The sequence below is a fragment of the Sporosarcina sp. Y838 genome (assembly GCF_056786515.1).
Map to the genome: position 1 here is coordinate 1 of NZ_JBXCJD010000002.1, position 57,671 is coordinate 57,671.

The 57,671-nt window shown below is 38.5% G+C and carries 48 protein-coding genes and 1 pseudogene (1 of these 49 running past the window's edge); 11 read left to right on the top strand and 38 right to left on the bottom strand.

What is annotated here, in order from left to right:
- Positions 1 to 156: 156 nt before the first annotated feature.
- From AC1TO4_RS02780 to AC1TO4_RS02810, 7 genes are all read right to left on the bottom strand, one after another.
- Positions 157 to 726: a transposase gene (locus AC1TO4_RS02780; protein WP_482104047.1), complete on the bottom strand. Its 570-nt coding sequence runs from the start codon at positions 724 to 726 to the stop codon at positions 157 to 159.
- Positions 727 to 808: 82 nt separating this feature from the next.
- Positions 809 to 3,841 carry an efflux RND transporter permease subunit gene (locus tag AC1TO4_RS02785; protein WP_482104048.1) on the bottom strand — a complete coding sequence of 1,011 codons (3,033 nt, stop codon included), beginning with the start codon at positions 3,839 to 3,841 and terminating at the stop codon, positions 809 to 811.
- 845 nt (positions 3,842 to 4,686) lie between these two features.
- Positions 4,687 to 9,210, bottom strand: coding sequence for an endonuclease (locus tag AC1TO4_RS02790; protein WP_482104049.1), 4,524 nt, complete (start codon positions 9,208 to 9,210; stop codon positions 4,687 to 4,689).
- Between the two features lie 562 nt (positions 9,211 to 9,772).
- Positions 9,773 to 10,423 (bottom strand): hypothetical protein, encoded by a 651-nt coding sequence (locus tag AC1TO4_RS02795; protein ID WP_482104050.1) that lies wholly within the window; start codon positions 10,421 to 10,423, stop codon positions 9,773 to 9,775.
- Between the two features lie 179 nt (positions 10,424 to 10,602).
- Positions 10,603 to 11,286 carry a GDSL-type esterase/lipase family protein gene (locus AC1TO4_RS02800; protein ID WP_482104051.1) on the bottom strand — a complete coding sequence of 228 codons (684 nt, stop codon included), beginning with the start codon at positions 11,284 to 11,286 and terminating at the stop codon, positions 10,603 to 10,605.
- Between the two features lie 482 nt (positions 11,287 to 11,768).
- Positions 11,769 to 12,377 carry a competence protein ComK gene (locus tag AC1TO4_RS02805; protein ID WP_482104052.1) on the bottom strand — a complete coding sequence of 203 codons (609 nt, stop codon included), beginning with the start codon at positions 12,375 to 12,377 and terminating at the stop codon, positions 11,769 to 11,771.
- Positions 12,378 to 12,926: 549 nt separating this feature from the next.
- A complete protein-coding gene (locus AC1TO4_RS02810) occupies positions 12,927 to 13,796 on the bottom strand; it encodes an alpha/beta hydrolase family protein (RefSeq protein ID WP_482104053.1) in 870 nt (289 codons plus the stop codon).
- Positions 13,797 to 14,074: 278 nt separating this feature from the next.
- Here AC1TO4_RS02810 and AC1TO4_RS02815 point away from each other — a divergent pair, with 278 nt between their 5' ends.
- Positions 14,075 to 14,485 (top strand): GlcG/HbpS family heme-binding protein, encoded by a 411-nt coding sequence (locus AC1TO4_RS02815; RefSeq protein ID WP_482104367.1) that lies wholly within the window; start codon positions 14,075 to 14,077, stop codon positions 14,483 to 14,485.
- Between the two features lie 106 nt (positions 14,486 to 14,591).
- Here the strand turns inward: AC1TO4_RS02815 and AC1TO4_RS02820 are convergent, their stop codons facing one another.
- From AC1TO4_RS02820 to AC1TO4_RS02835, 4 genes are all read right to left on the bottom strand, one after another.
- Positions 14,592 to 15,674, bottom strand: a complete 1,083-nt coding sequence (locus tag AC1TO4_RS02820) for an NAD/NADP octopine/nopaline dehydrogenase family protein (protein WP_482104054.1) — start codon at positions 15,672 to 15,674, stop codon at positions 14,592 to 14,594.
- A gap of 668 nt (positions 15,675 to 16,342) precedes the next feature.
- Positions 16,343 to 16,789, bottom strand: coding sequence for a GatB/YqeY domain-containing protein (locus AC1TO4_RS02825; RefSeq protein ID WP_482104055.1), 447 nt, complete (start codon positions 16,787 to 16,789; stop codon positions 16,343 to 16,345).
- Positions 16,790 to 16,854: 65 nt separating this feature from the next.
- Positions 16,855 to 17,091, bottom strand: coding sequence for a diguanylate cyclase domain-containing protein (locus AC1TO4_RS02830; protein ID WP_482104056.1), 237 nt, complete (start codon positions 17,089 to 17,091; stop codon positions 16,855 to 16,857).
- A complete protein-coding gene (locus AC1TO4_RS02835) occupies positions 17,091 to 17,498 on the bottom strand; it encodes a hypothetical protein (protein ID WP_482104057.1) in 408 nt (135 codons plus the stop codon). Before AC1TO4_RS02835 ends, AC1TO4_RS02830 begins: the two co-directional genes overlap by 1 nt.
- A gap of 269 nt (positions 17,499 to 17,767) precedes the next feature.
- Between AC1TO4_RS02835 and AC1TO4_RS02840 the strand changes: the two genes are divergently transcribed.
- Positions 17,768 to 17,989 (top strand): hypothetical protein, encoded by a 222-nt coding sequence (locus AC1TO4_RS02840; RefSeq protein ID WP_482104058.1) that lies wholly within the window; start codon positions 17,768 to 17,770, stop codon positions 17,987 to 17,989.
- A 68-nt stretch (positions 17,990 to 18,057) separates the two neighbouring features.
- Here AC1TO4_RS02840 and AC1TO4_RS02845 read toward each other — a convergent pair whose 3' ends face one another.
- Entirely contained in the window at positions 18,058 to 19,221 is a 1,164-nt protein-coding gene (locus tag AC1TO4_RS02845; protein WP_482104059.1) for an acyl-CoA dehydrogenase family protein, read from the bottom strand.
- Between the two features lie 201 nt (positions 19,222 to 19,422).
- Here AC1TO4_RS02845 and AC1TO4_RS02850 point away from each other — a divergent pair, with 201 nt between their 5' ends.
- The 5 genes from AC1TO4_RS02850 to AC1TO4_RS02870 all read left to right on the top strand — a co-directional run bounded on the left by AC1TO4_RS02850 (position 19,423) and on the right by AC1TO4_RS02870 (position 24,329).
- On the top strand, positions 19,423 to 20,175 hold the full coding sequence (locus AC1TO4_RS02850; RefSeq protein ID WP_482104060.1) for an amino acid ABC transporter ATP-binding protein: 753 nt from the start codon (positions 19,423 to 19,425) through the stop codon (positions 20,173 to 20,175).
- 16 nt (positions 20,176 to 20,191) lie between these two features.
- On the top strand, positions 20,192 to 21,037 hold the full coding sequence (locus tag AC1TO4_RS02855; protein WP_482104061.1) for a transporter substrate-binding domain-containing protein: 846 nt from the start codon (positions 20,192 to 20,194) through the stop codon (positions 21,035 to 21,037).
- Between the two features lie 120 nt (positions 21,038 to 21,157).
- Positions 21,158 to 21,856 (top strand): amino acid ABC transporter permease, encoded by a 699-nt coding sequence (locus AC1TO4_RS02860; RefSeq protein ID WP_482104062.1) that lies wholly within the window; start codon positions 21,158 to 21,160, stop codon positions 21,854 to 21,856.
- A gap of 26 nt (positions 21,857 to 21,882) precedes the next feature.
- Positions 21,883 to 22,608: an amino acid ABC transporter permease gene (locus AC1TO4_RS02865; RefSeq protein WP_482104063.1), complete on the top strand. Its 726-nt coding sequence runs from the start codon at positions 21,883 to 21,885 to the stop codon at positions 22,606 to 22,608.
- A gap of 353 nt (positions 22,609 to 22,961) precedes the next feature.
- A complete protein-coding gene (locus AC1TO4_RS02870) occupies positions 22,962 to 24,329 on the top strand; it encodes an amino acid permease (protein WP_482104064.1) in 1,368 nt (455 codons plus the stop codon).
- 148 nt (positions 24,330 to 24,477) lie between these two features.
- Here AC1TO4_RS02870 and AC1TO4_RS02875 read toward each other — a convergent pair whose 3' ends face one another.
- The 10 genes from AC1TO4_RS02875 to AC1TO4_RS02920 all read right to left on the bottom strand — a co-directional run bounded on the left by AC1TO4_RS02875 (position 24,478) and on the right by AC1TO4_RS02920 (position 35,017).
- Entirely contained in the window at positions 24,478 to 24,816 is a 339-nt protein-coding gene (locus tag AC1TO4_RS02875) for a hypothetical protein (RefSeq protein ID WP_482104065.1), read from the bottom strand.
- A 228-nt stretch (positions 24,817 to 25,044) separates the two neighbouring features.
- Positions 25,045 to 26,148, bottom strand: coding sequence for an FMNH2-dependent alkanesulfonate monooxygenase (gene ssuD, locus AC1TO4_RS02880; RefSeq protein WP_482104066.1), 1,104 nt, complete (start codon positions 26,146 to 26,148; stop codon positions 25,045 to 25,047).
- A gap of 15 nt (positions 26,149 to 26,163) precedes the next feature.
- Positions 26,164 to 26,982, bottom strand: coding sequence for an ABC transporter permease (locus AC1TO4_RS02885; RefSeq protein ID WP_482104067.1), 819 nt, complete (start codon positions 26,980 to 26,982; stop codon positions 26,164 to 26,166).
- Positions 26,983 to 27,948, bottom strand: coding sequence for an aliphatic sulfonate ABC transporter substrate-binding protein (locus AC1TO4_RS02890; RefSeq protein ID WP_482104068.1), 966 nt, complete (start codon positions 27,946 to 27,948; stop codon positions 26,983 to 26,985).
- 14 nt (positions 27,949 to 27,962) lie between these two features.
- Entirely contained in the window at positions 27,963 to 28,730 is a 768-nt protein-coding gene (locus AC1TO4_RS02895) for an ABC transporter ATP-binding protein (protein ID WP_482104069.1), read from the bottom strand.
- A 116-nt stretch (positions 28,731 to 28,846) separates the two neighbouring features.
- On the bottom strand, positions 28,847 to 29,395 hold the full coding sequence (gene ssuE / locus AC1TO4_RS02900; RefSeq protein WP_482104070.1) for an NADPH-dependent FMN reductase: 549 nt from the start codon (positions 29,393 to 29,395) through the stop codon (positions 28,847 to 28,849).
- 1,134 nt (positions 29,396 to 30,529) lie between these two features.
- On the bottom strand, positions 30,530 to 30,847 hold the full coding sequence (locus tag AC1TO4_RS02905) for a histidine kinase dimerization/phospho-acceptor domain-containing protein (protein ID WP_482104071.1): 318 nt from the start codon (positions 30,845 to 30,847) through the stop codon (positions 30,530 to 30,532).
- 6 nt (positions 30,848 to 30,853) lie between these two features.
- Positions 30,854 to 32,104: a hypothetical protein gene (locus tag AC1TO4_RS02910; protein ID WP_482104072.1), complete on the bottom strand. Its 1,251-nt coding sequence runs from the start codon at positions 32,102 to 32,104 to the stop codon at positions 30,854 to 30,856.
- 328 nt (positions 32,105 to 32,432) lie between these two features.
- Positions 32,433 to 33,614: an amidohydrolase gene (locus AC1TO4_RS02915; RefSeq protein WP_482104073.1), complete on the bottom strand. Its 1,182-nt coding sequence runs from the start codon at positions 33,612 to 33,614 to the stop codon at positions 32,433 to 32,435.
- 14 nt (positions 33,615 to 33,628) lie between these two features.
- Positions 33,629 to 35,017 (bottom strand): MFS transporter, encoded by a 1,389-nt coding sequence (locus AC1TO4_RS02920; protein ID WP_482104368.1) that lies wholly within the window; start codon positions 35,015 to 35,017, stop codon positions 33,629 to 33,631.
- Positions 35,018 to 35,336: 319 nt separating this feature from the next.
- Here AC1TO4_RS02920 and AC1TO4_RS02925 point away from each other — a divergent pair, with 319 nt between their 5' ends.
- Entirely contained in the window at positions 35,337 to 35,648 is a 312-nt protein-coding gene (locus AC1TO4_RS02925) for a DUF3817 domain-containing protein (RefSeq protein WP_482104074.1), read from the top strand.
- A gap of 655 nt (positions 35,649 to 36,303) precedes the next feature.
- Positions 36,304 to 36,351: pseudogene (locus AC1TO4_RS02930) on the top strand (hypothetical protein); the annotation flags it as partial.
- 585 nt (positions 36,352 to 36,936) lie between these two features.
- Here the strand turns inward: AC1TO4_RS02930 and AC1TO4_RS02935 are convergent.
- The 3 genes from AC1TO4_RS02935 to AC1TO4_RS02945 form a co-directional block, all read right to left on the bottom strand.
- Positions 36,937 to 37,116 carry a 4-oxalocrotonate tautomerase gene (locus tag AC1TO4_RS02935; RefSeq protein ID WP_482104075.1) on the bottom strand — a complete coding sequence of 60 codons (180 nt, stop codon included), beginning with the start codon at positions 37,114 to 37,116 and terminating at the stop codon, positions 36,937 to 36,939.
- A 27-nt stretch (positions 37,117 to 37,143) separates the two neighbouring features.
- A complete protein-coding gene (locus tag AC1TO4_RS02940) occupies positions 37,144 to 37,932 on the bottom strand; it encodes a 2-keto-4-pentenoate hydratase (RefSeq protein WP_482104076.1) in 789 nt (262 codons plus the stop codon).
- 72 nt (positions 37,933 to 38,004) lie between these two features.
- The gene (locus AC1TO4_RS02945; protein WP_482104077.1) at positions 38,005 to 38,646 is read right to left on the bottom strand and encodes an alpha/beta hydrolase; all 642 of its coding nucleotides are present in this window, start codon (positions 38,644 to 38,646) and stop codon (positions 38,005 to 38,007) included.
- A 204-nt stretch (positions 38,647 to 38,850) separates the two neighbouring features.
- On the opposite strand from AC1TO4_RS02945, the gene AC1TO4_RS02950 reads away from it, so the two are divergent.
- The gene (locus AC1TO4_RS02950) at positions 38,851 to 39,117 is read left to right on the top strand and encodes a hypothetical protein (RefSeq protein ID WP_482104078.1); all 267 of its coding nucleotides are present in this window, start codon (positions 38,851 to 38,853) and stop codon (positions 39,115 to 39,117) included.
- Positions 39,118 to 39,329: 212 nt separating this feature from the next.
- Here AC1TO4_RS02950 and AC1TO4_RS02955 read toward each other — a convergent pair whose 3' ends face one another.
- Positions 39,330 to 41,867, bottom strand: a complete 2,538-nt coding sequence (locus tag AC1TO4_RS02955; protein ID WP_482104079.1) for an EAL domain-containing protein — start codon at positions 41,865 to 41,867, stop codon at positions 39,330 to 39,332.
- Between the two features lie 458 nt (positions 41,868 to 42,325).
- Here AC1TO4_RS02955 and AC1TO4_RS02960 point away from each other — a divergent pair, with 458 nt between their 5' ends.
- On the top strand, positions 42,326 to 43,690 hold the full coding sequence (locus tag AC1TO4_RS02960) for a trypsin-like peptidase domain-containing protein (RefSeq protein WP_482104080.1): 1,365 nt from the start codon (positions 42,326 to 42,328) through the stop codon (positions 43,688 to 43,690).
- Between the two features lie 213 nt (positions 43,691 to 43,903).
- Here the strand turns inward: AC1TO4_RS02960 and AC1TO4_RS02965 are convergent, their stop codons facing one another.
- The 12 genes from AC1TO4_RS02965 to AC1TO4_RS03020 all read right to left on the bottom strand — a co-directional run.
- Positions 43,904 to 45,319 (bottom strand): short-chain fatty acid transporter, encoded by a 1,416-nt coding sequence (locus tag AC1TO4_RS02965; RefSeq protein ID WP_482104081.1) that lies wholly within the window; start codon positions 45,317 to 45,319, stop codon positions 43,904 to 43,906.
- A 437-nt stretch (positions 45,320 to 45,756) separates the two neighbouring features.
- A complete protein-coding gene (locus AC1TO4_RS02970) occupies positions 45,757 to 46,779 on the bottom strand; it encodes a histidinol phosphate phosphatase domain-containing protein (protein ID WP_482104082.1) in 1,023 nt (340 codons plus the stop codon).
- Complete coding sequence (locus AC1TO4_RS02975) at positions 46,751 to 47,572, bottom strand: DeoR/GlpR family DNA-binding transcription regulator (RefSeq protein ID WP_482104083.1); 822 nt, start codon at positions 47,570 to 47,572, stop codon at positions 46,751 to 46,753. The genes AC1TO4_RS02970 and AC1TO4_RS02975 overlap by 29 nt, the downstream gene beginning before the upstream one ends.
- Before the next feature lie 43 nt (positions 47,573 to 47,615).
- Positions 47,616 to 48,956, bottom strand: coding sequence for an MATE family efflux transporter (locus tag AC1TO4_RS02980; protein ID WP_482104084.1), 1,341 nt, complete (start codon positions 48,954 to 48,956; stop codon positions 47,616 to 47,618).
- On the bottom strand, positions 48,957 to 49,847 hold the full coding sequence (locus AC1TO4_RS02985) for a metallophosphoesterase family protein (RefSeq protein ID WP_482104085.1): 891 nt from the start codon (positions 49,845 to 49,847) through the stop codon (positions 48,957 to 48,959). It abuts the gene before it with no gap.
- Positions 49,848 to 49,858: 11 nt separating this feature from the next.
- Positions 49,859 to 50,755 carry a carbohydrate ABC transporter permease gene (locus AC1TO4_RS02990; RefSeq protein ID WP_482104086.1) on the bottom strand — a complete coding sequence of 299 codons (897 nt, stop codon included), beginning with the start codon at positions 50,753 to 50,755 and terminating at the stop codon, positions 49,859 to 49,861.
- A gap of 216 nt (positions 50,756 to 50,971) precedes the next feature.
- On the bottom strand, positions 50,972 to 52,663 hold the full coding sequence (locus tag AC1TO4_RS02995; RefSeq protein ID WP_482104087.1) for an extracellular solute-binding protein: 1,692 nt from the start codon (positions 52,661 to 52,663) through the stop codon (positions 50,972 to 50,974).
- 26 nt (positions 52,664 to 52,689) lie between these two features.
- Positions 52,690 to 53,598, bottom strand: a complete 909-nt coding sequence (locus AC1TO4_RS03000; RefSeq protein WP_482104369.1) for an ABC transporter permease — start codon at positions 53,596 to 53,598, stop codon at positions 52,690 to 52,692.
- A gap of 89 nt (positions 53,599 to 53,687) precedes the next feature.
- The gene (locus AC1TO4_RS03005) at positions 53,688 to 55,181 is read right to left on the bottom strand and encodes a CehA/McbA family metallohydrolase (protein ID WP_482104088.1); all 1,494 of its coding nucleotides are present in this window, start codon (positions 55,179 to 55,181) and stop codon (positions 53,688 to 53,690) included.
- On the bottom strand, positions 55,159 to 56,301 hold the full coding sequence (locus AC1TO4_RS03010) for an ABC transporter ATP-binding protein (protein ID WP_482104089.1): 1,143 nt from the start codon (positions 56,299 to 56,301) through the stop codon (positions 55,159 to 55,161). Before AC1TO4_RS03010 ends, AC1TO4_RS03005 begins: the two co-directional genes overlap by 23 nt.
- Before the next feature lie 619 nt (positions 56,302 to 56,920).
- On the bottom strand, positions 56,921 to 57,475 hold the full coding sequence (locus tag AC1TO4_RS03015) for a DUF6241 domain-containing protein (RefSeq protein ID WP_482104090.1): 555 nt from the start codon (positions 57,473 to 57,475) through the stop codon (positions 56,921 to 56,923).
- Between the two features lie 193 nt (positions 57,476 to 57,668).
- Positions 57,669 to 57,671 carry the end of a catalase gene (locus tag AC1TO4_RS03020; protein WP_482104091.1) on the bottom strand. The gene runs 1,359 nt beyond the window's last position, so only the last 3 of its 1,362 coding nucleotides appear in the window; its start codon lies off the right edge, out of view; the stop codon is at positions 57,669 to 57,671.

Consider the following 57,671-nt stretch of genomic DNA (forward strand, 5'->3'; position numbering starts at 1 on the left):
CCAGCTGAATTCGACGGTAACCATAGTTTTCATCATTCTCTTCAAAAATAGTTTGAATTTCTTCTTCCAACTCCTGGTTAGGGTTCTCCGTCATCATTCCTTTTAGATGATAATGATAAGAAGATTCGGGGATGCCTACGACTTGAAGGATGTCCTTTAGTGGGAAGTTTTCTTTGAGTTCGAATGATAACGCTGTTTGTGCTTTTCGAGATAACCCTCCGGATCCATCTGAAAAGCTTTTAACTTTTTTAAATAAGCTACCTCCAAACGGAGTAGTTCATTTTCACGTTCTAGTTTCTGTTCACGCGTCATCTCATCCTGTTGTGTGGGCTGCTTACTTCTCTTGACGCTCTTCGCTTTGTCCGACATGGCTGGCCGTCCTTTCGGGTTGTCCAGGGCTTCAACACCACCTTCAAGGAATTTTTTCTTCCAAGAAGAGATCATGGGTGGGTTCGTTAACCCAAAATGAAGAGCTGTTTCAGCTCGAGAAGCGCCTGTCCTTTTCATAAAGCTTAGTACATCCAGCTTGAATTGAACAGAATAAATTTCATGTTTCTTCTTTCTAGATAGCCCTATTGCGCCGTATTTCTGGTAAACGTTCACCCAATTACTAAGCTGTGTATGTGATTTTATATCGTATTTACGCACTAGCAACTTTAAACCAAGTGAACCATCTAGATACTCTTTCACAACCATCAACTTAAACTCATCGCTATATTTAGCCATAATAAAACACCCCAAAGGTTAGATTTTGACTCTAACTTTTGGGGTGCACAACAATAGCGTTTAAGCTAAGGTCTGTTTTTTATTATATGGAAGTATCTTGTTCAGCAGCCTGACCAATTCGCTGTTTCTTAGACTTTCTAAAATAAAGCAATTCATATATACAAGGGATAACAATCAGAGTTAGCAGGGTCGCCATGGCTAACCCACCGATAACAACAATCGCGAGACTTTGTGATACTAAACTTCCTGTTTCTGCTTGTTTCACTAGAAGTGGAAGCATCGCACAGATAGTTGCAATCGCAGTCATGAAAATCGGTCTCATCCTTGTTGCGGTTGCTTCAACAAGCGCATCACGAATAATCATTTTTTGTTCATTTTGTTTTACTCGGTCTAAAAGTACAATCGCATTTGTTACGACGATACCAATTAGCATTAATGCTCCTAGAAGTGCCGTGATATCAACTGGTATTCCACTGATAAGAATTCCTAAAATGGCGCCTATTGCAGCTAGTGGTAGAGAGCAAAGAATAGCGATTGGCGCTTTGATTGACTTAAATGTGATAACCATTATTAAAAATACAATCCCGATGGAAACAAGCATAATGAGAAATAAATCTGTAAAATCATCTGCTTGTTGGCTACTTGATCCACCTACTAGAACCTCGACATTCTCTGGAAGCTCCATGCCTTCCTTGTCTTTTTTATCACCGAAAATTTCTGCATTTATTCCGCTCGAGACTTCAGATAGTTTTGCAGGATCAACGGAAGCTGTTACTCGGAGGTAAGCATCCCCATCTTTATGGAACTGGTTAGTTGAACGCTCTTCACTTTGCAACTTAGCAATAGATGATACTGGTACTAGACCTGTATCAGTCATGACTGGTATATTTTCTATGTCTTCAGGTGTTTTCGTATCCAGGAGAGGTTCTAGAAATACAACTTTTTGTTTATCATCTAAACTAATCGTTCCTATTGGTGTCTTATTTAACATCACACCTAACTGTTGTGCGATTTGTTCTGTGTTTCCTTTTGTTGGATCAACAATGAGGGAGTGCACGGTTTTCTTTTCATCTTGATTGGTCGTAACTTCCTCTACGCCTTCCAGGTTCTGTACTTTTTCTTTTATAGTTGTTGCCACTTTTTCAAGATTCGCTAAATTTCCGCCTACTACATCAATGGTAATATTCGTACTTGCTCCTCCCATCATAAAGGAAGCAGTAGTTACTTCTAAGAGGGCATCAGGATATTGATCTTTTTTCTTTTCCATTTCAATTACGATGTGTTCTGTATCTTTTTTATCTTCTAATAAAATACTGAAAGTTGCTTCAGTCGGTGATCCAACCCAGCCATATTGTGCCGCTTCAGCTGGAGAACCTACCTGTGAAAACACATGTTTTACTACATCCATTTTTTGAATAGATGACTCCAGTTCCATTGTTTTTTCCTTAACTTTTTCAAGTGGTGTATCATTCGGGTAACTTAGCGTGGTCAAAACATAGTCTGCAGAGGAGCTATCAACTGCACCTTTTGGGATAGCAAAGTAAGTACCAATGGATCCGATGAAAAGGAAGATGGAAATGGAGAAGACAATCCATTTATGATTCAGGGACCATGTAACTATCTTCGGAAAACGAACAGCTCGTTTAGGTTCAGGCAACTTTGTATTCTTCAATAATCCCGCACTCATTAACGGAACAACCGTCAAAGCGACGAGCAGAGATGCAAGCAAAGAATAGGTAACCGTTAAAGCGAATGGTAAAAGGAATTCTTGAAGGCCACCATTTAACAAGCTCATCGGTAAGAAAACGGCTACTGTTGTTAAGGTAGAAGCAGTAATAGCGACTCCAACTTGCTTAGTTGCATCAATAATCAATTGGACTGAGAATTGTTCTGTTTGCATTTTACGGAAAATATTTTCGATTACGACAATACTGTCATCTACTAAACGCCCAACTGCGACAGCTACACCGCCAAGCGTTAATATATTCAATGTTACACCAGACCATGACAGTAGAAATAGGGTGAAGCAAAGTGATAATGGAATTGATACAATTGTAATAAAAGTAGAACGGATATTTCGTAAGAAAATCATAATAACAATCGTTGCAAATAGTGCACCAAGGAGAACTTCTTTTATCATCGTATGAACGGAGTTTTGAACTAAATCAGCAGAGGAAATGTAAATAACTGATTCCTGCTGATTATAATTTTCATTGATTTCCTTTGTCACTTTTTCAATTTCTTTGCTAATAGTCACCGCATTGGATTGACTATCCTTCGTGATGCTAATATCTAAGCTATCCTTTCCATTAAAACGGCTAATGAAATTCAAGTCTTTTGTTTCTTTAATCGTGGCGATATCCCCGAGTGTTAAATTAGTTGCTACAGTTAAATTTTTCAATTTATCAATGCTTGTTAAATCGCCGATTACTTTAATATTGCTTGTTTTTCCATCAATAATCTTTTCACCGACAGCTACAGCGGTATTTTGACCATTAAGAATACTCATAATCGCTTGAAGAGAAATCTGATTTTCAGCTAATTTACCATCATCAATTTTGACGGAAATGATGGAATCTGTAATCCCATATACATCTACTTTGGAGACCCCTTTGATTTCTTGATAGAGAGATGTAAGTTTTTCGCGTGCAAACTCCATATTTTCAGGAGTCAAACCTTCATTAAAGCTGACGGCAATGTTAGCAATTGGAATCATAGAAGTATTTAGCTGTGAGATTGTTGGCTTGGATAAATAGATAGGCAAAGCTACATTGCTTATCGCTTCTTGTACATCCTGTTTGGCTTGTTTCATATCAGTTCCTGCCTCGAAGAACAGATCCACTTTTGAAAATCCATCTCCAGTTGTAGAATAGACGGATGTTTTTCCATTTAACCCTGTAATTGCTCTTTCAATCGGAATGGTTACTTCGGATTCCATTGTTTTGGAGTCAGTTCCCTGACCCATGGAAATAATAGTGACTTGCGGATTATCAGCAGATGGTAAAAACTCCATAGGTAGTCTGAAATAACTGACAACCCCTATCACTAATATTAAAATGGTAAATACAGCGACAGCGGCCTTGTTACCAAAAGCCCATTTGGTAAATGTCGACATAGAAATTCTCCTCCTAAAAACTATAATAATTTTAAAAATTCCGACTCATTAACATATGCTACCTTCCATAGTTTTAGTTGCATCTTTATTGTATAAAATAGAAATATATTCCACATTGTTCCTTAGTATTATCTTATCCTAAGACCTAAGGCTTAGCGTTAATGGGTAGTAGGTTCTCATTGAATTTCGAATTGTTTCAGAACCAGATACCTCGTGTATTAGTAATAAGAGCTCTTTACGATAGAATCTCCAGTTGATCCGGACTGCTGGGGAACCTGTTGGATTCCAATAGGAAATGGTCGCCTTTTGGCTTCCCCACCTTGATTTTTTTATCTGTTTCATCCTGTTTACCGGGGAAGTCGAAGATGTTTCTCTTAACTACTTATGATTACTTGCTTGCAGGTACTCACCTGTCTTTTTATCATGCTTACAAATAAAGTATGGATATTATTTGTAATTCTGCAAAATAAAATTAACACTGTACGCTCAGTATATTAAATTTATGTACTTTCTTATTCTTTGAGAAAAGGGCAACTTCCACCAAATTGACGGAAGTTGCCCTTTTAATGCACTATTTATAGCTTTTGCCCACTTCTTATCTGCTCTGACTTAGTCGATACAGGCAGTAGTCCAGTTCTTCCTTCATTCAGTGTATATGGTACTTTTGATTTAATAGACATTATTCAGGATATATCCCGACTATTACCAAAGAACAACCAGCGCAGGCGCCTTTCTGTGGCAGCCGAGGCATGTGTCCTGGATTATTTATATCCCAGTCTTTACAAGTGGACTTTTTCAGTGAGCTATCATCTGGCTACTCTTTATCTTCAATCAGGCACTTTAAATCACGATGCAATTCGTACATCTTCTGCACCAACCTGTGGCCAAATGAGCTCTACCCATTCCGGATGGTCAATGAACGGATTACGGTTCCCCTGCCATTGCTCAATAACTTCGTTGCGGTTTCGCTCAAATTCATCGATTGGATCCGATTCATGCCATTCCAGCAGAACCGAAAGTTTCCCGTGATATGGATTGCTTCCATTGTTAAGCTTTTCATTTAACTCAAGATCGACACGGTCTCCTTGCTCATAGCGAGTAGCCATGTAAAACAGGATTCGAGCGACATCACCTTTTACTGCATCGGGCGGCTCCCAAGAATTCGCTGTTTTGTAACATCCGCTACATCCTTTCACACTACTTCCGCCGTTATCAAAATCCAAGTTTCCGCGTAAACTGTTCACTTGGACATCTGTGGGACGCAAATGATGGATATCGGTACCCGGTCCTCTGCTTGTACCAAAATTGCCGTGGGATTTTGCCCACACATGCTCGCGGTTCCAATCTCCAACGTTTCCGCCATTGCGATCTTTAGGGCGTGAGTCTCCAGAGTAAAACAAAATCACGTTGTTCGGATTGTTCGGATCTTTGTCCGTCTCCCGCAGTGCCGCCCACACTTCAGAGTAGTCTAGCTGCTTTTGCACCGAAATAATTTCATGAAGTGCATTTTTCAATGCCCGCCCTTCTTTTCCAACAGCGTCCTTATAGTAACCATTAGCAGGAACCGCTACAGCTGTTACTGTCACAGTGAAACTTGTCGTAACCGTTTTATCGCCATCACTCGCTGTGACACCCACAATATGGCTACCTTTTTCAAGTGAAAGTGATAATATTCCTCCATTTACTTCGCCTTTTGTGGATGAAAACGTTAGTTCATCCACATCAGGATCCGAGAAGTGCTCAGTAAGTACAACTGAGACACTCTCTCCTTCTGACACTGTTTTATTAGAAATTGCTTTGGTGACGATAGGTGCTTTATTCTCCACTTTCGTTGGTTCACCGATTCTTTTTCCATTTGAATTGTAAAACTCGATTGCATCCAGATTTGCACCCTTGATGAATTCGATGTTCTTCACATTTTCAGCGCCTCTAATTTGAAGTTGATGTGGACCATCGATAACGATATCCCCCATGACAGTGCCTTTCAAATCGACAATTGCGCCTTTTTTCTTCGGCTGAAGGATTAATTTATTTGTCCTAAAGCCTTCTCCGCTAACTTCCAAGTAATCCCCTTTGAATAGGATTCCTTCGTCAAGATAAGATTTCGCATCCATTTTCACCGCAACACTAGGTTCTGCAATGTTCAACTTTTTCTTTTTAAAGTTCACTAAGTCATACACTTTTTTCACTTTAATCGGTTCCCAGACAACCGGCTCTTCGAATCCGATTTGGACGAGGACTGGGTCATGGTCGCTTGCACGGCCTGCCATATCTGTAAAGTCTGCATTGATATGAAGAATATCAATTTCGGTTTGATCGACTAAGTGATTTGAAACTAAAATATGATCGAGCACTTGCGAATTACCTTGGTAGAGGTATGTGTAGCGATCAGCCGTTTCCACTTTGTTAATCATATTTGTCATAAGATTTCCTTCATGAATCTTTAAGCTATCCGAGAATTGGAAGTCGTTAAAATCGCCTAGAGAAACGACGTTCGCATTCGGATTATCCGTTTTTACGTCTTCAATGAAATCATAGACAATCGTTGCAATTTGTTTGCGTTGTACTTCACTGCCATAGACTGAAGGCTGTGTTGAACCAAATAGTGGCGTATCACCTGATTTTGAATTCCAATGATTCGCGATAACAATCACTTGTTCACCTTGGAAGTCAAATTGTGCAGCAAGTGGCTTACGGCTGCTAGCGAATGCCGCGTTCTGTGGGTCAATGCGTCCTGGATTGAGTGTTAACTTTCCACTCTCGTAAGCTACCGAAGTGGTTGCGTCACCTATAGGACTGCCTTCCGTCAACGATACACGTTCCGGATTGTAGAGGAATCCAACACGAATATTCGCATTCGGTGCTCCACCGTCTTGATTCGAAACCGGATCGATGTTGACGTATTTATAGTTCACGCCGCCCGCTTTCACGATTTCAGCAATCAATCTTTCATAACTTTCATTTGCTTTTGAATCCCCGGCATCTTCTCCGTTATTATCCTGGACTTCCGTCACACCAATAATATCGGGACTCTGCATATCTTCCGCAAACGCTCTTGCTAATTTTCGCGCTTTGTCTGCAGATGACGATTTTGTGTTGTTCGAGAAGTTTTCCAAGTTATACGATGCAATCGCTAACTTATCGTCTGCTTTGATAAGCGTCGTTTTTTCAGGTGTTGCATTGCCTTTTGTATGTGCCGCCTGCATTTCATCCAAAGCCACATAGATTTTATAATTTTGGAATGAATAGCCAACTACACCTGTAATCGGACCTTTAAATGTATCGCCAGTAGCCACTTCAAAATCACGGGCCGCACCATTCGGCTCTAATCGGAACTGGACACGGTTTGCGTTTTGATTGTCTTTTTCTAACAGTAGACCACCGTGCAGTGTATTCGTCGGTGCCTGTTCAAGTACCGTGATTAAATCACCATGTTCTTGCGGAGATACAGCTTTGACATTGCCGACTTGGACGCGCATTCCTTCCAAGCTCTCCCAATAGTCAATTGCGTCAACGTCAGGATTGAATACGGACAAACCGTCGCTATCAATCTGTTCACTTGGAATACTTTCTTCATCTATAAGGATAGGTGCTGGTAATTGCACACCTCTTTTTAAGACTGTTACTTTTCCGCCTTGATCATCACGGACATTGATTTGCGTTGCTTTCATGTCAGTCACTTGTCGATCCGCAAATCCGTCAATTGCATATTCACTAACTTTACCGGAGACAGCTACTAAATCCCCAACCTGAATCGGCCAAGCATTCCGTCCACTGTAAAGAATGATTCCTTCCGATGTCTTTGCATTGTCATCTGCTGCCGCATCGGGCGTTTGGATATGGTAGTATGTCGAACCACTTAGTGTAAATGAATAAGTGACAATACCTTCAATTCCTTCAACTGTCTGATTGTCAAATGGAGAAGTGTGGTTTTCCCCTTGGATATCATGAATTTGAAGACTGTCGGTAATTGTATAGGCGAACGTATTCGTTTCACTAACTTGACCATCTTCCGTTTTTACTATTGCTTTAATGGTTGTATTTTCTGTAATGTTGATAGGTGCTTCATACTTCACACCAAATTCAAGTGGATTTGTTCCGTCTACCGTATAATAAATGACTGCTTGTTTTGTGTTCGTTGACAGTGTAACCGTAGTCCCCCCTACGAATGTTCCGCTTGCAGGATTCGCAGTAACAGGTTGGACAATTGAGCTATCTACGATGATGTCTTCTTTAGAGCGTGGAATGAGTTGGTAATCAGCATCGAATTGCTGCACGATGCCTGAAATAGATTCATACTGCGTTCCAACTGCTAAGCCCAATTCATTGTTTTCATCGCGAATGATAAATTCCGTTGTACCATCTGTCGCAACGTAATTGGCCCAACCTGCGCCAGTTTGCACATCAATGATTTCAATATTTTCTGTCAGTACGAGTTGCGATTCGTTTTCTTCCGCAACATTGGCACCTGTAATTGTTTTAGCAACCGGTGCGCCTACATTTGCGGTTTTCACTGCGATTGTCGCGCTGTCTAATTGAAGCAAACCGCGGTAATCGGCAAGTGTCCCAGTTAAGGTAACTTCATCACCAACCACGGCATTTAAACTAGTTGGACGCACGGCAATACCACCCGTAGCATCTTGGACGGAAATCGTATTTTTCAAATTTGCCGCTACGATTCCTTTAATAGTTACTGTCTCTCCCTTATTCATTGATCGCGCTTCTGCGATTGAAATGAGGGTTATAGGGTCTTCAGGATCCTCAGGATCTACCGGTGTTCCGCCTTCGAAGTCATGGAATCCTAAATTATCGAATGTGTCTTTAGGATAAACAATCCACTCAGTGCTACGATCGAAAGCATCATTCGGACTGGAATCACCTGTTGTTATTCCGGCACTCCGGACCAATGTCACATCGGTTCCCCAGTTACTTCTAGTTCCAACTTGTCCAAATGAGTCAATCACTTCGCCAGATTTCTTCAAAACAAGTGCGTCGTCGCCATTGAAATTAATGACAGTTGTATTTGCCAATTGGCCCTTACTCTTAATAGCATCGCTGGCATCTTTATGATACAAAACATAAGTTTCTTCATTGCTCAAGGTCCCCGATAAAGCCATTTTGGAAGTAGCTTCCGTCGCCCCATTTGCATAGAGTTCCAACGTATAATTGCTTAAATCAAGTGCAGTCCCCGTCCCGTTGTAAAGTTCCACTGCCTTATTATGGCTGCTTCCCTCCACGTATTCAGATATTAGTATATCTGAGGCAACAGCTGCTTTTACCGTCGCCGGGTATGCAGGTACTAGCAAACTCGCTACTAAACCAATCGATAAAAAGGTGTTCAAAGGCTTTTTCCAATTTCCTTTATGCATGTAATAATTCCCCTTTCTGATTGAAAACTAGCATTTATTCGAAATCCTTGCAAAAAGCGCAAAATCGCTCCCTTTCAAGTCAATTATCTGAATAATTTATCTCCATATTCAGCATATCACCGCATGTGGAGGATCACCTAGTGACCTTTTGTAATGTTTTGTAAATTCTATGTAAATCTTTTGATGTGTATAAAAATTATTTATTTTGACTAATCTATATATCAACTAATAACCATGCACATTTTACTAGTTATGTAAGATGAAAAAATCCAGTTATTAGTGTCTGATTCCATAATAGACGTTTCGGCGCTTTGAAAATTGATAGAGAAGATTCTATTCTTTTATTATAAAAGGTAAGCGCATTTTTACTTTGGTCATTATAAGGGAGCGACGAAGTCACTAATCTAAGCGCTTGTTTTGATGTACTTTAACTTTATCCAAAGCGAACCGATAATGGCCGATAAGAAACCGCGCCACTTTTACCCTACTCGCTTCAGCTCGGATTGGTATTTTACAAAAAAAAAAATCAGACAGCATATAACTGTCTGATTTCACATTGCACTCACGTAACGATTTCAGGAAACGTAATAATCATTTCTCCGTCAATATTTACAACCTCGATGAGCTCTTCATTGAAAAGATACGGGGTATCGTTTTTGTCTTGGGGTGTTACGGCTTCGTAACTATTCTTTGCGGACAAAACCTGAAAAGTCACAGGTACATAGCTGCCCTTGCTCAACATTTTTGTATTTCCCATCAAAAATATATCCTTACTGGATACGGCAAAACTAAGATGCCCTATCTGTTTATTCAATGAACCTGAAACTAATTTAATATCCTGTAATAATGATATCGTGCATAGAATGAAATCATTAATGAGTTCATTTGATAATTTGTCATAGCCATTTTGTTGAAACAACGTATTAAAGCCGTTTCTAATTTCCTTAAATGAAAAGACATCTTCAATCTTCTTAGTTTTGATGCCATTGCCCACGTTATTAATAATATGCTTACACTCTTCGAGATACTCACTTACATACCCCATACTCTTTTCTCGTTCTGCCATAAAATCACTTAGTTTTTTAATGCTATCTATACCTTGTGCTTCATCATTTACGAGCATCATAAAAGCATAAAAGTCCTTCTCATCAAAACGTCTTTCAGCAAACTTTGAATAATAATGCGCAAATAACTGTTGTTCTTTCTTATCCACAGCGTTTCCTCCCTTAAATCTATACTTACATCATAACACGCACTGATTAACGGGAGGTCTGTCAATACACAAAAAACCAGCCTTTGATGAATCTTTGGCTGGTTTTCATTGGATCCCCTAGAGAATTCTTAGTACTGTCTTTAAATGGTGGACTTTTAGGCTGTCCAAAGAACGTAGAGTCATTCGATATAAGCTCTGATTTCATCTGCCCATACCATGTAGGCTTTACCATTTAAATGGAGTCCATCTTCAGTGTATGTAGGATCCAGCACGCCGCTTTCATTTTCAAGTTTATGGTGGATGTCTATGTAAGCAACTTGATGAGTAGCTGCCAACGCTTGAATTTGTTCATTTAATGCATTAATCATTTTGTTTTCCAAATCACGTGTACCTTCTTTAACGGGTAAAATACTTTGTATGAATAGCTTAGCGTCGGGAGCTTGTTCCTGTAATTTCAAAATAATTTGTTCGTAATTCTCAATCGTGTCTTTTGTTTTCTTATCATAAATCAGGTCATTTACACCAATCAGTAAGAAAATTTGTTTTGGCTTCAAATCAATGATACCGTCTAGCCTCTTGAGTAAACCCTTCGTCGTATCTCTTTCAATTCCCCGATTAACAATCAATTTCCCGGGAAAGAGTTCGTTCCATAGGCTTCTTTCAGTTATGCTGTCCCCTACAAAAACAGCATCTACATTTTGGGTTTCTACTTGTTCGAATAAGGAAACCCGTTCATTGTATTTCGTCTTAGCCGTGGTATGTCCATTGCCGGTCGATTGTGGGTCTTTGTTAACAACTAGCAATAAAGCAAGGATTCCTATATTTAACGCTATGGATAATAGTAACCATATATTCTTTTTCAAATCGTGTACCCCTTTTTCCCTAGTAAATATGTTGAAATAAAGAATCCCATTGAGCCCGCTCCGGCTACCACGAAGTCGCGCCTTCGCTGGATAGTTTATATTAGAAAGCTCATTTCGTTATTCGGGATTAGGCTTGCAATATTTAGTGCGTCGTTCTTCAATGAAATTAGAATCAAATAGTAATCACATTATAATCTCAGTGCATACATCTCAGAATTACTATCACTAATGGTACACTCCAGCGCAGGCGCGGCAAAGGGGTAGCCGAAGCCATGAGACTGGATGCGAAGCGCCAATCCAGGCTCAGGGCGAGAGGCATCCCCAATGCGCCAAGCGTTCTACAAATCCACACTCTGAATAATAATTCTCTTGAAAATGGTCGAGCTTGCGCCAAGCAATCTAAAATTTACGCCCCGAACTAAAACGGCTATCGTATTAATATATATAATTGCGAGAAGCATGTCGAACAATAGAACAACAAACTAGTCATCTTTTCCATAATCGTATTGCGCTTGTATTGAAATTATTTCAAAGTTTTTTCCTTTCTCTACCTTTGAAATGATGTAAATCCCTTTGGTTTCGTTGGCGTTCGTCGGTGCACTCTTCTCTGTCGTCTTTAATGTGGTCTTCGTTCTGGCTTCAATCAATCCCTTTAGATTGTAAGCTTTCTGTATTTTTTTATCAAACGATGCTTTACTCATCTCGACAATGATAATAGTACCATTACCCATGATTACCTTTGTGCGTACATTTGACAGCTTAATGGTTTTCTTAATATGATGCAGCGCAAACCAGATGCAGTCTTCTTTTGCTGGTGATTTGCTTGGAAACCAATAGAGGTCGAGTTTTTCGTTTATAATAACGGGATACATTCTGCCATCCCCTAAAATCATATTCGCGCCTTCTCGTGCACCTTTTAGACTAGACCCGTAGTACCTTAAGTTAAAATCGATAAGTTCAGTCGGCCCAGCCTCTATGTCAAATGATGACGTATCATTTAAAACGAATGTATATAGTTCGCCAAACTCATTTGTCTTTGGTAAAAATAAAATCGTATTATAATCCATCACATAGTCAGTAAGTTTCCCCATTTCTCTTCCCCCGTATCAAATATAGTATATTTTTATTTAAAAAGAGTATACTAGTTACAGAATGGAATAATTCCCCTTTATACTCCTTATGCTTTTCTTCCTAACTTTTCTCACCCCCTCTACGAATTAGCTACGCAATCCATAATTCTCATTTAACTCTACTTTTTCAACAAATAAAATAGCACGAGATGTAATCGCTTCCATTTAACCGTGTGTAATTTCGACTAGTACTATTTATTACCTATAGTACTTTTTCTAACTTAAATGGATCAATTACCAATAAAACTAGTTATATCATATCATGAACATTCAGACCATACAGTGCAGTTTCGACAAATAAATCAATATACCTTCTTTTATTTTGAAAAGTTTAAATAAACACATAACTTGTCGCATCCAGTAACACACATTTGTAAATGACTTTATCTTAAAAGGGTAAAAAATTGGAGAGACGCCAGGATAGGCTCCTGTGTCTCTCCAATTTTTCGATTTATTGTAAGTTAAATTTGACTAGCATTGATTAGGTATTACACAATTGTGTTGATCAACCTACTGTTGTTTTGCCAATACAGGTGCTAGTGCTTCCTTATCGTGAGAAGCATGTAATTTCACCATCGTGTTTATTCTCCGAGGATGCTCCTTGAGCTCTTCAAGCCAGTCAAAAGAAGTCTGAAATAATTCATTTTCGTAAGTGTAGCTTGAAAAGGTATGATCCGCACCTTCGATATAATGTGTGTTTATTGGTTTTTGGATAGGTCGTTGTTGCAATGAAGCAAAATAACGGGCAGTATGTTCTTTCGGAATGTCCTCGTCACTTTTTGCATGAATGACCAATGCCGCCTCTTTAAAAGAACGAACTGATTCAAGAGGATGATGATTTTTCAAATCAGTTAAAAATGCCTGACTCACGTAAAAACCATGATAGTCAACTCCCCCATTTGTGTCTGCAGTTTTAATTGCACGTTCACCCAAAATTTGCGAAATATCTTCATACGGTCTACCCACTGGCGACCATAAAATAAGCCTGCGTATGCGACGGTCTAGTGAAGCGATTATCGAAGCGACAGCACCCCCAAGACTGTGGCCAATCATAATAATATTGTTTGCATCTACTTCTTTAATAGTCGACACATAACGGAGTACAGCTTGAACCTCGCTCAACTGCTTCGTGACCGTGACATCTCCATAATCGCCGTCACTTTCCCCACAACCGCTAAAGTCAAAACGAAATACACCATACCCCCTAGCCGTGAAATACCTGGCCGCTTTTACAAATAAACGATGTTCGCCCACTTTGCTCCCAACAAATCCGTGCAGTAAAACAATAAGTGGAACTTTTCTATGATGAACATTCTCTGGGAGATGAAGCACTCCGGAAAGTTGTAATTTATTCGCATAAATTGAAACTGTTTTATTCATAGAATCAACCTACTTCCTCTATTTTATAAACCGCATTAAGTATACCTGTTTACTTGGTATTATACATATGGAACATTCAGAAGTCAATGTAGATCGTAAAGGAGAAGGCTACAAGCAAATTAGACAATTTAAGAATTTTATATTTGAGGAATATTTCTGAAAGGTACAGCGCTCAGATATCTGAAAATTCCGCTTGACTATTTTAGACTGAGTGGGTCATCTAGGTGACAGCAAATGGGTCCATTAACTACAAATCGATTGAAAGAGCTGCAGTTTACATGGGAAAATTAACATTGGAAACAGCGAAAAAAATTATTGAAGCGGCAGAGCAAGAAGCAACCAATTTAGGAGTGGCTATGGTCATTTCTGTAGTGGATGAGGGCGGTAACTTGATAGCTGTTCATCGCATGGACGACGCTTGGATTGCCAGCATCGACATCTCACAAAACAAAGCATGGACATCCGTCGCATTAAAAATGCCAACGAGCAATTTGGAACAGGCAACAGTCCCTGCAGCTGAACTCTACGGTTTGAACACTACAAATAACGGCCGTTTGGTCATTTTTGGCGGCGGTTTCCCATTGATGAAAGACGGAAAAGTTGTAGGCGCAGTAGGTGCAAGCGGCAGTGCTGTGGCGAATGATGTCAAAGTTGCTGAAGCAGCAGTTCAGGCATTCGAGAAATTGTAAAACGGTTTTGTATATAGATAGACAAAAGCCTTCCACAGAATCCATTGATTCTGTGGAAGGCTTTTGTATTGAACATGCAAATCAATTTAAATACATAGGTTCTTTTTCAACCTACTGAAACAGCAAGCGTGCCGATTATCTTCTCTAAGTTTTCTTTACCTAGTAATTCGACAGTCCTCGCATTTTCCCTAAAATCCGTCGCAAGAGCAGCAGACGCGATGTTGATCAAACCCGTGCACGTAGGCGTTTTGACGTCTAACATCTGCCCCAAAGATTCCAACAATACGAGACCTTCAGGAACGTCTTCCGTAATAAATCTTGAATCCGCTACAAATGGGCCTTCTGGTGAACTGTTTTTAGCATATGATAAAAATGCTTCTTTCGCATCGATTGTTCGATTTTCAAAATTACGGAATTTGCAGGCTTCCACGTAAGGCAATCGTTCCGCCCCTACCTTCTCCAGCACATCCATTTTTTCATTATCAAGGCTATCTACCATATTCCAGACGTGGGGTGTGAACACTTCTTTGTACATCCAATAGTCGCCTTCCGTATATTCAATTCGAGGAATACTCATAATTCCTCCGATCGTATGGACAATTAAATTGGGGTTGTGGAGAGCAGCTTCGATGACTGAATCGAGGTAAATAAAATGATAGTGTAGCGTATCTAACTTTTCTTGAATAACTATTTTGTCTTTTTCCGTATAAATTGCAATTGGATTTCTAACATTTTTAAACAAAATCTTTACTTTACCAGGTTCAATAATTCTACAGTCAATTGGTGAACTTTGTGCTTCAACAATTGTAAATCGCTTTTTCTTTTCATGTTTCAAGAAATATGCTGTTGATAAATAACCCGGCTCCAGCAACACGATTTGGTCTTCATTCATGAAAGGTATTATACGCTTAATAACTTGTTCATGGTAATTTGTTTGGACATAAATAATAATCATTTCAGCATTTTTAATTGCCACCTCAACATCCGTCGTCACTACATCTAGATGGACTGTATTTTCTTCCTTACCATCCACAATAGTGATTTGACCTTTATGATTCGTTAGGTAATCAAAATTGTCGTTATGCAAACTCTTTGAAGTCTTTAACAAAGTGACTAGATGACCCTTACGTTTCAAATCAGCAGCGATTGTTGTTCCACCATGTCCTGCTCCTACAACTGTGATTTTCATAAAAATCCCCCCAGTAATTTGATAAATTCTATGCAACTCTATGAACGTTACTTTTTCCAGAAGTTCCCTCTCTAGTTATCTACTATACCACTGTTTTCACTATTTTTCATTAATTCTGAAAACAAGAACACCCTTAACGTCTTGGGTTGACGTGAAGGGTGTTCATATACTGACATGTGTAAGTTACTCGATTATACAAACATCGCAACGTGATCACCGGAAACTCCTGGAGGTTTTGTTGGAAACTCCACCAACGATGTATGTAAGATACACCAAATCCCCCCCAGAATAAAAAAAACGGAAAGTTACGGAATATTTATCCGTAACTTTCCGTTTTTTTGTGATCTAGCTACAGGCGCCAACTCCTCGGGTCATAAGTCAGCCCAACTATGCGGAAGTTCGCCGCGTCGTTGGTCCGTCTTATGCCTGTCGGAGCTGTGCGGCGCCTTCCGCTTTTCTTATGATCCAGCTGCAGGCGCCAACTCCTCGGGTCATAAGTCAGCCCAACTATGCGGAAGTTCGCCGCGTCGTTGGGCCGTCTTATGCCTGTCGGAGGCCTACAGGATGTAGGTCATGCAGTAGGGAAGGATTGAACTGCATCCTTCCTTATTGCCGCAGGACGCGGCGTACTTTGACTGCCTTCCTTTTTCCAGGCGCCTTTCGCTTTTCTATAGCAACTCTTTAACTACTTTACTAATTAAAGCGCCTTCTGTTTTGCCTTTTAGTTCTGACATGGCGAGGCCCATTACTTTGCCCATGTCTTGCTTGCCGGAGAAACCATTTGTTTCGATGATGTTTTTTACGATTGATTTGACTTCATCTTCGCTGAGTTGCTCGGGTAGATATGATGTAAGCATTTGTATGCGGTTTTCAAGATTGGTGATCATTTCGCTTTTGTCGGATTGCTTCGCGTACATTAGGGACTCTTGGGTTTGCTTGATTTCTGTTTGGATGATTTGCATCACTTCTTCGTCAGCAAGCTCATTGCCGTCGTTTTTATCGATTTCCTTTTTTTGAATCGTGCTTAATACCAAACGAATGCTTGTTAGTTCTTCTTTGTTCTTGGCTTTCATAGCTTCCTTCATCGAATCCTTCAGTTTTTGCTTAAGTGTCATTTAAATAACTCCCTTTCCTTATTAATAGTATAGCCTAGGTTGGTTCCTTTTAAGAAACGAACGATTCATTTTATCTGTGTGGTGCATTGCCATAATGCTTTTTTACTACCGGTACTTTTTGCTTCATACAAGCATTTATCCGCAATTTGGATTAAATCTTTAATGTGATTTCCGCATTCCAGGAAACTTGCAATGCCTGCTGAAATCTTGACTATTTCCCCACTTGGACTCGCCGTTGTTTCTAACTTTTTCCGCAGTCTTTCGGCGACTTCAAAAGTATCCATCATAGTCGTATCAGGCATCAGTAAAATGAATTCTTCACCACCATACTCCCTTTTAACCGTATGCTATGGGGTGACTTTGCAATAACCTCACCCGATGCAGACGCGATAACGACCGAATTAAACGTTTTATTTCGCTCAAATAAACGCTTTGCTTCATTAAATAAGAGTAACTCAGAATCGCTTTGCTCAAAGTAACCAGAGACATCTTTTGCACTATAGGCCAATTCTTGAAGCGTCGTTTTAAAAAAGTTATCAGTGGTGCTCGCAAGTTTCTGGGTGTACACCCGGTTTGTTTCCAATGTATTTTCAACCAGTGTCTGCTGATTGACTAGATACCCTGATGTAATACTACTAAAAAGTGTAAGTCCAACTGACAGTAAGGCCACGAGGAGGATTAAGGATTTCAGTGAAACTTTCATCGCCATATGTAGTTCTCCTTTTGGCATAAATAGGTTGATTGGATGACGTTGTGGTTCACAAGTAAACAGATAAAGGTATATTTAATTACTATTATACCATTTAATTCATTTACTATATATCCTTAATAACAGAAAAAGCATGATGTAAATGAGGATGTAGAACTAGAAATGCGCACAAGACAAAAAACAACAAACGAGCTGTTTACACAGACATACTCGCCCTAACACTCCTGCGAAGCGTTGCACATATAGTAGCTTCAAGGGGGTGTTTAACTATGCCAAGTTTTAAAAGTGATGTATCACTATTTCTTTATTGTATTTTAGCAGCTTATGCAATTCTCGGACTGATACTCCTCGTTCCGACATTACTCACTGTCCCATTTACTTTATCGCTCATTGGAATCGGGGTTATTGTCGTTATCGTTGTGGTTGTTTTGTTTGCGCTTGCAATTATTTTAAAAGGCCTTGCACACCTTTTAAAAAGTTTAAAATCCTAAAATTTCGATGCAAAAAGACAGCAGCCTGTATGAAATAAGCTGCTGTCTTTTTATAGGTACTCGAAATCTTATTTCGACTCTGCTTCTTTGATTGCCGTTTGAGCTAATTTAGATATTGTCATATCGTCCATTGGCGGATTATGTAGACCGGCTCGTACATCCCGATAATACCTTTGCAATGGGTTGGACATTTGAAGACTTTTCGCTCCGACTAAACGCATCGCTTTATCAACGATTGTAATTGCTGAATTTGTCACGATATGTTTGGCAGCGGCCAGTTCATTCGTTAGTTGTTCGCGACGCGCGTCATTATCTACAGCATCCGCCACACTGTAAAGGAAGTGTCTCGCTTTCATCAGTTCTAAGTCCATTTGGCCAATTAAACTTTGGACATTCGGCAATTGACTAATTGACCCTTGTAAACTATTCGGGGAGTATTCGACTGCAAATTTCACCGCATAATCACGAGCTGCTTGTGCAATGCCGAGGTAACAAGCGGGAATGTGCAGAATCCATGGATTCAACGTATTGCCCCTAGGACCTTGATTGAATTCAACAAATTTCTCTTCCGAAACTTCAACGTTGTCTAGCACTAAGTCATGGCTTTCTGTTCCCCTCATCGCCACAACGTCCCATGTTTCTTTGATGGACAAGCCTTTTGAATCTCGTTCAACTAAGAAGAAACCGATGCCCTCTTTCTCTTCAATCCATGCAGACACTAGAAAATGTGTTAACACGGGTGACATCGTCGTAAAGTTTTTTTGACCCGTAATCACCCATTTGCCATCTCTTTTCACGGCATTTGTCCCAGGACGACCACCACGAGTTGGACTACCCGTTTGCGCTTCACTCACTGCTCGATTCACTAATGCCCCGTCCAAAACCTCTTGTGCAAATGAAGTTAATAGATCTTCACTCCATAATTTCTTCTCAAATAATTCTCCGACAACACCTTGGTGCCAGCCAATTGCTAACCCTGTAGCGCCGTCAAAACTAGCAATCGTTTCTTGGAATAAAACCATGTCACGCACACTGATACCCTCGCCACCATATTCTTTCGGTAACGTTAGTTTCGTATAACCGAGGTCAACAAGTGCTTTTATATTTTCTTTCGGAAATCGAGTCTGTTCATCGTTTTCTTTCGAATGACTTTTAAAAGCTTCCTCATGGTTCATGAGTTTTTCTAGCCATTCCTTTTGAAATGCATTTCCAACAAATACCTTCTTCGACATATAGGACACTTCCTTATTGGTTTGATAATTCTATAACTTGAATAGTACGTCAGCGCCTTACAAGGGGCAGCGAATTCTATGGGTTTCTTTATTTCAACATAACTAGTATATCTACCTAATGTCTACTTTACAACTAGGAATACTTATGCTATTGTATGTACTGTTATGATGCATTCAGTAAATCGTAGGTGGGGTGGGAAATTGATAACATTAAAAAATATTAAAAAGAGTTTCAATAAGAATCCGGTGCTTCATGGCATTGATGTAACTGTGAACAAAGGAGATGTCTTGGTGATTGTCGGGCCAAGTGGATCTGGTAAAACAACCCTCCTTCGTTGCATAAATTACTTAGAAAAACCTGATGAAGGTAGCATTTCAATCGATGATTTTTCCATAGATGAAAAAAGTGCAACGAAAAAAAACATCCTAACGTTAAGAAGAAAAACGGCTATGGTTTTTCAGCATTATAATTTATTTAAAAATAAAACTGTGATTGAAAACATTATGGAAGGCCTTCTCGTTGCGAAGAAAATCAACATAGATGAGGCACGTCAGATTAGCATGGAACTTCTTCAAAAAGTCGGTCTTGAAGATAAAGCAAATGACTACCCAACGCAACTTTCAGGCGGACAGCAACAGCGCGTAGGAATTGCTCGCGCACTGGCATTGAAGCCTTCTGTATTATTATTCGACGAACCAACATCTGCACTCGATCCCGAAATGGTTGGAGAAGTTCTTTCTATTATAAAGAAAATTGCGGATGAAGGAATTACGATGATAATTGTAACACATGAAATTGACTTTGCCCGAGATGTGGCTACAGAAGTTATTTTCATGGCGGACGGGCTTGTTGTTGAACAAGGTACACCGAAAGATGTATTGGTCCATCCAAAACACGATCGCACGAAACAATTTTTGAAAAGACTTACACCAGAACCAGAATATGAAATTTAAGAAAGAAGGCATAAACATGAAACGTAAATGGCTAGTACTATTAGGAGCAACGGTATTCCTTGCTATTCTCGCAGGTTGTTCAAATGAAAGAAGTACAACAACGGATGACGGAAAAAAGGTCATTAAAGTCGCATTAAGCGATGATGTCAATCCTCCCTTCCTATACACAGACGATGAAAACAACCCGATCGGCTACGACATGGACTATTTAGCAGAAGTTGAAAAAAGATTACCAGACTACAAATTCGAATACGTGTTCGGTGAAGAAGAATCGAATTTAGTGGGTCTTGATACAGGTAAAGTTGACATGGCGATTAACTGGTTTTTCAAAAACCCAGATAGAGAAGAGAAGTTTCATTATCCAAAAACGGAATACGGCTACTCTCTTACGTCACTTATTACGAAAACAGACACAGATGATATAAAAACATTAGATGATATGGTTGGTAAAAAGTTCACGCCTATGTCAGCTGGCGGCGGGCTTCGTTCTATATTAAATGGGTACAACACAAGTAATCCTGACAATCCTTTAACGATTGAAAGCATGGAACACCCATCAAACGCAGATAACTTAAAGCGCGTTGACGAAGGAAAAGCAGATGCGATTTTCCTCAACAAATCGACATTTGATGCTGTTCAAGAAACGCTTAACTTGGATTTAAAAGTAGCTGGAATCGTTTCAAAAGAACCTGTCTTTGTTGTATTTAATAAAGACAACACCGAATTAGCCGATCAAATCGACGCAATTACGATCGAATTGACCGAAGATGGAACACTAGCGAAACTATCCGAAAAGTGGTTTGCAACTGACTTCTTCCAAGACCTCGACTACATCAATGAAAAAGGGTTCAGCTACAACTAATACTGAGCACCGCATTGAATTGAAATGCGTTCATGCGGTGTAATTTAGCACATATTTTTCTTTATTCAGCAATAGACTCCCACCTCTATAGGTGGCGTAATTGATTAGGTGGTGTGAAAGATGAGCTCGAGTTTGCAAGACTGGATTGACATATTCTTTAGAGTACTGGATAAACTCCCGCTAACACTACTGATGACAGTAATATCCTTATTCTTCGCGTTACTCATAGGTTTAGGTATTGCGATTATACGAATTCAGAAGTATCGGTTTCTCTATGGAATTGCAACATTATATTTATCATTCACAAGAAGTACACCTTTGTTGGTACAACTGTTTCTAGTCTATTTTGGACTCCCCCAATTACTACTTGTTATTAATGTAGATATTAATCATTGGGATCGGCTGTTCTTTGCCATTATGGCCTTCTCATTTCATACAGGTGCATTTATGTCAGAGGTTATCCGTTCAGCCTATTTAGCCGTTGGAAAGGACCAATTCGAAGCAGCCTATAGTGTCGGAATGAGCTATTCACAAGCGTTACGAAGAATTATACTGCCGCAAGCCTTTCTGATTTCATTGCCTAACTTAGGTAACAACATTATCGAATTATTGAAAGACACATCTCTCGCCTTTACGATTGGCATCATTGATATTATGGGGCAAGTTCGAATCATTTTAGGCAATAATCACGGCATCGGTATGTTTCAGATTTACGTTGTGATTTCGCTTGTTTACTGGGCAACTTGCATAATTATTGAAAGTCTTGTCGGCTATGCTGAAAAAGTCTTCAAGAAAGGGCATGTTGGTCTATCTAAGTAATAACTTGTTGAGGATAGTGATAAATTATGGCTATTGTAGATTTTAAATTTGCGTTAGAGCAAGTACCCGCAGTGTTAAAAGGAGTACCTTGGACAATAACGATAGCCATTGTCGCGATGCTTTTCGGGCTCATTTTTGGTTTACTCATTGCTCTTTGCAGAATATATAGAATACCTGTATTAAATCAGTTATCCATTTTGTATATCTCGTTCATTCGAGGAACGCCCTTGATTGTTCAGCTATATGTCTTTTTCTACGGTGTGCCCGTACTCATCGATTACTTGAACCCGCGTCTGGGTTTACAAATAGATGCTGATGAAATTCCGCCACTACTGTACGCGCTTGTTGCTTATACAATAAACACAGCCGCTTATCAGGCAGAAATCTTCCGTTCGTCCATTAATGCCACAAATGCAGGACAAATGGAAGCCGCCTATTCAGTTGGGATGACAACGAGACAAGGTTTAACACGAATCATTTTGCCACAAGCGTTATTAATCGCATTGCCTAATCTAGGAAACGTATTTATCGGGCTCATTAAAGCAACCTCTTTAGCATTCGCCGTAAAGGTTGTAGAAGTGTTAGCCATTTCCAAAATTATTGCGAACGATGGATACCGTTTCATCGAAATGTATTTAGTCGCATCCATCATCTATTGGATCCTTTGCCTCATCTGTGAATTTATCTTGTTTAAACTAGAGAAGAGAATGAGCCGTTCTGAAGCAAGAATGGGTCTGAATGCAACGGTTTGATAATGAAGTTTATGATGCCCCGTCTCTCATGCTTTGAGAGACGGGGCTTTTTTTGTTGGAGACTTGCTGGGGTTTGTTGGACACTTTGATAGTTTGGTTGGAGACTTCCCTGTTTTTTGAATGCTTTTCCGAGTTGGTTGGACACTCGTCGGGGTTCGTTGGATAGTTCGGATAAAAAATTATTGCCCGCTACATATTGATTATTCTTTTTTCTGAAAATTGTAAGCGTTTTCCTATTGTCGAATTGAGTATTATTATGTTAAACTTTCATTAGGATATTATTTTGCAATTGTTTGATACTTAAAACTTTCACAATTCAAACATCCTAGAAAAAGCAGAGAGTGGGAAATGTCATGCAAGAACAAGAATTGTCGAGGGGTCTAAAAAACAGGCACGTACAACTAATTGCCATCGGGGGGGCAATCGGTACCGGATTATTCCTTGGGGCAGGAAAATCCATTCATTTAGCAGGGCCGTCAATTTTATTTGCATATTTGATTACAGGAATAATTTGCTTTTTAATCATGCGCGCACTTGGAGAACTACTTCTAACCAATTTGAACTATAATTCATTTGTTGACTTTGTACAAGACTATATGGGGAATATGGCGGCGTTTGTTACCGGATGGACCTATTGGTTCTGCTGGATTTCAATTGCAATGGCCGATTTAACCGCAGTTGGTCTTTATACGCAGTTTTGGTTTCCGAACGTACCGCAGTGGATGCCAGGTTTAATTGCGCTTGTCATTTTGCTATTTATGAACCTTGCAACTGTAAAACTTTTTGGCGAAATGGAATTCTGGTTTGCATTAATTAAAATCATCGCGATTCTAGCACTTATTGTTATTGGCGTTTTCATGATCTTCAAGGGCTTTTCTACCGATGCTGGCCCAGCTAGTTTTACTAATCTATGGAGCCATGGTGGTATGTTCCCTAATGGTATTAATGGCTTTATTCTTTCATTCCAGATGGTTGTATTTGCGTTTGTAGGCATTGAACTAGTCGGCCTAACAGCAGGTGAAACAGAAAACCCGGAAAAAGTGATCCCGCGAGCCATTAATAATATCCCTATTCGGATTTTGATATTTTATATTGGCGCTCTTATTGTTATTATGAGTATTTATCCGTGGAACGCTATTAACCCACTGGAAAGCCCGTTTGTCCAGGTCTTCGTTGCAGTAGGTATTGTTGCAGCTGCTGGTATCGTCAATTTTGTTGTCTTAACATCCGCCGCTTCGGCATGTAATAGCGCCGTGTTTAGTACAAGCCGGATGATTTACTCACTTGCCAAAGATAATAATGCACCTGTACCATTTACAAAACTGACTACCAATAAAGTCCCTTCCAATGCATTGTTCTTTTCAACTATTGTCATTCTAATCGCCGTTGTTTTGAACTATGTAATGCCAGAAGGTGTATTTACACTAATTACAAGTATTTCTACAGTATGCTTTATCTATATTTGGGGCGTTACAGTCATCTGCCATTTGATATATCGCAAAACGAAACCAGAACTTGCGAAAGCGAATAAATTTAAAATGCCGCTTCACCCGTTTTCAAATTACTTAATCCTTGTGTTCCTAGCGTTCGTACTTGTCGTGCTAGGACTAGCGGAAGATACTCGTGTCGCCTTGTTCGTAACACCTGTTTGGTTTATTTTACTAATTGCAGTTTATCTGATACGGAAAAACAAAAACCAACGAAAAATAGAAGTCGTTTGATATTTTAAACAAGTTTTTCAGGTACCTGGTACTTACACAATTCAAAGTTGTGTGAGTACCAGGTACCTTTTTTGTTGTTGGGTTTTGTTGGACACATCGATAATTTCATTGGTTGCTGGTTAACGTTTTCGTATAAGTAAACATTTTATTATGTTGGCTTTCTTATTCCCGTAAACTCATTCAGTTTTGTTGACAGTCCACCATGTCCAAATTTAATAAATTTTGATTCACCTTGCCTTAATCCATCCTCTACAGAGAACTTCAGGAAATCCAACAAGAGAATTCGGCGGTAATACACATTGACAATCCCATTCTCATAAAACCAGTTATCAATTGTATTAAAAACACCCCTATTCACACCGAATTGTTGATCGCACCATTTAAAAAATTGTAAATCGGGAAGGTTTAGTGATTCACTCCTTGCTTGGGGACTTTTTTCAATTAGTTTCAAATAAGTCTCTTTAGGCATTATGTCTTGCGTTTGCATACTAAATTACCTCCTTTCAATATCCCTATTACCAAGATAGTTCTGTATAAACAGAAAAGGCCCCCACCTTAGTTGTTAAATTATGATGAGAGCCTTTAGTTTTCTAATCAGCCGATTTCTATTTTATTGTTAATCACTTCTTCTTAACACCCTCTAAGACAATATCTTCTGCATTTACGCTATCACCGAAATTTGTTTTTAGAGAAATGTCCATCTAGCTAAGACAAACTAAAATAGATTCTTCTCACCCACACTGCCGGCTGCTCTAGCGTTATCTTCATTTTTAAATGATAATAGTGGAAATACGAGCTCTGCAAAACGGTACGACTCTTCTAAATGAGGATAGCCTGAAAAAATAAATGTTTCAATACCGGCTTCTTGATACTCTTTTATTCGATCCGCTACCGTTTCCGGGTCACCTACAAGTGCGGTTCCAGCTCCTCCACGAACGAGACCAACACCTGCCCATAAGTTCGGGCTGATTTCTAAATCAGCTCGGTCTCCTTTATGAAGATCAGCCATACGCTTTTGTCCATGCGACTCATATCTACTTAATATTTTTTGTGCTTTTTCAATTGTTTCCTCATCTAAATGAGATATTAGCTTGTTTGCTGCTTCCCATGCCTCTTCACTGGTTTCTCTAACAATAACGTGTAATCGAATTCCGAAACGAATTGTTCTTCCTTCTTTTTCAGCTAGAGTACGAACACTTGCAATTTTTTCCTTCACTTCTTTTATAGGCTCACCCCATGTCAGGTAAATGTCTGAATGATGTGCCGCTACTTTTTGTCCAGCAGGTGATGATCCGCCAAAATATATTGGTGGGTGGGGTTTCTGAACTGGAGGAAATATCAATTCTCCGCCTTGTGATTGTAAATGCTTCCCTTGAAAGTCTACTTTTTCCCCGGATAGTAATCTTCGCCAAATCGTGAGAAATTCATCTGTCGCTTCGTACCGCTCCTCGTGTGATAAAAACACACCATCTCCAGCAAGTTCTACCGGGTCACCACCCGCTACTACATTAATTAACAGACGACCATTAGATATACGATCAAGTGTGGATGTCATTCGAGCTGCTAAAGAAGGTTGTATTAAACCAGGTCTAACTGCCACTAAAAACTTCAAGTGTGTTGTTTCAGCCGCTAATGCAGAAGCCGTTATCCAAGGATCTTCACATGACTGTCCAGTAGGTAATAGAACACCTTGATAACCAAGCCTCTCCACCGCCTGTGCTATTTGTTTAAAATACGTATGTTCTGCTTCTCTGCCACCGATTGTTGTACCTAAATAACGACCATCCCCATGTGTTGGGATAAACCAAAAAATATCCATTCTTCATCTCTCCTTTTAGTTATTACCTTGAAATGTGCTTCGCCATTTTAATAATTTCCTTTCCAGCAACCTTACAAATGAATCGGTTAATTTACCAACTACTGCAAAAATAATGATACCGACAAATACTTTATCTGTTTGGGAGAATTGTCTAGCATCCATAATCATATAACCCACACCTGAGCTAGACCCCATTAATTCCGCCACAACTAAACTTAACCATGCTATTCCAAGTGATAAACGAATACCCAGCAGTATATTTCCGAGAGCCGCTGGTAAAATCAAGTGCGTGATTTGTTTTTTCCAATTGAATTCTAATACCCTAGCAACGTCAAACAATTTAGAGTCAACGCCTCGGATTCCTAAAAATGTATTAATATATATCGGGAAGAAAGCACCAAGTGAGATTAATAATATTTTAGAAACTTCATCAAAACCAAACCATAAAATAAATAGTGGTGTTACGGCCAGATTTGGAATTGTCCTAAGCATTTGTAGTGATGGATCAACGTAGGACTCTGTATTTTTCGAGAATCCTACAAGTATTCCAAACAATAAGCCGAGTCCCCCACCGAGTAAAAATCCGCCAACCGCCCTTGCAATACTAATTTGTAAGTTTGCAAACAGCTCTCCAGATAATATCAAAGAATAAAATGTCGCCAATATTGTTAAAGGCGTCGGTAAAAGTGTCGCAGATATGAAACCTGCACCTCCAACATATTGCCAAATCGCAACAATGAAAAGTGGTAATACAAAACCCTTTGTCCACGAAGGTATCCTAAACCTTTTTTTTTCTAGTAAGTATTTAGATGGCGCATAAACCTCAACTTTCATCTACTTTTCCTCCTTATAGATATTTTCGATAAACTGGTTATCAACAACCTCCGATACATCGATTTTCTTATCAATGGCTTTTAATTCATATTGCATATCCGCTGATTCCTGTTGAGCTTCAATGATTATTTCTGTTATCGGTTCATTCAATGCATTTGTATTATCCAGTACGCTTTTAATAACTTGATTGTCTAAATCCTTCATTTTAGCGTATATAGCAATCGCTTCTTCCTCATTTTCATTTTGCCATTTCACTGTACGATCATAGACTTCTAAAAAAAGCTGAACATATTCTGGATGATCATCTAAAAATCCAGAACGAACGATTGTAAAACCAGGAGAAAGTGCATTAATTGTTTCACCATTTACTAGCAGCTGTGCGTCTTTTTCTAATGTTTGTAGTGATAGAAACGGCTCCCAAATAGACCAAGCATCAACAGAACCATTTTCAAATGCAGGCATCGCTTCATCTGGTTGAAGTTGAATAATCTCTACTTCATCTGGAGAAATACCTGCATATTCAAGTGATTTATATAAAAATCCGAAACCACTACTTCCCTTAGCAACGGCAATCTTTTTTCCTTTAAGATTTTCAAGCTTTTCAATTCCACTATCCTTTTGAACAAGCAACCCATTTCCTTTTAAACCATCTGATGAAAGTGCAATCTCTTTAAACTGAACGCCCCCCGCTTGACCGGCAATTACTGGTGTATTACCAACTTGAGAGAAGTCTAATTTATTTGCAGCAAGCCCTTCGATTTGTGGTGGACCACTTTGAAATTCTGTCCAATTCACTTTGATTCCTTCTTTTTCAAAAGCCTCCTCAAACCAGCCTTTCTCTTTCGCAACCCAAAGCGGACTTAAGCTTTGCTGAATACCAATATTAATCTCTTTAATCGTATCTTTATCAGCGCAACCAGCTAGTAACCCAACAAATATCACAATCAATAATAGTAGTTTCTTCAATTATCATATCCCCCTTATATTCCAGCACCATCTGTGTTTACGGATTGTTCCGTTTTCTCAAATTCGGCCAATACTTTTTGTCGTAAATACTGAAAGGATGGATCTGTACGTTTTCTAGGAAATCCAAGCTCTACTTGCATCAATTTCTGTAACTGACCAGGATTTGCTCGTAATATCGCTAGCTCAGTCCCCAAATAAATAGATTCATCGATATCATGCGTAACCAATATCATTGTTATTTTTTTCTTTTGCCAAATATCGATTAATACATCCTGAAGATGCTTCCGTGTAAAGGCGTCTAATGCCCCAAATGGTTCATCTAGCAACAAAACTTGCGGATCACGAATAAGTGCTCTTGCAATTGCTACCCTTTGTGACATTCCTCCCGACAACTCACTAGGATACGATTTTTCATATCCTGTCAGTCTAACGATTTCAATAAGCTCTTCTACTTTTTGTTTCACAATTCTATTTTTCAAATTTAAATCTGCAGCAATATTTTGTTCCACTGTCATCCAGGGAAAAAGTCGATGCTCTTGAAAAATAAATCCCTGAGAAATTCCTGGTTTATCTACAGAACGTCCGCCAATATGAACATTTCCAATATATTCAGTATCGAGTCCAGCAATAATTTTTAATAATGTACTTTTACCACAGCCACTTGGTCCAATGATCGTTAAAAAATGCCCTTCTTTAATATGCAATTCAATGTCATCCAAAACAACGTTCCAACCATCATCATGTTTAAATGCCTTTTCCTTTACTTTAATAGTGACGTCCATCTTCGTGCCTCCTTTTCAAAAAGCATAATTGCCATAAACAGAGAAGGCCCCCACCTTAGTTGTTAAATTAAGATGAGGGCCTTTAGTTTTCTAATCAGCCGATTACTATTTTATTGTTAACTAACACGGTTTTTTATTACTTCTTTCTGGTTCTGAAAATACTTCAACACATCAACGAGCCGATTCTCAGCTTCCTCTGCAATGAGAAACTCATTTCCGTCTAATCGCTTAATTTGGTCGTCCACTACAAAGACACCATTTAATATCTCTGTCGCGCCAAGTGCAGATAGTACTGGCTTTAACGCGTATTCAATCGCAAGTAAATGACCCAAAGAACCACCTATCGCAACGGGTAATACCGATTTTCCTGTTAATATTCTTTGTGGCAATAAGTCAAGGTATGTCTTCAAAATCCCTGAGAACGATGCTTTATACACAGGTGTTAGCACAACTACAATATCCGAGTCTACAACAATTTTATTCGCTTGAATAATCGCTTTACTGGAAAAGTTAGCTTTTATAAGATCTTCAGCAGGCAAATCATGTACATAAATCGTGTCGTAAGGCAAACTCTCTGTTTCAAAAAAACTTTCTATTCTTTTTTGAATCCCTGTCAATCGAGACTCCTTGCTGTTCCCTCCGTTAATAATAACCGCTTTTGACATCTACCCTCATCCTCCTTCAATAAAGTTTTTGATTGTAAAACACACAATCATTTTTGGGATTTCTAATTCCTATTAAAATTATAAGTATAGTCATATATTTCGAGGTCATTGACTTTTACTTTTTGCTGACTAGTGAACTGCTACCGGTACAATTTGTAATGTTTTAGTTGTCATTTGTTTTTGCTTCAATTAGTTTTAGTTTTAATTTAGAAAGAGATCCGGTAATTGGTATTAATGTCTACAAATTACCGAATCTCTAGTTGACTAGTTGATTCTAATGTTTATTCACTTTCAAATAAATTAAAAATCCCTTTTGTATTCAATATCGCCCCAATTAATAAGCAGAAAAGGCCCCCATCTTAAATAAATTAAGGTGGAGGCCTTTAGTTGCCTAATCAGCCGTTTGCTATTTTTTTGTTGAAACAGGGTTATCATCATTAATTCCCCAGAAATGCGCTACACATCTTGAAGCTAATTCTTTAGCATCTTTCCTAACGGGAATCTCTCAATCCTTACAACTCGATTTTGTACAGATTACCATCAGCACCCTGTCAATCTAGGCTCCTTACTGTTCCCGCCGTTAACAATAACCGCTTTTGATATCCACCCTCATCCTCCTTCAATAAAGTTTTAGATTGCAAAACACACAATCATTTTCTGGGTTTCTAATCCCTATTAAATGTATTGGAATTATCATATATCTTCGACTAATAAAAAGTCAACCATAAAATTAGAAATTTTCAAGAAAATTCACCGATACCGACGCTGTGCAAAATAACACTTCATATATAGCATTACATAAATCTATTGTTAAAAATATTTTGATTTTATACCGTTTCCAGAATTATATGCAACGTTATCCGAAATTGCATCATTTTTTTAAGTGAAATGTCAATCTTTACACAGGAATATTGCTTATGACCTAAGCAGCTGGCGCACGGAGTCAAGACTAAAATAGAGAGGGCTAAAACATGTTGGAGACTCTCTATAGTAAAAGGGATCAGTGCTTGTTTGATTTATGAATATTCAACATTACGAAAAAAATGCAAGAAAAAGGCAACCAAATGTTGTAAAGGTTGCCTTTCACATTATGCAATTACATTGTATTATGTGAATAACTTCATGTAAAGAGACCTAAATTTCCACAGAACTTTTAAGAACCTTCTGCATATCCAATTCTTCAAAAGTGAAAATTTGCGGTTTAGCTACAAGTAACAAATCATTTAATACTTCTTCTATCTTTTCAATTTCAAACATAACAACATCAAAGTTTTCATATGGCATCCCTTGCTTGCCTAATTGCGTGAACCCTTTAATGGCTGTTAAGGAATTTCGTATTTCATGCGCCATGCTTGCCGCAAGTTGGCCAACAACATAATGTTGGTCTGTACTTTGTATCATATCTTTAGTTTTTGTTCGCTCCAAATCCTTAATCTCCACGTTGTTATGCATTTGTTTTCATCCCCTTTTATTATGTTCATTACACATTAATAAAGGAGATTGTTGTGGAGGCTCCCCGGGAGGAGCATGAGCCCATTTAAACATTGCGAACTCATTCATAGGTGTCCACTTTCCCCCGCTTGAAGATTGTAGACTGAACACATCAACGATTCCCCAACTTAAATCACTTTGTCCACCCATTTCTAAAGTTGGAGATGTTGTAGGCGGTGTAGTTTCCATAATGATAGCCACCGGTAGACGATCCCACTTTTTACTTGGTTCAGTCGGAAGTTTAGGATTATCAACTTTTTTATTTTCTAACACGATATTTTTAGATTTTCCAAATGGGTCAATCAAACCATTCGTTTGTTCAAGCACTTTTAATTCCTTAACAATCGAACGTCGGTCTACGGAAGTTGCTCCTAAAATAGAATCTACGTCGAGGTTCCCCTCGCCATTCATACTGACTTCAATTCCATCATCCAAGCTGAAATCACTATGTTTCTCCAGTTCACTAGTACCGACTTGTTTAATCAATACATCGGTCCCAATTTCAGGTACTAAAGGTGTAATAGATTCCCTTTTCGGCATAGAACCGACATCTCGGCTATGCTCTTTTGGGTTAGTGAAGACGTTTTCATTCCCAGTATTGCTCTTTTCGTCCTCCCTAAAAATTTCCTGTGGAATTTTTATTACTTTAGCAACTGTTTCAACAGATTCAAAATCCATTTCTAAAGAAAAGTCGATTGCAGATTTCATAGTTTCATTAGAAAATTCCTCTGTGTTTTCTACGACGGTTTGACCATAAGAAGTTGTTTTCTTAACTGTTTCACTTACATCCTTGATGAACGGGGTGACGACAGGAACGGTTGGCAATCCATTTACGACCGAATTTATTGTGTCATTGACCGCATATGTCACTTCAGAAGTTGTTTTCTCCACAGTATCGGTAACTGTCGAAATTAGTAAATTCCCTGTAGCTTTAATTCTGGAAGTGCCAGGCTTACTATCCAATGGTTTGGATAAATTCGTTTCCGTTTTATGCTGTCCATTAACTGTTTCTTGTAGAACTGTTTCAATAGACTCTGTTTTCTCTTTCAACACATTGTCTACTTTCTTTACATTACCAAACAAAATGCTTCGAGATTTCCCAACTTTCTCGCCACTTGGAGGATCCGTAGAAGCTCCCGTATTTTCACCATGAACGATAGTAGGTATGATTAAGATTAAACAGAAGAAAGTCATCAAAATAAGGAATACCCTCCTCAATTAATTCACCCCCTCTCTCGGTAATTATTGGAAATATTATACCATTCACCCATTTATAGTGCTAGTCATATATAACATTCAAATATGAAGTTTGGGTTATTTTAATGATGGAAGTGAAAATTACTGCGTCACACAACAGCCGAGTTTCCTGAATAGGTAGCTGACATTTTGGTTGGATATTTTCTGGACTTTGATGGATGCTTCGAGGTTTTCGTTGGAGGCTCCCTCGTTGTTTGGACACTTTTCTATAAATTATCGAATTTTCTTCAAAATCCAGGACCACAAAAAGAGCCGTTCAATAAATACTTATTGAACGACTTCCTCCACTCTATTCCTGCATACTACAAACAACTTGTCCCACTGCTTTTGCTGCAACTAGAAGTGCATCTTCGTCGATATCAAATTTTGGATGGTGGTTGAAATATGGTTTTTCAACACCTTTGGGTGAACACGCAATATAAAAGAAACAAGCCGGAAACTTTTCAGCATAGTAAGCAAAATCTTCGGAAGGTGCCATCGGTGGCAGCTCTTTTACCTCTGTAATTTCTTTCACATTTGCATTTTTAAGTGCTTCAGCCACCTTTTCTGTAAGCTCTGGATTATTGTATAAGGGTGGATAATCTGGTGTATAGGTAAGTTCGCAACTGACATCGAACTCTGCTTCAAGTCCTTTGACCAAACGTTTAACTTCTCGTTCAATCGTTTCTTTCGTTTTAACAGTCATATAGCGGATATCGCCTTCCAGCTCCACACTGTCTTTTATCACATTAAACGTCCCAGCTCCATCAAATGAGCCAATCGTAATGACTCCAACGTCAAATGGACTTAATCTGCGACTGATGATGGTTTGAACTGCGGTAACAAAATGAGCGCCCGCGACAATTGCATCATTTGCTAAGTGAGGTGATGATCCATGTCCACCTCTGCCTTGAATTTTCAATTTCATGTATGCCCGTCCATTGAATGCATAGCCTTTATTGTAACCAACCATTCCAACAGGAGCGATTGGTAATAAATGAATTCCAAACACTTCGTCCAAATCATCCAGCAGTCCCGATTCGATAATACTTTTCGCTCCGCCTGGCGGAACTTCTTCAGCATGCTGATGAATGATTGTAATGGTTCCGGATATTTCAGATTTCAGTTGTATTAAACAATCCGCAAGTACTAACAAATAAGCTGTATGACCGTCATGTCCACATGCATGCATGACACCTTCATTTTTCGACTTGAATGGTACGGGCGTTTCTTCCACAATGGGAAGAGCGTCAAAGTCTGCACGCAATCCAATTGTTTTTCCAGGTTTTCCACCTACTATTTTCACAATAATGCCGTAACCATTCCCGACATTTGTTTTTATTTCGACGTCTTTTCCTTTATAAAAATCAGCAATGTACTGAGCCGTTTTTTGTTCTTCAAATGACAATTCAGGATGTTCATGTAAATAACGACGAATTTGAATCATTTCATCTTTACGTTCATCCAACATATTCATTAATTTTTCTTTCATACCTAAAACACCCCTTATTTAACTTCGCTCTTACCAGCATTATTTGGAACCATGAAGATAATTGATAACAACGCGATAACTGCGAAAATCACATTGGCAACAATACCTCCAGTTGCCGCTGCATCTACCCCACTAGTGGCTGAAATCATCGCATAGACAGTCGCAGAAATCGCTACCCCGAATGCAGAACCCAGGGAACTTGCCATTTTATAAATACCCGATGCTGCCCCAATTTTATCATCAGGTGCATTAGAAACCGCGGTGTCCGTAGATGGTGTTGCATAGATCCCTAACCCTAAACCGAACAAAGCGAATCCTATAAAGACAACGACTGTATAAGCAACATCCGGTAAGAACGTTAAGCCCATCACCCCAACACCGATAAGCGTCAAAGTCGTACCCCAAAGCATTGGTTTTTTCGCACCAACTTTTTGAAGAATCTTTTCTCCAACACGAATCATTGCAAGTACAGCAATGAGATAGCCTATGGAAAGCATACCCGATTGAAAAGATGTAAAACCCCTTCCTTCTTGAACATACGTATTCGCAACAACAAGCGTTCCGGCAACAGCATTGAGCAAGAAGTTTGAAACGGTTGCACCCGTGTATGGCGCGTTTTTAAATAATCCAAAATCGATAAGCGCATTCGATTTACCCTTTTCAACTTTTATAAAGCCAATTGCACCAATGACTGTGACAACTAACAGTAAGATCGTAATCCAGTTTGTCCAACCAATTTCAGAACCTTGTGTGATAAAAATATTCAATGCCAACAGTGTGACTACGAAAACAAGTAGACCACTCACATCAAATTTAGAGTTACCCGATTGTTTCGCTTTACTTTCAGGCGTGTCTTTTATTAACCACAATGCAATAATTGCAAAGATAATGGAGAAGATGAAAATCCACTTCCATCCCAAATAGGTTGCAATAACTCCGCCTAATAACGAACAAGCACCAGAACCACCCCAAGAACCAATTGACCAATAACTAAGTGCCCGTTGACGTTCAGCCCCTTCAAAGTAGTCTTTTATGAGGGCAATTGTTGAAGGCATAATACAAGCAGCCGATAAACCCTGAATGATACGACCCAAAATGAGTAATATCGAACCATTTGCTAACACTAAACAAAGTGATCCAACAATACTTAAGAGCAGACCGATATTCGTTATTTTTTTCCGACCAATTTTATCTGCAAGACCACCTGCAGCGACGATAAAAATACCCGAAAAAAGTGCTGTTAAACTAATGGCGATGTTGACTGTCCCGGCGGAAACACCTAGATCCTCCTGAACTGCAGGAACGACATTGACCATCGCTTGAGCAAAAAGCCAAAATGTTAAAACCCCAAACACAATCCCTGCAATCAATTTATTTGTCCCTTTATAGGCGGTTGTCATAATTTGCACTCCCTCATTTTCATTCATGACTTCATTGTTTACAGAAATAGTACTTCTATGCATGACTGTACTTTGTTGGAGACCTTATGAAGATGGTTGGACAGTTGGATGGTTTTGTTGGATAGTTGCTAAAGTTGGTTGGCGGCTTGATTGAAAGGCGCCTAAAACTAATTACAAAAAAGATAGCAGTTAAACTCTCCTACTTTCAAGATTTATTAGTAATTATTTTTCCGTCAACAACCAGTCAATTCAATTTCTATACTTAGTCATTTAATTCTTATATACTGTGGGTTGGTAATATGAAGATTTCAGGAGCGATATGATGTTTAAAAATGCACTGAGCCGTTTTCGTTTCATGGGTTTCCTCGAAGGGAGCTCGCTACTACTCTTGTTGTTTATTGCGATGCCCCTTAAATATTGGTTTGGTATGCCGAGTGCCGTGACTATTGTCGGAACACTTCACGGTTATATATTCCTCGCATATATGGTTGCCATTGTGTATGCGATGATTGCGGTAAAATGGCCTTTCAAATTTACAATTGGCGCTGTTCTTTCCGCCTTTATTCCATTCGGTAATTTCATTTTGGACAGCCGTCTCAAAACGCTAGAAAATCCGAGCGGTACGCCTCTTTAAATTTGAGTGCCTGATTCTAATACAACTCTGAATAAGTAGTGAGCAGCACCTGTGCTGACACAAAGACATAGTAAAAGGTGCCAGTGTATGAAATAAAGACAATCGACTCACATGTTTGGAAAAACATATAGAAAGAATCGTGCACATACACAACTATCTGAAATTTAACAACACAAAAAAGGTCACCCGTCGATGATTCATCGATGGGTGGCCTTTTTTAAAATATAGTTTCTCTACTACATTGTCTAGCCGTTTCTCCGAACATATCCACAACGACTGCAACTATCAGAGTTGTAACTCATCCGATGATACCCTGACAGCTTACACTTCCATTTCCCAAACCATTTTTTGATGAGAATCCCCCCTCATATATAACTATATCTGTAATCTATTTGTCTCTACTTCCTTTATTATACACTAAGCATGCTTTTTTACCTACCCATTTTATTAAACTTAATTATATTAAATTTCAGAGTATACATTTCGACCTATATCGACACAAAAATCATGGTAACATCTCTCGCACCTGATTCGCTCATTAGTTTTTCATCAATCTACTAGTCAATTCGATTTCTTTTTATAAAATGGGGTTTGGTAAAATGAAGATTTTAGGAGCGATATCATGTTTAAAAATACACTGGGATGTTTTCGTTTCATGGGTTTCCTCGAAGGTAGTTCGCTGCTGCTTTTGTTGTTCATTGCGATGCCCCTTAAATATTGGTTTCGTATTCTGAGTGCCGTGACTATTTATTGGAACGCTACATATTTATATATTCCTCGCTTAAATGGTTGCCATTGTGTATGCGATGATTGCGATAAAATGGTCTTTCAAATTTACAATTGGCGCTGTTCTTTCCCCCTTCATCCCATTTGGTAATTTCATTTTGGATAGCCGTCTCAAAACGTTAGAAAGCCCGAGCGGTGCGTCTCTATAAATGGTATTGATTGATACCAATATCTTTACAACAACTTGCATAAATAAAAAAAGTAACGCCAGGTTTTACGCTGGCGTTACTTTTTTCACTTGAGCTCTAGGTAACGCGCACTTAATTCATCCTCTTCCTTACATCCAAACTTTCCAAAGCTTCCTGTAATGGTTGCTTCAAGGCGGGCGCTAATGTTTTTGCGCACTGTGCAGTGAGGTGGTTATTGTTACGATTCACAACCATATTGCCGATGACAGGATAGCAAATTTTGTCACCATAGAAGTAATCAGTCAAATCTGCAAAATGATAACAGAATCTTATATGATCAGGTTTTATAATGACTGCTTCATTCGCAATTCATTTTACGAAATCGGCTTTCCCGCTTTACCCCAATGCGTTTTAGGTATCTCAGTGACAAGCACTCTAATATTTTCTACTGGCGCATCTAATGTTTCAGAAACCGTTTGCGTAATATTCCCAATCAATTCGGCAACTTTCTCTTTCGGTCTGCCTTCTATAATACTTACCTGGATTAACGGCATACAATTTCTCCTTTCTTACACTAGAATTTATTCGGTTACAGTAAATGATACTTCACCAAGACCATCGAATTTACCGCTGACTACATCGCCTTTTTCAAGTAACACGGCTCCAGTGAGTGCACCTGATAAAATGACGTCTCCTTTACGGACCTTGTCGCCCTTTTTCGCAAGCATATTGGCGAGCATCGCAATCGCATTTGCAGGATGACCGAGAACCGCCGCTCCTGTTCCTGACTCCTTCAACTCTCCATTTATCGTTAATGTAGCGCCGATTAAATCGAGTTCGAATTGGTCTGGACTTTTCAAAGTCGTACCAAATACGACTCTCGACGTGGAAGCATTGTCCGCCACTACATCAGGTAGTGTGAAATTGAAGTTTTCATAACGGCTATCAATGATTTCCAGCGCTGGAACAACCGATTCGGCTTTCGCCAACACTTGTTCACCTGTCACACCAGGTCCTACAATGTCTTCCCCAATCACAAATGCGATTTCCGCTTCCACTTTCGGATGGATTAAATCACTAAGAGAAACCTCTCCTCCGTTATCAATCAACATATAATCGAAAACGTATCCATAAATGGGTTCATCGACATTCATTTGCTGCATTTTAGCTTGAGACGTCAATCCCATTTTAGGCCCAACAATCTTGCGACCTTCAGCTAACTTCATAGAAACCAGCTCTTGTTGAACGAGATACCCTTCTTCAACTGTTAAATCGGGCTTCAAACGGGCTGTCACTTTTTCTATTTCACGCTTTTCTACTTCTCCTGCAACTAAATAGGTAGCAATTTCTTTTATTTGATTTGCATTCATAGATATTTCCTCCTTTTTACAACGTACAAGTTTTTTGTTTGGAGCGCTCAGCTTTCATGTAAGCAACCTAATTCAACGTATGGTCTCAGTCAGCCAGCGACTAAGATCGTTTTTATTAGCCTCTCCAATTTTATGGCCCGTCGGATAGGTTTTATAATCTACAGTGGCGCCTGCTTCTTTAAAATAGGCATCATTCTTTTTCCCGACTTCCGGCGGAAAGATAGTGTCTGTTTCGCCGTCCGATAAATAAACTAAAAGATGATCAATCGGTTTCATTGGATATTCCTCCACTACAAAATCTGGAATATAACCATTCATGGAAACGATGCCTTTAATTTTATCCCCTAGTACTAACGCAAGTGAATTGGATAATATAGCTCCTTGACTAAAGCCGCCTAAGTATATTTGTCCACGGTCAATCGGATAGGTTGCGCATGCATATTCGATAAAGCTTTCCAAGTCTTTCATGCTTTCGTCGAAAAGGCCCCGATCCGGATTTCCGTATCCTTTCAAACGGTAATACGCATATCCTTTTTCATGCTCCAAATGACCTCGGATGCCAATTAAAATAAAATCCTCTTTTACATCTTCAAAAACACTTAGCATATGTTGTTCATTGTAGCCAATGCCATGTAGAGCAAATAACACAGGTAGATTTTTTCCTGGTTCAATCTTTGATGGCATCATCACTTCGTACTCAAATTTATTCACCATTTTGTCCCTCCTGGATACATTTACTGTAGCATTCAGATTTTTATTTTGTACTATGATATTCCCCAAATTAATCTTACCAACTATCAAATTCCAATTGCACATAATGGTCGTACTATGTTTTAATTACCTTAAATTTTTTTCACTAAATAGTACATATTTGAATATATTAAACACAGTACGTGAAAGTGATTGGAGGTTAATAGTTTGAATAATAGCAGTTTATTCTTTTCCAATCAAAATCAAGATAGTCAAAATCAAACAGACAGTGAAAGTGCTAAACTCGCTGTCATTGCAGGAATAATCTCTACATTTGGTGATGCCCTTTCCACTTTGTCAGCAGTCCTTGCAATAGAAGAAGCACGGCAAGAACAAAATAATGCTGGAGATAGTAAAAATATGCAAAAACAGATTGATTATTTAACCTCTGAAATAGAAAAAATGAAAAGACAGATGAATTCACCTTGGAGATAGAAATCTACTCCCTATTCATACATTTTTGCTAAACATCTTTCGAGATGTTTTTTTATTAAAATTCTTTATTGTTAGTTACAGAGCTATAAATCCTACTTTATATAGTTCGACAAAACCTGATTATTATCCTGTTTGGACACTCCCTCAAACAAGTAGCCATGCCATTCCAGTGCATACCCCAAGTAGTTTGGCCAACAAAGACCTAAGAAATCCTACAATTCCTTAAAGTATTTCCCCACACTGTCTGTTATAAAAGAATGACCGGGTAGGAGCGGGTCCTTTTTCAACTGCAGTTGGAATTGATTGAAATGCTTGATAAAGTATTCTCTTTCCTTCTCATCAACCATAAATTTAATACCATATTGGTTGAGGCTTTCCTGTTCTCCATCAAACGTAATTGTCCCATAAATAGTCATTTTTTCGTTCATTATGGTTAGTTGAAATTTCAATATAATATCCGACCTTACGGGAAGTTTAATGTTCGATAAAAAACGTAATCCGCCCGGTCCTACGTTTTCAACTACTATTTTTGTATTTCCCAATTGAACCTTTTTGCCATTCAATTCGGAGATCGTCATAAGTGCTTCGAGTGGATACTTAAAATCAATTCTAAAATACTTTCTTTTTTCTTTAAATGGTATAGATTCAATTTCAGGATTCAATTGCCCTGCAAGTAACTTGAGGATATTTTTTTCTGAAACAGGCCTGCTAAATAAATAACCTTGAATCCAATCGCATTGTAAATCAGCTACAAATTCCTTCTGTTCTGTCGTTTCGATACCTTCCGCTACCACTTTTATGGACAGCCTATTGGCTAACTGAATAATTGAGGTTACAATTTCGGTGCTATCCTTATCGGTAGGTATGTCCTTTATTAAGTCTCGATCTATTTTCAATATGTCCGGTTTGATATCTCGCAAACTTTTAAAAGATGCATAGCCCGTACCGAAATCGTCAAGGGAGATTTGTATACCCATCTCTTGCAATTTCTTTATTTTCCTCAACACTTTTTCTTCTTGATCCATTAACGTACTCTCAGTAATTTCAATGTTAAGCCATTTTGGATCTAACTTGTTTTCTTGTAACACATTAGAAATCATATCCACCAAACCTGTTTGTAAAAACTGCACAAGTGACAAATTAACAGAAACCTGAATAAAATTCCCGGCACTATGCCATAAGCATACATTTTTGCAAGCTGTCCGCAATACCCATTCACCGATTTTAGTGATCAACCCCGATTCTTCAGCCAGCGGAATGAATTCATCTGGAGGAACGATTCCCCAATCGGGATGATTCCAGCGGATTAGTGCTTCTACACTAGCGATTTGATTCGTCTGCGCATGTACAATCGGTTGGTAATAGACGAGAAACTGATTATCTTCTAACGCTTTCTTGAGCTCATTTCTTAATGAAAATGTCTTATATGTGCCGACATTGGCGGTTGGTGAAAAAATTTTATATTTATTGTTTCCCGCTTTTTCCGCGAGGTACAATGCTAGACCCGCATTTTTCAACAGTGAAACGGCGTCATCTCCGGATTCAGGATAAATACTAATCCCAATACTTGTTGTAATGGAAAGAGTATAGTCCTTAATGTCAAATGATTGCTCAAAAACCTGCAGGACCTCCTCTGCAATTTGTTCAATTGAATGAGCTTCTTGAAGGTTTGTCGTTAAAATCGCGAATTCATCTCCGCTGATTCTCGCTATCATTTTGACGTTTTTAGTAAGCGTATTTTTTAATTGCCTTGCGATTTCAATTAATAAAAGATCACCGATATCATGACCTAATGAATCATTTAAAAAGCCAAACCCGTCTAAATTAAGGAACAAAACGGCGAACTTGCGCTTATCGACATTCGCTAGTCGGATTTCAAGATCCAACCCATTTTCAAAAGCTCGTCGATTTGGTAATTCAGTTAAATAATCATGGTATGCCATATAGTGAATTTCGCGCTGCTGCTCTTTTAGTTCAGTAATGTCATGGATATTGCAAATGATCCCATTCACACTCGGTGTATTGAGGAGATTCGTATAGATGACCTCAACATCACGCCATTCCCCATTTTTATGCTTTAATTGAAGCTCTACCATAAAAGGTGTATTAGCCCGATTGAGAACTTCTTTGAATTTACCCTTTTTCGATTGAAGGTCATCAGGATGCATCAAATCAAAAAAGTTTTTCCCGGTAATCTCCTCCACTTTATAACCCAGAACTGCTTCAATTGATGGACTCTCAAAAACGATTGTTCCATCTGAATCGAGGATGCCAATAATTTCATGAGAATAATGGATTAGTGATTGTAGTTTTTCTTGCATCTCTTGTATATCCTTCTTCAATTCATTTTCATCGAAAATATTATGTGTTAATCCATATATACCGATTACTTCGTCATTCCCTAGTTGAATGGGTGTCAGCGTAACATCAATACGAATAATTTTACCATTTTTATTTAAGACTCTATAGTTTACATGTTGAGCTTCTCTTTTTAACACGTTGGTGAAATAACCTTCGACCCTTTCTACATCTTCTTTATATATGAAATTGCTATACTTTTCCCCAATAATATCTTCAACGTTAGCTCCCGCTAATTGGTTACTCCCTCCACGGATATTCACAATTCTCCCTTTTAGATCAATAACGAAGAGAAGAATATCAGGAGACTTTTCAAAAATTTGAGGATATGAGCTTTTTTCCTCTTCCAAATAAGCCATTAACTTTTTCTTCTTTTTCATTCGTGAAAACAAGCACACCCCTCCTTACTATACGTAAATTTATATTGTTCAAAGTGGCTTTAATATTCCATAGTGAAAGACACCTAAAATGATAATGTTAAATTTCGAGTTTTTCCATTAACTTTCGAGCAATTCATTGGTATATGTAAATTTTAAAAATAGTTTGCCAAGTCCTACAACTCTCTATTTAAATTTACCGTCCTTCTCAGATTAAGTCAACGAATTTTATGCTATTATACCTATTTCAAAAACCACCTAATTCTATAGAAATAGATTTCGAAAGTACTAATTGATATCATCGGCGTAAGTATATAAATAATGCTTGCATGCAGACCAATAACTACACGAACATCAGACAGTCCCCATAATTCTAAGGTTCCTCTTGCACGGATACATTTAACACAAAATACTCTTTCAATTTAAGTCGAATAGGGTGATACTTATAGTAATAAACTACTGGAGGTATGGCCATGTTTTGTCAGAAGTGTGGGGGTAAAAACGAAGCGACTTCACTGTTTTGTGGCAGTTGCGGTACTTCTATTAAGAAATCCGGAAAAAAGTGGTTGTGGATAGGCATCGTCTTTACTGTCTTCTTATTGGCAGGAGTCGGATATGTGCTTGTTCAAGTGTTAAACGACAAGAAGCCTAGCGAAATGGTTCAGAGCGTGGCTGTGGAAAAACCAAAAGAAGTGGAACAGGTTGTGCAGCCTGTTGTTAAGAAAGTGGAACGTGTACAAAGTCTTGAAAAAGAAAAAACGGCAGTTATTAAAGAATCGTTGCCAAAGGTCTTTACGATTTTCACGCAAGAGGGACTCGGATCCGGTTTCCTCTATAAAAAAGGCGGATTGGTCGTAACGAATGCGCATGTTGTCGTCGGTTATACGGAGGTGATTGTCCGAGATTCGAGCGGCAAGGACACACCTGGGCAAGTCATCGGCATATCAGATCTTTATGACGTTGCTTTGATACAAGTTGCGGACTATGTAAACGCGGAACCGCTCTCTGTCGAAATGCAAGAATCCGCGATTGGAACCGAAGTGATTGCACTCGGCAGCCCCCAAGGATTGGAAAACTCCGCTTCTGTCGGCTATTTGACAGGCATTAATCGAACGATTGATTTTGAATTCAGCTATGACAATGTCTATCAAGTCGATGCACAGATTGACCAAGGAAGCAGTGGCGGTCCACTTTTGGATGCCAAAACTGGAAAAGTGATTGGCATTAATTCACTTCTTTATACGAATAAAAATAATTTCGCTTTCTCAATTCCCATGTACAGCATGGTCGACCTTCTGGATTCCTGGGCTAAATCCCCCATGACGCATCAACAAGTTGCCGAGGTATTTGGTTTCTATGATGCGTACACCGACGAAATTGCCACCACGGAAGCGGAAGACAATGACGAGGAGTACGTTGAGGAGTATGTCGAAGAAGAAGTCGTGGAGCAAGAAGACCCTGTCACGCCAAATGTTTATTTCGATGAAATTGAATTGGAAAGTTTCATCCTCACGTTTCGTGACAATTACGCAATGGCCTTGCAAGATGAAGATTTTTACTGGATTCAAGACATGGTGTTGCCCGGTAGTGCGGCGTATGGTGAACTGGAGGACTATGTAGCAGAGATTTCGGGTCAAGGGATGACATTTAATTTCACAAACAATACAGTCACTGGGATTGAAATTCTCGACGAAATAGCTTATGTATCGACACTTGAACAATTCGACTTTACCACAGCAACAGGAGAACTCATCTACTACGAGCGTGAAAAAGACTATACAATCATTGTTGATGAATACGGGTCCTACCAGATCACGGATATTTTCATTCGTCAATAACTGGTTTCTAAGACGCAGATTAATGAAGGATACCCGTACTTGAAAAATCATAAACAAAAAACCAGACATTCGCCAATGTCTGGTTTTTTGTTTATGATTTTAAGGTGCCTGGCTCTAATACAATTCCGATTTGTCTCACAACCAAGCAACCGTTACTCGGGAATATCTAAATGCATCCTACTAGAGTTCCCAAGGGTCAAAAATCTAGTAAACTTATTCAAAGATAGGAGCTATATAAGGCATTGTTTTTGCCAAAATCCATACTAAGAATAGGACCACGGGTGCGTGGAATATCAATTGTAAAATGGAATATCCGGCAAGGTCTTTTGCTTTGACACCCAAAACACCCAATAAAGGCAACATAAAGAATGGATTTATCATGTTGGGAAGTGCTTCTGAAGCATTATATACTTGTACAATCCAGGCCATGCTCACATTTAATTCTTTTGCGGCTGCGAGCAAGTACGGCGCTTCCACAATCCATTTTCCACCACCTGAAGGGAGAAACAACCCTAAAATGGCTGAATATATCCCGGCGATTAGCGGAAACGTATTTTCAGTCGAAATCGACAGAAAGAACTTCACTGCCACATCATTCAGTCCAGAGTTCATTAAGATCCCGAAAATCCCTGCATAGAGAGGAAACTGAATGAGCACACCACCAATGGCAGGTACTGAATTGGCAACTGAATTCAAGAAGTTTCTTGGTGTCCAGTGCAAAAGCAATCCTAACATTAATAACATGAAGTTGTAATTGTTGAGATTAAGAGCAGCGATTGGTCCTGTTTGCGCAATCACATTTATAATATAAATCGAACCGATACCGACCAATAAAAGCGTTAAGATCGGGCTGTATTCTAGCCATTCTCCCGGCCTTTCAGCCTTCTTTTTTTCCGTATCAAGGGCACCAATTCTCTTATAATCAATACCAGCCATTTCGGCAGTCTTCGCTTTGTCTTTACCAGGGGCAGACACATAAGCAATCCACACTGATAAAGAGATTAGAACAACGATCATGACTAAGTTTTGCCAAGTGAAAATCGTTTGCGACATCGAAATCGTACCACTGATTTCATACAAAGCAGGTGGAATTGAGGCTTTCGTCGCCATTAACAATGCGGCTGAAGAAGAAAGGCCTAGAGCCCAAACACTTCCAAGCCCAAGGAATCCTGCCGCGCCCATCGCTCGGTAATCGACACCGTCGACGCGTTTGCTAATTTCTTTAATAAGAATTCCACTAAACACCAAGCTAAATCCCCAGCTTATGAGAGATGTAAACATAGAAAAGAACGCTACAAAAGCGACTGCTTTCTTCGGTGAATTAGGAATTTCAGCAAGTTTTGCAATTAGTGTATGAACAGGTTTAGAAGAAGCTACTACGTATCCAGTAATAATAATAAAGGCCATTTGCATTGTAAAAGGTATTAAGTCCCAATAGTGAGTACCAAAATCGACTCCAATTTCAACGGGAGTCCGTCCCATAAGTAAGGCAACAATTGCAATTAAAATGACTGCAATCACCGCAAAAATATACGCATCCGGGAACCACTTTTCACTCCAATTCGCTAGTGAAATCCCCAATCGCTCCATAGCGCTTTCCTGTTTCACATCTTTTTTCTTGTTATTCAAACGACACGCACCCCTCACTCTAAGTTGTTATGATATAAAAATTCGTTTCATCTCGTTGCGTCAATCGCAAACTATGTAACTGTCCCCAAAAAATGAATTCATTCCCTCCCTTAGCAGTCCCCAATGATTGATATTACAGTTTATTTGAGTATATGTAAAGTTCAAAAATGGAATCCCATTTAGTGGAAGGAGCGATATATATTGTTAAGTTATGACACTTCAAATTTTAATTAAAAATTTAAAATATACCAAGTAAGTGTTTGTGTTTGTGTTTGTGTTTGTGTTTGTGTTTGTGTTTGTGTTTGTGTTTGTCTTCCTCTTTTAAACTACAATTGCATTGTATTCTCTGATTAGTTTTGCTCACAACGCACCTAAAAAGACCAGACACTTCCAATTTGTCTGGTCTTTTTATAATGCAGTTTTAATGAGTTACCCAGTTAATATGAAACAACGAGATGATCAAAGTGAAAAGGTTTCATGACTCTTTTTCTATCCGTAAAAGTCACTACCTCTTTAACACCTTTTTCAATTAACATGCTCTTTATTTGATCTGCGTAAATACCTACATCATTCGGGTAGTGCGAGTCAGATGACGTAGTGAACTTTACCCCTTCCGCTACTAAGATATCCAAAAACTTAGGACTTGGACATAATTCTTTAACAGGATAGCGGTAATATAATCCTGCATTGACTTCTGTTGCTACATCATTTTCAACTAACACTCTTGCTATGTCTTTATACACATCGACCAAACTCGTTTCAGGAGGTCGGTGATTAAAAACTTTTATATTATCTAAATGCGCGATGAAATCAAAGATCCCGCTCATCGCAGCTTTTTTGACTGTTTCGAAATGATTTTTGTAAAGCTCATTTACATCATACAGTTTAAATCTATTTTGGAGGGCAGGGTTATCAAATCCCCATCCATCGTAAAAATGAACAGACCCAATTACATAATCAAAGTCAAAGTCACTTAAGATAGATTTCAATTCATCTTCTCCGCCAACAAAATAGTCCGCTTCTATTCCTAACTTCAACGCCACACCTTTTGACTTCCACTCTTTTTTTGCAATCGTTATCAACGAAACAAAATCCTGTAAACTTCTTACCATCACTTTATCTAACCAATCTGCTTGTTGCTTACCTATTTCATCCGAACGCAAATCTATGTATCTAGTGAAGTATTCTCTTGTTTCCTTAAACCTGTATAAATGATCAACAATACCCACTTCTTTAATCCCTTTATTTAAAGCTTCTTGCAAATAGAAGTCCAACCACCATGTAGAGTATTCACTTTCATCCAAACGTTTGCTCATCCTATCACTGGATTCGACCAACCATTCTTTCGTATGCTTACTTTTTTGACTTGGATCAAAATGCTCCATTGCTTGCAAACTTTTTTCAACAAACGATAACGAGTAAGGTCCTTCTTCAAGGTGTATATGATAATCTACTTTCATTCGATTCATCCTCCTTTTGCAGAACTGGATCAGTAACAGATATCCACTCATATCCACTTTCGAGCCAGTCTAACGGTTTTTCTTGATCACAAATGATTTTGGTTAGTTTGGAAATCGGACTTACTTCAAACACCGATTTTTTATTTAACTTGGATGAATCGGTAAGCAAAACGGCTTCTTGACTTTGCTGAATCATGACTTCTGATATGAGTGATTCATCCATATCAAAATCATAGACAGCGTCTTTGGTTACCCCACCACAAGATATAAAGGCCTTGTTAAAATTAAATCTTTTTAGAAATTCAACGGTGTATGTGCCTTTCACAGATGATTGTTCAGGATGCGTAATTCCAGGTAGCATAATCACTTGTCCTGAAATACGTTTTTCTTCAATCGCTAAATTAAATCGAATGGCTGCACTCAAAGAGTTCGTTACAATCGTTAATGATTGGATATCTTCAATCATGTCTGCAATGTGAACCGTTGTCGTACCTACATCTACCACTATCGTATCTCCATGCTGAATGAGCTCCGCGGACTTTTTGGCGATTTTCAACTTATTCTCATAGTTTAATGACATTTTACTTTCATAGACCATCTCTTTTTGAGTAGGTATAAAAGGAACCGCCCCACCATGAATACGCGTCAGTTGTGAATTCATCTCAAGATCTGCCAGATCTCTTCTTATCGTTTCGGGGGTGACATTTTGACTCTTCGCAATATCGGCGACCATTATTTTGTCGTACTTTTCCAATTGACTTAAAATAAACCGGTATCGTTCGTCCTTATTCATCATGACATCCTCCCTTACAGCGGCTCTTATCTTTACAAAATTGTCAATCCACCAGTATATTTAAGGTTTTCCAATGACCTTTTTTCCAGCGTAAAAATAACAATAAAGCTCGGATCCACTCATCTACTATAAATACAATCCAAATTCCTATTAACCCGTACCCTAACCAAACGCCGACAATAAAGCTCATCGGAATGACAAACCCCCATACTACAATAATACTGATTAATACAGGGTACTTCACATCTCCCGCTACATTCAAAGTTGAAACAAGGATCACATTTGCTGTTCTAGCAGGTTCTAATAAAACACTTAGAAAAAATAGCGGAATCGTCAGTTGAATGATTTCTTCATTTGTGGTGAATAAGGTAATAATAAATGAAGATAACAATGCAATCACAGCTGTTAAAGTAGTGGTTGCAAGGATACTCTTCATTAATAACTTCACTGAAAAGTTGTAAGCCATATCCTTCATATTGCTGCCAATCAGCTTACCAGTTATGATTTGAGCTGCTTGCGATATTGCCATTGAACATGCAAATACCATCGAAGTAATTGTTTGTGTATAAATCTTCGCTGTTATCGTAGCAGCGCCCAAACTTGCGACAAAACCTGTGATGATCACTTGCGATAAGTTGTAAGAAACATGTTCTCCGGCTGAAGGAATGCCAAGTACAAGTACTTTTTTTATGACTTTCAATTCAATACTTTTCCAATTTATAAAACCAAAAAGGAGTTGCTTATACTTCAAAAAATAGATGCACAGGATAATCATACCAATCATCCGGCTTATGTTGGTCGAAACTGCAACACCAAAAACGCCTTCGCCGAAAATGGTTATGGGTGTAAATAAGACTGTATAGTTGAATATAATATTTAATACATTAATGAATATTGTCACAGACATCACAAACTTAACCATCGAATAACTTCTAAAAACACTTCCCATCAAACCCATAATGGATTGAAAAATGAGTCCATATGCGATTGTTTTTAAGTAAATCGATGCTTCGGCCATTAAGTTTTCTGGTGTTTGAATTAATTTTAGTAAAGTTTCGTTGAAAAAGAGTAGTATAGTCATCATAATGATAGTGAAAATGACATTTAAATATATTGCATGTGTAAATATTTTTGCGCTTTTTTTCCTTTGATCCGTACTTGAAAGTTGGGTTAGCTGAATCGTTGTTCCAATATTTATAAATCCGTATATCATAGTTGTGACGACGATTAATTGATTTGCTAGCCCAACGGAAGCAACACTATTATCTGAGTACTGGCTAAGCATTAGCACATCCATGTTACCTAGTAATAGTTGAAAAAATTGCTCTACTAATAAAGGAATGAATAGATATTTAAAATTAGGAATTTCTTTGAAGTTTTTCATTTACTTATAATTTCTATAGTTGTTCGTTTCTATGAGATATGTCTGAAATAATTGTTTGTGATTCATCTCGATTACACGGGCACCACGCACAAGCTCTCCATAACACTGAAACCCACTCACTCTACCGTAGCCTAATTGAATGCCATGATAATCGGCAACAAAGTCGTTGTCATGATCATGGCCACAAAATACGCCTGCAATATGTCCGTTTAGTAATAACGACGTAAATAATCCCGTATTGACCATAGGTGAAGAGATACTCTCATATCTTTGACCATTTACTTTTCCATGCATGCATGCATCTTTATATTCCGGAAGTGGAATATGTAAAAACAATAAATCTTGCTTCACTTCGTTCTCCCTATTCTTATATAACTCGGAAACTTTGTTAAACCACGTCACTTGGTCAGGATGGACAAACTCATATGTACCAATCTTTAACGGGTCAATTGCACCACTATCAACTAAGTAGAGTACATGTGAAACATCACCTTCATTGGTATTAATTTCAACACAATAAGAAGCTCTATCCTCAACAACATGCAAATGCTTTTTCTCAACCAATTGTCCAATTTTTTCTTCCATCTTTCGTAATTGCGTACGTGTAATGCCTTCTTCTGCATCATGATTACCGTATGTAATCGCTATTGGTTTATTTAATGCATTTAATACGTCTACTAATGCTTCAAAACTTTTTTCAGGACCTGGTACACCTTCAGACCATATTAAATCTCCTGTAATGACAATTAAATCCGGATTGGCTTTCTCAGTCATTTCTTTTAAATGATTAAACGTAAGATCATCATGATCATGAAATGGCATTGAACCCACATGTAAATCCGTAAATTGCAAAATCCTGAACTTCCCTTCTTCTCCCACAGTAAGTTTCATCATTCAACCTCCTATTCTTTAACTGAACCAATATTTACACCTTTCACGAAATACTTTTGGATAAACGGATAAACCATGACGATTGGTGCAACAACTATGATTATCGTTGCCATCTTCAACGAATCACCTGTTACCGTTATATTCTCTAAAGCTGCATAGGCACCAGAGTTTCTCAACAAGCTATCGGCTAATGCTTGTTGACTCGTTAACATTTCTTGAAGCAGCGTTGCGAGTGGTTTAAGGTCAGGATCTCTAACATAGAAGGACCCCGAGAACCAATCATTCCAATGACCAACAGCAGTAAATAGGCCAATTGTTGCGATCACAGGTTTACTCATTGGAAGAATAATTTTCAAGAATATTTGAAACTCAGTGCAACCATCGATTCTAGCTGCTTCCTCAATACTGTCTGGAATTTGATAGAAAAACGTCCTCATGATTAAAATATTCCACACACTATAAAGGCTTGGAATAATATATACCCAAATCGTGTTTGTTAAGTGGAGCTCAGTTAAAACCAAGTAATACGGTACAATTCCTCCACTGAATAGCATCGTGAAAAAGACGAAAAATGTAATGAACTTTCTTCCCGGTAAGGTCTTTGTTTTAAGTGCATAAGCTGCCATTGCAGTTAAAAACACACTAATAACCGTTCCTACGATCGTTCTAAACAAACTTATACCAAATGCACTCAGTATGGCTGATTCCTTAAATACCTCTACATAGTTTTCAAAGCTAAAATCTCGAGGAAAAAAACTGATTCCGCCACGCTGGGCATCCGTTCCATCATTAAATGAGAGGGCTAGTATATTCAAAAAAGGGAGAATGATTGTTAAACAAAGTAGAACCACAATGACAATATTTAATATTTTAAAGAAACGCCATGACTTACTGTGCCCATCTGACATGCCAACCCCTCCTTTAAAAGGAGCTTGCTCTCTTTACTAAAGAAAACAAGCTATTTAGTTATCAATCACGCCTCGGTGTGATTGCGTCAAGATTTTGAATTGAGCTTGCTCAATTAACTCCCTTCAAAATCTGTGACATCCGCCGGAGGCTTTAACAAGGAGAAATGGAACTCAATTTCTCCCCATTCAGCATGGGTGAACCCCTGCTGAATGAAGTTAAAACTTAATTGTCGTTCCTGATTTTTCTTTTTCCTCGATGAGCTCTATATACTCATCTAATCCAGCTTTTTCAAGTAACTCTTTTGATTGTTGTAGAATTTCTTTCGCTTCTTCATCCGTTTTACTATAGTAAGCTCGCAACAAGTTTTCATTGTACGTATCTAAAGCGATATTTAAATTGTCACCATTGTCAAATTCAAAGATAAATGATTTAGAAGTCGACCCATCAATTACACTGGCATTTGCAAATTTTTCATCATAATTCCATAGTTCAATTATTTTTTGAGAAGCTTGTTGATTGTCATTGGCTATACTTTCGCCATATTCATATTCACCGAAATCCGCCATATTATCGATATCCGTATAGCCAAGATGCTCAGCCCAATAGGAGCCAGCGCCTCTGAAACCAAGCTTCGCTGCTTCAGCTGGATCATTTTCTTTTAACGCTAAAACTTCTTCATTCACAATCGGATTTCCATCCTCATTCAACGTATAATCTCTACCCTCAATTCCATATTGACTTAATAATTTCCCTTCACGACTTGCTAAAAAGTCGGCTAACTTCACTACATCCTCTGGGTGCTTCGTTGTTGTAGGAATTGACCATCCGGCATATCCAGATTTGTAAGACAACTGCATTTTATAATCGCCGTTCACTGTATCTATAGGTCCAAGTGGAACATATTTCATGTCATTATTTTGTACAACGTAATTATGCATATCAGAAACAATACCGAACGATTTGTTTACAATGCCTTCTTTCGCTCTATTTTCTTCCATCGTGAAGAACTCTGGATGTAGTAGCCCTTCGTTTAATAATCCTCTAATAAATTCGACTCGTTCTAGTCCGTAAGTTGTTTGTGATTCATGCTTTATTTTTCCAACTTTATCTTTTAAGAACTTCTCACCTGTTGCACCAGTCCACACTAGGTCATTAAAAATAAAGTCTCTGTCTTGTCCACCCCATGCCGTTGGACCAATCGGTGTTATTGGTTTCCCATTATTGTCTTCGAAATTACCTTCCTTTATCTGTTCAGCTAATTCACGTAGCTTTTCCGTTGTGTCTATTTCTGCTGGATTGATGCCTAATTCATCAACGATGTCTTTTAAAATATACGGTCCTCCAACATATTTACGAGTTACTGTACCTTCCTCACGTGGGATTGACATATGTACAAAATAGCTTTCTTTGTCAAACTCATCCCTAAACATAATATTGTCTCTTGTGTCTTTCGGTAAGTAACCTTCTTCAAAATACTTACTATAAATAGTTGAGTTTTGTAGCATAGGCGTTAAATCATGGAACATGCCCTCACGACCAGCCTTTAACAATACTTGCATTTCAGGTCGTCCACTATGATCTAAATAATAGGCGATAAAATCTGGTAAATCACCCGCGGCCAACCCTGAAGTCAATGCATCCGTCGAACTTCCAGTAATCCCTTGTAATTCTAATGTAATTCCTGTTTTTCTCTTTAATTCTGCAGCGATTTCCGGGTTTATTTCTGCAGATGTATCTCCTGCGCCCTGAAACACTAATCCTTTTATTGTTCGGTCAGCAATCCATGTATCTGGCGCTCCCTCAGGCTTTTCGCGTCCCGCGCTGTCGTCTGTATCATTTGAACAGGCAGTGAGTAATAAAACACCCGCCAATAACAGTATGAATAATCGATGTGATAACCTCTTCATTGTAAATTCCTCCTTGTGATTTTCATTTACCATAACGATGTATTAAACTTCTTATTTGCAAAACGATTGACGACGAGTACGACGATCAATCCGATAACACCTTGCATCATTCCAATTGCTGTCGCATAGCCAAATTGACCGCTTTGAAGTCCAGTACGTATTACGTACGTGTCGATGATTTCGGAAACCTCTGTATTTCCAGGCGTTTTCAACAGGTAGATTTGATCAAACCCAGCAGATAGAATATTTCCTAACGAGAGAATAAACAAGATTAAGATTGTTGGTCTTATCCCCGTTAGTGTAATATGCCAGATTTGCCTCCACCGATTCGCTCCATCAATTGCTGCAGCCTCATATAGAGCAGGGTTAATACCAGCAATCGCTGCAAAATAGATAATTGAATTCCAGCCAATGTCCTTCCAAACGTAACTCCAAAACATTATTGGATGGAAACTTGCCTCATCCATTAAGAAAAACTTGCTTCCATCACCGCCGAAAAAGGACAGTGCCTGATTAAACAACCCTGTGTTTGGTGCTAAAATACTCTGAAGTATTCCCACAACCACTACCCACGATAGAAAGTGGGGCAAGTAAGTAATACTTTGAAAAATCCCCCTGATTTTATCGTTTTTTATTTCTTTAAACATGAGTGCCAAAATAATTGGAAATGGTAATGCTAGAATTAATTTCATCGAACTGATGATGAGTGTATTTTTTATAAACGTCCAACTTTGAGGATCTTGGAAAAACCGTCGAAAGTATTCTAGCCCAACCCAAGCACCACCAAAAATGCCTGTATCAAATCGAAACTCCTTAAATGCCAGTACCATACCAGCCATTGGTAAGTAAGAAAAAATGATGAAGAATAGGATACAAGGTAAAAGCATTAAATATTGCGCCCGATGCTGCCATAAATTTTCATAGTTGAGCTTCATTGGCTTAACTTTCCTTTTTTTCTTTCTCAACGGAGTTGAATTCCCCTTATATTTCCCGGTTGTGACCACCATGTAGTAAATCCTCCTTCCTAATCACTTCTTTGATTGTCAGCAAAATAAATGGGATTCGTTAATAAGATTCGATTGAGATCATGGTCAAATGCAGATACTCTTAACCATTTCAGCTCATTTATTCCTTTTAGATTAAGCGAATAATTCGTATCTAACTGATCACTTTCATATAACTCTCCCAAATTTGATTCTATTTTAACTATATTCACATTTTCTGCGTTGATCAGTCGAATGCGCATTTCCAATTCAGGCAAATCATCTATAGTAATCCTGTCTCCGATTGTCCATTCATTGTTAATGACAAATTCGATTTTCGGTGAAAGCGTCATATAACTTCTGCCGAGTTTAACAGCATGTAATATTTCATCTTCAGTTGCATTTTTCTCTGCCTCTACATACAAATAGGCAGGTTTTTTTGTTGTATTAGAGTGATGCCAATCCCTTCCGCACGTGGCAGCCATTTCAATACCGTCATTTAACAACTGCGTCCATTTTGCAACGGCATCTGCATTTGACAACGAATCGTGGGGGTCTTCTGAATTCCATACTTCGATAAAATCTACATATTCAACAGTTTCCAAAACATACCGCCATCTACAGCCTGTACAATATGGACTGCCCACATCAAAAGGATGAGCGATCCCAATGACTAAACCTTGTTCTTTCATAACCTTTAGTTTTTCATTAATATTAAATCGATCAATTAAGGTCCAATCTACCGGCTTTTGATTTTGATAGCCTAATGTTAAGAAGTGACCATGTAATGTCGTCATTTCGATTCCTTTAATCAATTGGATTGAATGACTTTTAATGGATAGTCCATCAAATGCGCTTAACGTATTATGATCTGTTATCGCTAGCCAATCGATTTTTTGCTTAATGGCTTCGTTTACTAATTCTGTCGTTGTATGTATTGCGTCACTATGTTGTGTGTGTGAATGCAACTCAACTTTTTGATAAATAGAATGCACTTTTTTGTTGCGTTCTCTTTTTAAGGGCTTTTTTTCTAATTTTTCTATTTTCATAGGCAGTTGAACGCTTATTTCATCTTCATATAAGGCATGGATTGTACAAGTAATTATGGTCTTTGGCGTGACTAGCGCATGTAAGTTAAAAGATATATCCCAAAATCCAGGTTCGATTTTCCCTGTTCTCATACCTGGTGAAGAAGCTGTGTTGTTAATGACAATCGTACTTGCCGGCTCAAACCGATGGCAACTTCCTTCATATCCTTGACTTGAACTGGCTGAAATGGTGATTAAGTTTCTCACGGATTGAATATGTGCTCTATCTGAAGAGGCCATATTATTTTCTTGTTGAAACAATGAAAACAATTGATCGATATTCGATTTTCCCTCTTCCTCGCTTGGTGAATACGAGTATTGAATTACGAGTTCTTGCGTCGACTTTGGCACTTCCACCCTTAATAAAACATGGGATTGATGTGCATCTGGGGTAACTGTAATCTGATAGGTTCCTAATGTTTTTTTAAATAGCGACAACTGTTTCATCTGCGTTCATCCCTATCGAATTTAATTCAATTCGTTCCGTCGAGTCTTTATCAAAAAAGTGTATATGGTCAAAATCGAATACCATTTCAACTGCTTGGTCAGCATCAAATGGTTCAATCATATCTACTTTCGCAACCAACTGTTTTTTATTCAAAGTCACGTGTAAAATGGTCTCGGATCCTGTTAGCTCAGCTAACTCAACATTCGTTGTAAAATTGTATCTCGTGTCGTTTACACTCTCTTCATCGCAAATATTAATATGTTCAGGTCTTACACCGATGACAATGCTTTTATTTACATATCCTCTTGCTTGTAAATGATTAATTTGAACAATCGGGAGCGGAATGATTGTTCCTGCTACATCCAATCCACTGTCTATTAATGTCCCCTCAATAAAATTCATCGCAGGGGCACCGATAAAACTACCTACAAAAATATTGTTCGGCTTTGCATAAATTTCTCTTGGCGTCCCGACTTGTTGAATGACACCATCTTTTAATATGACAATTCGAGTTGCCATGGTCATTGCTTCCGTTTGATCATGGGTAACGTAGACGGTTGTTGTTTTCAATTCTTTATGTAGCTTTGTAATTTCTGCACGCATTTGAGTTCTTAATTTTGCATCAAGATTAGAAAGGGGTTCGTCCATCAAGAACACTTTAGCATCACGTACAATTGCTCTTCCAAGGGCTACACGTTGCCTTTGACCACCTGATAACGCCGCTGGTTTTCTACCTAACAAAGATTCAATGTCTAAGATTTTTACTGCTTTATGCACACGTTCTTTTATTTCTTTTTTGGGTGTCTTTCTTAATTTCAAAGAAAAGGCCATATTTTCATATACAGTCATGTGTGGATACAACGCATAGTTTTGAAAGACCATTGCAATGTCTCTATCTTTTGGATGAAGACGATTTATGACCTTATCATCGATGAGTATTTCACCTTCACTAATACTTTCCAATCCGGCAATCATTCTCAATGTTGTAGATTTCCCACAACCTGACGGCCCAACAAATACAATAAACTCCTCGTCATCTATGGATAAATTAAAGTCATTGACCGCTTTTACACCGCCACTATATTCTTTTGATAAATTACGTATTAATAATTTAGCCATGGTGCCTCCCAGGTACACTTATTTTTTCCGTTTCGTTTTTGTTTACATCAATAATTTATCAAACAAACATTAAGCAAATGTGTTGCTAATGTAAATAGTTTGTTAATGTGCCCGTGAATAAACCCCTAAAATGGCTTCTAATGCAAGAAACGATCATGAAATTCAAGCGTTTTATTGGCGATGGGTTAGGATTGAAAAAATATAAAAATACAGTGCGCTGCATTCTCCTGCTTGCCATTAACGGTTCGCTTTGGACAAAGTGAACACTAAATCATTGTCGGGAAACCTACAGAGATAAGTGACTTTTCCACTTATCTCTTCACTCTTTTCGGTCATCCTGCACCCGTTATTTATCCGTCAATCCTTATAATGGTCAAGACATGTCTTTATAAAATGAAAGAATAGATGCTTTTCTATCTATTTTCAAAGCGCTCGAAGGTACCATTTCGGGCGTTGAAATTTAACTGAAGACACATCGGAGCGGATACCTAGGATATATCGAGTCTGATTTAATCAAAAAGGGACATAACACTATGGAAATGAAAAACTTCTTGAAGTTTCTCCTTACAAAACCCTTTACAACAAAATATATAAACAAAAAAAGAAATAACCCCAGTTTTTAATCTGGCATTACTTCTTTTACTTCAACTTTAAAATGTTTTTTAATGAATTTCCTTTCTTCCTGTGCACTCAAGATTCCTGTTGCTCGTCCCACAGTCCCTTCTTGAAGTTCCCAAATGGCATTATGATCGTCATCTGCCTGTGAGAAATCATTGTTTGACCAGCGCGTAAGGATCCGCAAAAATGTGTCTGCATGCTCATAGTTTAATTTGTTTTCGTCAACGACTTCTATCAAGCGTTTCACACGGTCTTGGGTTAAAGGAATGAAGCCCCATTTATCAGCTGCTTGCACTTTTTGATGTGACATGCCATGAATCGCATCTTGCACATCAAATTCATCCATCGAGCTTGGGAATTCCTTTTCAATTGGTTCTTTTCTTACTTCGTCAATTTCAATGACTGTTTGAAAATCTTCCCCGCCTCCACCTTTTGGATCAGCGGTCTTTTCTTCGATGGTTACATTATCTTTACCTAATTGATTGAAAATGAGATAGACACTTAAGCCAAGTACAACTATTCCCAGTGCTATGTATAACAGTTTTTCATGTTTCATAAAACCGCTCCCTTATCAATTGTATACACTAAAGCGAATTTATTAATTATACCATTTAAATTGCCAGAATTATTTATAGTTATTTTTTATAGTCTTGCACATGAAAGACCAGACAGTAATTTGTCTGGTCTTGATTTCAATAGTATGAAATTGTTTGCACTTTCCGAGTAATTTTGTGCACAGGTGCCTAGCATTA

Coding starts and splice junctions, on each gene's coding strand:
- AC1TO4_RS02835 (WP_482104057.1), bottom strand. CDS start 17,498: ATGGCGATGAAAGTTTCACTGAAATCCTTAATCCTCCTCGTGGCCTTA.
- AC1TO4_RS02980 (WP_482104084.1), bottom strand. CDS start 48,956: ATGAAAAACTTCAAAGAAATTCCTAATTTTAAATATCTATTCATTCCT.
- AC1TO4_RS02790 (WP_482104049.1), bottom strand. CDS start 9,210: ATGCATAAAGGAAATTGGAAAAAGCCTTTGAACACCTTTTTATCGATT.
- AC1TO4_RS02905 (WP_482104071.1), bottom strand. CDS start 30,847: ATGCATAACAACGTGGAGATTAAGGATTTGGAGCGAACAAAAACTAAA.
- AC1TO4_RS02970 (WP_482104082.1), bottom strand. CDS start 46,779: ATGAAAGTAGATTATCATATACACCTTGAAGAAGGACCTTACTCGTTA.
- AC1TO4_RS02830 (WP_482104056.1), bottom strand. CDS start 17,091: ATGCCTGATACGACTATGATGGATACTTTTGAAGTCGCCGAAAGACTG.
- AC1TO4_RS03005 (WP_482104088.1), bottom strand. CDS start 55,181: ATGAAACAGTTGTCGCTATTTAAAAAAACATTAGGAACCTATCAGATT.
- AC1TO4_RS02925 (WP_482104074.1), top strand. CDS start 35,337: ATGTTTAAAAATGCACTGAGCCGTTTTCGTTTCATGGGTTTCCTCGAA.
- AC1TO4_RS03015 (WP_482104090.1), bottom strand. CDS start 57,475: ATGAAACATGAAAAACTGTTATACATAGCACTGGGAATAGTTGTACTT.
- AC1TO4_RS03000 (WP_482104369.1), bottom strand. CDS start 53,598: ATGAAGCTCAACTATGAAAATTTATGGCAGCATCGGGCGCAATATTTA.
- ssuE (WP_482104070.1), bottom strand. CDS start 29,395: ATGTCAAAAGCGGTTATTATTAACGGAGGGAACAGCAAGGAGTCTCGA.
- AC1TO4_RS02785 (WP_482104048.1), bottom strand. CDS start 3,841: ATGTCGACATTTACCAAATGGGCTTTTGGTAACAAGGCCGCTGTCGCT.
- AC1TO4_RS02780 (WP_482104047.1), bottom strand. CDS start 726: ATGGCTAAATATAGCGATGAGTTTAAGTTGATGGTTGTGAAAGAGTAT.
- AC1TO4_RS02945 (WP_482104077.1), bottom strand. CDS start 38,646: ATGGTGAATAAATTTGAGTACGAAGTGATGATGCCATCAAAGATTGAA.
- AC1TO4_RS02825 (WP_482104055.1), bottom strand. CDS start 16,789: ATGACACTTAAGCAAAAACTGAAGGATTCGATGAAGGAAGCTATGAAA.
- AC1TO4_RS02865 (WP_482104063.1), top strand. CDS start 21,883: ATGGCTATTGTAGATTTTAAATTTGCGTTAGAGCAAGTACCCGCAGTG.
- AC1TO4_RS02990 (WP_482104086.1), bottom strand. CDS start 50,755: ATGTCAGATGGGCACAGTAAGTCATGGCGTTTCTTTAAAATATTAAAT.
- AC1TO4_RS02805 (WP_482104052.1), bottom strand. CDS start 12,377: ATGGGGAAACTTACTGACTATGTGATGGATTATAATACGATTTTATTT.
- AC1TO4_RS02840 (WP_482104058.1), top strand. CDS start 17,768: ATGCCAAGTTTTAAAAGTGATGTATCACTATTTCTTTATTGTATTTTA.
- AC1TO4_RS02855 (WP_482104061.1), top strand. CDS start 20,192: ATGAAACGTAAATGGCTAGTACTATTAGGAGCAACGGTATTCCTTGCT.
- AC1TO4_RS02895 (WP_482104069.1), bottom strand. CDS start 28,730: ATGGACGTCACTATTAAAGTAAAGGAAAAGGCATTTAAACATGATGAT.
- AC1TO4_RS02815 (WP_482104367.1), top strand. CDS start 14,075: ATGGGAAAATTAACATTGGAAACAGCGAAAAAAATTATTGAAGCGGCA.
- AC1TO4_RS02985 (WP_482104085.1), bottom strand. CDS start 49,847: ATGAAACTTACTGTGGGAGAAGAAGGGAAGTTCAGGATTTTGCAATTT.
- AC1TO4_RS02875 (WP_482104065.1), bottom strand. CDS start 24,816: ATGCAAACGCAAGACATAATGCCTAAAGAGACTTATTTGAAACTAATT.
- AC1TO4_RS02810 (WP_482104053.1), bottom strand. CDS start 13,796: ATGAATAAAACAGTTTCAATTTATGCGAATAAATTACAACTTTCCGGA.
- AC1TO4_RS02915 (WP_482104073.1), bottom strand. CDS start 33,614: ATGAAAGAAAAATTAATGAATATGTTGGATGAACGTAAAGATGAAATG.
- AC1TO4_RS02975 (WP_482104083.1), bottom strand. CDS start 47,572: ATGAATAAGGACGAACGATACCGGTTTATTTTAAGTCAATTGGAAAAG.
- AC1TO4_RS02940 (WP_482104076.1), bottom strand. CDS start 37,932: ATGAATGCAAATCAAATAAAAGAAATTGCTACCTATTTAGTTGCAGGA.
- AC1TO4_RS02845 (WP_482104059.1), bottom strand. CDS start 19,221: ATGTCGAAGAAGGTATTTGTTGGAAATGCATTTCAAAAGGAATGGCTA.
- AC1TO4_RS02870 (WP_482104064.1), top strand. CDS start 22,962: ATGCAAGAACAAGAATTGTCGAGGGGTCTAAAAAACAGGCACGTACAA.
- AC1TO4_RS02820 (WP_482104054.1), bottom strand. CDS start 15,674: ATGAAAATCACAGTTGTAGGAGCAGGACATGGTGGAACAACAATCGCT.
- AC1TO4_RS02935 (WP_482104075.1), bottom strand. CDS start 37,116: ATGCCGTTAATCCAGGTAAGTATTATAGAAGGCAGACCGAAAGAGAAA.
- AC1TO4_RS02860 (WP_482104062.1), top strand. CDS start 21,158: ATGAGCTCGAGTTTGCAAGACTGGATTGACATATTCTTTAGAGTACTG.
- ssuD (WP_482104066.1), bottom strand. CDS start 26,148: ATGGATATTTTTTGGTTTATCCCAACACATGGGGATGGTCGTTATTTA.
- AC1TO4_RS02960 (WP_482104080.1), top strand. CDS start 42,326: ATGTTTTGTCAGAAGTGTGGGGGTAAAAACGAAGCGACTTCACTGTTT.
- AC1TO4_RS02885 (WP_482104067.1), bottom strand. CDS start 26,982: ATGAAAGTTGAGGTTTATGCGCCATCTAAATACTTACTAGAAAAAAAA.
- AC1TO4_RS02995 (WP_482104087.1), bottom strand. CDS start 52,663: ATGAAGAGGTTATCACATCGATTATTCATACTGTTATTGGCGGGTGTT.
- AC1TO4_RS03010 (WP_482104089.1), bottom strand. CDS start 56,301: ATGGCTAAATTATTAATACGTAATTTATCAAAAGAATATAGTGGCGGT.